Below are 56431 nucleotides of genomic sequence, written 5' to 3' on the forward strand. Positions count from 1 at the left end.
TATTGGATCACCGGGTGGCAGCTGATCGCCATTTTCGGCCATATCCAGAAACTGATGTTCGTGGAGATATTGGCGCGGCCTTATTCGCTGCTGTCGATGTATATATCCTATCCGATCCTGTTGCTGATCATCTACGCATCGGGATCGTCGGGTCGGCGAGAGGAAATTGCGGCTTAGCGGTGGCTCCCAGGGGTGTTGTCACAATGCAGCAATTCTCGAACCAGGAAATTGCCGACCTGAAATCACGGGTCGATCAGATCCACGATCTGTTGGCAAGCCGCCGCGACGAAGCGCCAGCGGCGTTGCGCCATTCCGCGATGGAAACGCGGAGTGAAACGGCGGCCGACGCCGCACTGCTCGATCAGCTGGCATACAGCATCGAGATCCGGCGTATTCGCCGCGTTCATTTCGGCGGTGCCGACATGTCGGGCCCGGCGTGGGACATGATGCTCGACCTGATGCTGGCGAGCGCCCACGGCCGCATGCTCAGCGCCAGCGACCTTGCCACGGGCGCGGGCGTTCCGCTGTCGTCGGGGCTGCGCATGATCGCGCTGCTCGAACACTGCGGGCTTGTCCATCGATCGATCGACGAGCGCGACCGCCGACGGACACTCGTCCGCCTGACCGATATCGGGACCGAGCGCATGGCGTCCTATTTCAAAAAGATCGGCTCGGCCCGGCAGGGCGGACAAACGCTGGCGGCTTAATCCCTCGGGCCGGACGCGGCGCATGGGGCCGCGCGCCGCGCCCGGTCATTTCCTATTCGGTGATCTCGCGCATCATGCGTTCGACCTTGATCATCGCCTCGCGCTTGATCTGGCAGATGCGCGCCGCGCTGACGTCGAGCGTCAGGCCGATTTCGTGGAGGTTGAGCTCTTCGAAAAAATAGAGCTGGAGCACCATCTGCTCGCGTTCGGACAGGCGGCCGACGCATTGGCGCAGCGCGCCCATCAGATCCTCCTGCTCGCAGCGCTCGTCGGCGCCCGCATCTTCGTCGGCGGCGAGGAAGGCCCCGATCTCGGTCAACTCGTCGAGCGAGGTCGAACGGCCGTGCGTCGCATTGCGTTCTAGCGCGAAATAATCCTCGGCCGCCATGTCGAGCGCGACCGCCATTTCGGCCGCGCTCGGCGCGCGCAGCAATTGCTGTTCGAGCGCGGCGCGCGTCGCCTGGAGCCGCTTGGCGGCGACCATCGCCGACCGGCCGACGTCGGCTTCGCGGCGGAGCTGGTCGATCATCGCGCCGCGAATGCGCGTCGAGGCATAGGTCGCAAAGGCGAAGCCGCGTTCCTCATAATGGCGGCTCGCCTCGATGAGTGCGATCAGCCCGGTCTGGATGAGGTCGTCGAGTTCGCTCGTCCGCGACACGCGCGAGAACACCTGCCACGCGATCTTCCGGACGAGCGGGGCATATTCCTCGACCAGCGCGTCGACGCTTTCGCCATAGCCCTGCGGGCGCAGCGCGCGTCCGGTCGCGCCGCCAAATTGCTCGGCGGACTCAATTCTCATGTATCTGATCCTCCATATGGGCATCGGGCCCGGGCGCGAGGCGCGGCACGTCGGCGCCGATCGTCGCGACGATTTCGGTCTGCTTGGTCGCCGGAATCTCGAGGTAGGAGATGACGGCAACGTCGGGGAAGGTGGCGCGCACGAGGCGCGAGAGCGCCGAGCGGCAGATCGGCGAGGCGACGAGCGCAAAGCTGCGCGTCGAGAGCAGCAGCGGTTCGACCGCCTGTCCGACCTGTTCGATGATCTTCATCGCCATGCCATGCTCGAACGGCCATTCGGCGGCGGGATTGGCGCGCACAGCCTGGTTGAGCAGCACTTCGACCTCGGGGCTGAAGGTCACGACCGGCAGTGGCATCCGGCTCGGCACGATCGTCTGGACGATCAGCGCGCCGATACGCTGGCGCACCGCTTCGACGAGGTCGCTTTCACCGAGCTGCTGCGCCGACAAGGCAACCATCGCTTCGGCAATCTTGCGGAAATCGCGCAGCGGCACGCGCTCGACGAGCAGCGATTTGCAAAGGCTGGCGACGCGCGGCAGTGCATAGCCCTGCGGCGACAGATTCTGCGCGAGCTGCGGGTAATGCGTCTTCAGATTGTCGATCAGTGCCTGCGCATCGTCGATGCCGAACAGTTCGGCGGCGGCGCCGACGATGCTGTTGTTGAGGTGGGTGGCGACCACGGTCGCCGGATCGACGACGGTATAGCCTGCGGCGATCGCGTCATTCTGTGCCGTCTTTGGAATCCAGAGCGCGTCGAGGCCGAAAGTCGGATCCTTGCACGGGCGTCCGGTCACCTGGCGCACAAGATCGCCCGAATCGAGCGCGAGCATTTCGTTGGGGAAAACCTCGTCCTCGCCGACGATCACCCCTGCGACCGAGATGCGATAGACATTGCCGGGCAGCGACAGGTCATCGGTGACCTTCACCGGCGGGATGACGAACCCCAGCTCTTTCGACAATTGACGGCGGATGCCGGTAATCCGCGTCATCAGCGGCGCGCCCTTGCGGTCGTCGACGAGGGCGACGAGCGCGTAGCCGATTTCGAGCTGGCACGCGCTCGCGTCGCTGACGTCGGCCCATTCGATGCGCGACGGGTCGGGCGCGGGCGCCACCGGTTCGGGTGCGGCAGCGACCGCCGCTTCGGCGCGGCGCAGCTGCCAGCCGATGGCGAAGGCCAGCGCCGCTGCGGGCAGGATCAGCATCTGCGGCATCGCGGGGACGAGGCCGAGAATGAAAAGAATGCCGCCAACCGCGGTCCAGATGAGCGGCGAAGAGAATTGGCTGCCGATCTGGCCGCTGAGGTCGAAGGGCGACGCGACGCGGGTGACGATCGCCGCGGCGGCGATCGACAGCAGGAGCGCGGGGATCTGCGCGACGAGCGCGTCGCCGATCGCCAGCGTGATATAGGTCGCGCCCGCCTCGGACAGGCTGAGGCCGTGGCTGAACATGCCGAGGATCAGTCCGCCGACGATGTTGACGAACAGGATCAAAAGGCCCGCGACGGCGTCGCCCTTCACAAATTTCGACGCACCATCCATCGAGCCGTAGAAATCGGCCTCGGTGCCAACCTCGATGCGGCGCGCCTTGGCCTCTTCGGGGGTGAGCAGCCCGGCGTTCAGGTCGGCGTCGATCGCCATCTGCTTGCCGGGCAGCGCGTCGAGCGTGAAGCGCGCCGATACTTCGGATACGCGGCCTGCGCCCTTGGTGATGACGATCAGGTTGATGATCATCAGCACGACGAAAACGAACAGGCCGACAACATAATCGCCGCCGATCAGCACCTGGCCGAACGCTTCGATCACATGCCCCGCCGCCGCTGTGCCCTCGTGACCGCTGACGAGCACGACGCGCGTCGACGCGACGTTGAGCGCCAGGCGGAACAGGGTTGCGAGCAGCAGCACCGTCGGAAAGGCCGAAAAATCGAGCGGCTTCGATGCCTGCAACGCGACCATCAGGATCAGCAAGCTGATCATGATGTTCGCGACGAAGCTGATATCGAGGATGAGCGGCGAGACGGGGATCACCATCAGCGCGACGAGGATCAGCATCCCCGCCGGCAGCGCCGAGGCGCCGGCGATACGGCCGATATTGCGAAGGTCGAAGCCGACGGTCATGCCGCGCCTCCGCCGAGCGAGGCAAGCCGGCGATAGGCGTCGGCGGCAAAGCCCATCGAGAGCTTTTTGGGCATAGGCTGGATATCCATCATCTGGAGCGGCGGGCGCCCGCCGCCCTTCGCCATGCCGCTCGAGCTGCTTGCCTGTGCAAGCCAGCCCTGCGGGGCATAGGGTTTCATATTTTCCGTCTTGCCGCCGTCCTCGAGCTTTGCGCGAAACCGGTCGCGGATCTCGGCAAGGCTGCGCATACTGCCGTCGCCGGCATAAAAGACCGAACGGTTCGCGGCCGCCGCCTCGGGCATCATCGGCGCGCCGGGCTGGTCGGGATCGGCGGCGAGCGCGGTGAGGAACTTGGCGGCACCGCCCGATCCCAGGAAATGCGCGAGATACAGGTCGACGGGTTCGGCGCTGCGGCCGATCCGGCTTTCCAGATAGGTGCGATTGTCGCCGGTCAGCGCCGCGGCCATCGTCGATGCGGCGACGGGATCGTCGCGCAGCGCGAAAATCTGATCGCGCAGCACCGGGTCGGCGACCGACAGGCGGCCCGACGCATCGCGACCGATCGCGTCGGCGGCCCAGGCAAGGCCGTGGTTCGCGCCATGCCGCTCGAGCGTCGCGAGCCACGTCTGCTTGGTGAACTGATATAGGCCGCGCGCCGACGAGGTCGACGCCTTCGCGTTCGGATTATAACCGCTTTCCACCCGCGCGACGTCGAACAGATAGTCGAAATCGATCCCGGTGCGCGCCGAGGCGCGCTGTACCGCGTCGAGCACCGGAGCGGCGATGCGGGCGGAGCCCTGGGGGGTGTTGATGGCGTTCATTGTCATGGTTCCGCTGGTTCAGCAGACCCAAAGCAATCATCATGCCATTTCGTAAAAAGTGCCTTTTGCTATATCTATATCAATAGCTTAAGGCCAATCCACCAGGCCGGGTGCCACGGATTTCGTGGCTTCTGTCAATCCGCTGACGCGTCCAGTCCTTCAGGATATTGACGCGCGTCGCGGCGGCTTCGAGCTGGCCGAGCGTCTGCCCGATCAGCGTCCGCGCGCGATGCTCGCTCCCGGGCGGGATCGGAGTTCCGCGAAACAGAATCACCGCGGTCGCAAGCGCTTCGGTTGCGGCAATGATCGCGCCTGCGTCATGTCCGTCGAGCGCGCCGATCAACGCATCGAGCCGCGCCTGCACCTCATCCATCGCTGCCAGCATCATTCGCCACCGCGGCCATGGAAGTCGAGCATCGCGCTGGCGATGATCGCAGGGTGGACGCTATAATTGCCGCTCGCGATCGCCGTCCGGAGGGCGGCGACGCGCGCGATGTCGACCGGAGGCGGCTGATCGGCGAGACTGTTCGACAGACGCGTCAGCCGCGCAGCGGGCATATTGTCCGCCGCCGCGCGTACCTCGGCGGGTGCGTGCGCCGATGCGATCGCCTCGCTGGCGACCCGGCGCAGCGGTCCGGTGCGGGCGATGCCGCTGGCGGGTCCGATCTTGCTGTCACCCGACATAAATGCCTCCATCGGGCGCCGTCAGAAAAGTGACGACGCGCTTCACGAAGGCTTTAACGGTGCATTACCAGGAGGATTAAGGGCGCCACCTGCAAAAAAGACAAAAGAAAGGCCCGGGCGCGTCGGAAAGCCGACGGCGACCAGGCCGTTCGCGCGAGAGCGCCTCTTGTCAGTTGTCGATGCGCGCGGCGCCCGGGCCGGTAACGGTGGCACTCAACGTCGATTTGCGGTCGCTGCCGTGCAGCGCAATCGTTTCGCCGATCCGGCCGTCCTCGACCGCGATTGCGGCATAGCCGATCGAATAGCTTGGCGTGTCGATTGTCACGCGGACGTTGTCGCCGCGGCGGATCACCGGCGCGCTCGGCGCCGGGCGCGCGAAGGATGCGGCAGTCGGTGACCCCGCCCCGGCAGACCCCGTCATCGCGACGCGCAGGCGCCAGCCGAGCGGAGCGCAGCGCACCGCGAGCGTATTGGCATCGATGGCGCTGACCGTGGCCGGTTCGGGGCAACGGGCAAGCTTGATGCGGCGATCGACGGGAGTCGCGGTGCGGCCGAGCGCGTTGGCAACGGTGGCGGTCAGCGCGTCGATTGCCTGCCAGTCCTCACTCGCCCCCTGGCCTTGCGCGGCGACCGGGGCGGCGATGGTGCTTGCGACAAGCGCCGCGAAAATTCTGCGGGACAAGGTTCGTCTCCTTCGATCCGGATTGCTGGCCCAGTGAAATGCACGAAGCGTGCCAGCCGCCGCTGCTGGCCGTGTTTGCCGTGGCGCTGCGCTGCCGCGTCGGTTTTTTGACGACGCCGCAGATCCGCCGTCTCTCTGTTAAATTAAAATATTGAAAAATATGACAAAAACGCTTTTGGCACAACCATTGCATTTTGGCTTGGGTGTTTTTCCGCGCGTCGGTGCCCGATGGCCCGGTCCCGGCAAGGGCCCGTCGCCGGATGGCGGCAAGCAAAGGAATGTGATGATGGCATCCGAGAAACTCTTTGGCCTGCATGCGACGGCGCTCCAGCTGCGCAGCCAGCGCATGATGATGCTCGCGTCGAACATCGCGAACGCCGCGACGCCGAATTACAAGGCGCGCGACCTCGACTTTGCGAAGGCGCTCGATCTTGCGCAGCAGGGCAGCTCGACCGAAAGCGCGGTCGCGTACCGCGTCCCCGTGCAGGCGTCGCTCGACGGCAACACCGTCGAGATGGCGACCGAACAGACAGCCTATGCCGAAAACGCGCTCGCTTATCGGTCGAGCCTCGCATTCCTCAGCGGCCGCATCAACACGCTGTCGCGCGCGCTGAAGGGCGAATGACGATGAACGGCAGCTTTTCCGTATTCGACATCAGCGGCCGCGCCATGTCGGCGCAGCTCGTGCGGCTCAACACCACCGCGTCGAACCTCGCCAACGCGGGGACGGTCGCGGGCAGCGAGGCGGGTGCCTTCCGCTCGCTCAAGCCCGTTTTTCGCACCGTGATGGACGATCAAGGCCGCGCGACGGTGCAGATCGATCAGGTCACGACCTCGAAAATGGCGCCGTCGAAGCGTCACGATCCGTCGAACCCGCTCGCCGACGCCGACGGCAATGTCTGGGAGGCCGCGGTCGATAGCGCCGCCGAACTGGTCGAGATGGTCGAAACCGCGCGCCAGTATCAAAACAACGTCCAGGTCCTGGAAACCGCCAAGGGCCTGATCAACGAAACCCTCAGGATGGGACAGTAAGATGAGCGTCAACAGTATCAACAACCCGAATCCCATATTCTATCCGCCGGGCACCAGCCAGCAGATGGACCAGAGCGATTTCCTGCGCCTGATGACGGCGCAGCTGTCGCAGCAGGATCCGTTCAACCCGGTCGACAATACCGAGATGGTTGCGCAGATGGCGCAATTTTCCAGCCTGGCCGGCGTCACCGAAACGAACGCGGTGCTCGCCCAGATTTCGGAGCAGCTCGCCGCGCAGACGCAGCTGCTGGAGGACATCAAGTCCGCCACCCCTACACCCACCCCCGTGCAGTAAGGATTAAGAGCATGTCATTTTATACGTCGCTTTCGGGCCTCAAGGCATCGCAGACCGACATGTCGGTCATCTCGAACAATATCGCCAACGCCGCTGCGGTAGGCTTTAAGCGCAGCAAGGCGCAGTTCGGCGACATTTTCGCTTCGTCGCCGACGCAGTCGACCAAGATGATCGCGGGCCAGGGCACGCGCCTTAACGGCATCACCCAGCAGTTTACGCAGGGCACCTATGAATCGAGCGAAAAGACGCTCGACCTTGCGATCGTCGGCGAGGGCATGTTCATCGTCAAGGGCGAGCCGCCGCGCGAGCAGGTCACCTATACGCGCAACGGCTCGTTCGAGCCGACGCCCGATGGCTATGTCATCGATTCGACGGGTCAGAAACTCCAGCTCCTGCCGATCGATGCCGATGGCAATGTCACCGACAACACGCTTGCTGGCGCCTTCGATTTCCAGCTGCCCACCGGCGCGCCGTCGGACCCGACCTCGGCGCTGGTGAACGTCACGATCGGCCTCGACGGCCTCGTCACCGCGACCTTTGCCAATGGCGAGGATCAGAAGCTCGGCAAGGTAGCGATGGCGACCTTCCCGACGATGTCGGGTTTGCGTCCGATCGGCGATGCGCATTGGCAGTCGACGGGCGAAAGCGGCCCGCCGACGATCGACGCCGCGACCAACGGGCCGATGGGCGGGATCCGTTCGGGTGCACTCGAACGATCGAACGTCGACATCACCGAAGAGCTGGTGATGCTGATGGCGGCGCAGCGCAACTTTCAGGCGAATGCCAAGGCGATCGAGGGCGCGTCGCAGCTGACCCAGACGATCATCGGCATGCGCTGACGCACGGCTGATCGCCGCCCGCCGGGAGCAAACAGATGGACCGCCTTATCTATACCAGCCTCTCCGCGATGCGGGGCAGCATGTCGCGGCAGACGGCGATCGCCAACAATCTGGCGAATGCGCAAACGCCGGGCTTCCGTGCCGACATGGCGAATGCGCAGTCGCTGTGGCTCGATGGCAACGGGCTCGACGCGCGTGCCATGGCGTCCGAAGAGGTGCTCGGCGCCGACATGCGGGCGGGCGCCGTCACCTCCACCGGTCGCGACCTCGACATCGCGATGCAGGGCGACGCGCTGCTCGTCGTCCAGGCGAAGGATGGCGAGGAGGCCTATACGCGGCGCGGCGACCTGCAGGTTTCGCCGAGCGGGCTCCTGACCACCGGCGACGGCAACCCCGTCCAGGGCGGCCAGGGGCCGGTGACGATCCCCCCCGCCGACGCGATCACGATCGACCAGCAGGGCCGCGTGTGGATCGTGCCGCAGGGCGGCGATCCCGAAAATCCGCAGGAGGTCGACCGGCTGCGGCTGGCGACCCCCGCGGGGTCGGAGATCGCCAAAGGGCTCGACGGCCTGTTCCGCGTCAAGGGCGGCGGCATATTGCCCGACGATCCCGAAGCGCGGCTGCTCACCCGTTCGATCGAAGGGTCGAACGTCACCGCCACCAGCGCGCTCGTCGAGATGATCGAGGCGAGCCGCAGCTGGGACACCCAATTGAAGATGATCGGCGACGTGCGCGACATGGACAGCGCGACCGCCAATCTGATGCAGCTTCCCCGTTAAGGAGAAAATAGATGAGCCTCGGCGCCTTGCACGTCGCACGTACCGGTCTGGATGCCCAAAGCTTCCGGATGCAGGTGATCGCGAACAACCTTGCCAACGTCAACACAACGGGCTTCAAGCGCGACCGCGCGAGCTTCGAGACGCTGAGCTATCAATTGATGACGCAGGCGGGCGCGCCGTCGACCGCGGAAAACCGCTATGCGACGGGGCTCAACCTCGGCACCGGCGTCGCCTTGAACGGCACCGCGCGCATCGACACGCAGGGGACGTTCCAGACGACGGGCAACGGGCTCGACGTCGCGATCGACGGCGCCGGATACTTCCAGGTCGAACTGCCCGACGGGCGCATCGGCTATACCCGCGCGGGCAATTTCGGCCGCGCGCCCGACGGCACGATCGTGACCTCCGACGGCAAACCGCTGAGCCCCGCGATCCAGGTGCCCGAAGACGCCAGCGGCGTGTCGATCGGGCTCGACGGCACCGTCTCGGCGACCGGCGCCGATGGCACCGCGCTCGAACTCGGCCGCATCGAAATCGCACGCTTTTCGAACCCCGCGGGGCTCCAGGCGATCGGTGGCAACATGCTCGTCGAAACGCAGGCCTCGGGCGCGCCGCTCGTCGGCGGCGCGGGCGAGGAAGGGCGCGGCACGCTGCGCGGCGGGATGCTCGAAGGATCGAATGTCAATGTTGTCGAGGAACTCGTCGACATGATCGAGACGCAGCGCGCCTATGAGGTCAATTCGAAGATGATCTCGGCCACCGACGAAATGATGAAAAATGCGTCGCAGACTCTCTAAGCTGGCGATGCTGGCCTTCGCGCTCGCGCCCGCTACGGCGCTCGCGAAGGACACGCTGCCGCCTGACGCCTTTTCGGCGACGATGCCGCTGCCGCCGGCGCCGCCAACGGCCAACGGCTCGATCTTTCAGGGCGCCTATGTGCCGCTGACGTCGGGCGGCCGTGCCGGGCAGGTCGGTGACATCATCACCATCCAGCTCGTCGAGCGCACCGCCGCGACCAAAAGCAACGCCGCAGGCACGCAGCGCGACGGCAATATCGGGCTGACGCCGCCGAGCACCGGCCCGCTGTCGCTGTTCAACCCCAGCGACATCGCAATGGGGGGCGGCCAGCAGTTCAAGGGCAAGGGCGATGCCTCGCAATCGAACGCGCTGTCGGGCGAGGTCAGCGTGACCGTCGCCGCCGTCTATCCCAATGGCACGATGCTGGTGAAGGGCGAGAAATTCCTGACGCTTAACCGCGGCGACGAGCGCGTCCAGATTTCGGGCATTGTCCGCGCGATCGACATCAGCCCCGACAACCGCGTGCTGTCGACGCGCGTCGCCGATGCGACGATCCGTTACGTCGGCAAGGGCGAGATCGCCCGCGCCAGCCGCCAGGGCTGGCTGCAGCGCTTCTTCTCGATGATCAGCCCCTTCTGAAGAGGAATATAAAGTGACCCAGCGTCCGTCCCTGTTCACCTTGTTCGCGCTCCTGCTCGCGGGGCTCGTCTTCGCCGCCCCCGCGCAGGCCCAGCGCATCAAGGATATGGGCCAGTTCCAGGGCCTGCGCGCCAACCAGCTCACCGGCTACGGAATCGTCGTCGGGCTTGCCGGGACGGGCGACGACAGCCTCGACTATTCGACGCTCGGCATGAAGGGCGCGGTGTCGCGTTTCGGCCTGACCTTGCCGCCGGGGGTGAACCCGGCGCTGAAAAATGCCGCGGCGGTAATGATCACCGCCGAACTGCCGCCCTTTGCCAAGCCGGGCCAGCGGCTCGACGTCACCGTGTCGGCGATCGGCAAGGCGAAATCCCTTCGCGGCGGCACGCTCGTGCTCGCGCCGCTCTATGGCGCCGACGGACAGATTTACGCAATGGTGCAGGGCAATCTCGTGATCGGCGGGCTCGGCGTCGACGCCGCCGACGGGTCAAAGCTGACGGTCAATGTGCCGTCGAGCGGCCGGATCGCGGGCGGCGCGACGGTCGAGCGCGCGGTCGACACCGGCTTTGCGACGAGCGACTGGCTGACCTTCAACCTTCACCAGTTTGACGCGACCAATGCCAAGCGCGTCACCGACGCGATCAACGCCGCCATTCCCGGCAGCGCATCGATGATCGACGGCGCCAGTATCGCGATCCGCACCGCCGGCAACGGCGATGATCGAATGCGGCTGATGTCGCAGATCGAAAATCTGGGCGTCCAACGCGCCGAACCGCCCGCAAAGGTGATCGTCAATGCGCGCACCGGCACGGTCGTCATCAATGGCGCGGTCCGCGTCGGCACCGCGGCGGTCAGCCATGGCAAGCTTACCGTGTCGGTCAAGGAATCGCCGATGGTGGTGCAGCCGGCGCCGTTCAGCCGCGGCGAGACCGCGATCGAACCGTCGAGCGAAATCGAAGTGGCGGAGGATTATCGCCCCGCCTTCCTGATGCAACCCAATGCCTCGCTCTCCCAATTGGTCGATTCGATCAATCGGCTGGGCGTTCCCCCCGGCGACCTCGTCGCCATCCTCGAGGCGCTGAGCCAGGCCGGCGCGCTCACTGCGGAACTGGTGATCATATGACGAACTCCATTTCTTCGATTTCGGCGACGCCGACCCCCGCGGCTGCGGGGGGCGGTGACGGCGGGCTGCGCAAGGCGGCCGAGGCTTTCGAGGCGGTGATCCTGCGCCAGCTGATGGCGTCGATGCGGCAGGCAAAGCTCGGCGACGATATTTTCGGGTCGAGCGCGACCGACAATTTCCGCGAAATGGCCGACGCGCGCACCGCCGACAGCCTCGCCGCCATGCGCCAGTTCGGCATCGCCGACATGGTCGAGCGGCAGTTTCGCGGCCAGACCGGCGGCCTCGCGGCCCGCTTTGGCGGAGGCGTGCAATGAGCGATCTTCTCGGCATCGGCTACAGCGGGCTCAAGGCCTATTCGCGCGCGCTCGCGACGATCGGCGACAATATCGCCAACGCGCAGACGCCCGGATATGCGCGGCGCCGGCTGGAGATGATGGAAGCCGTCGGTGGCGGCAATTCGATTTTCTATCGCGGCAACACCAACCCCGGCGGCGTCGATATTCGCGGGCTGGACCGGTCGGTCGATCAATGGCTGATCGCGGATTCGCGCATCACGTCGGGCGATGCCGAACGCGCGGCGGCGTATCTCGACTGGCTCGGCAAGGTCGAAGGCGCGCTCAGCGACGAAACCAACGGGATCAAGACCGGGCTTACCGAGCTGTTCACCACTGCAGACCAGCTCACCGCCGATCCGTCGAACGCCACGCTCCGCGCGCAGTTCCTGCAATCGGTCGACGATATTGCCTCGGGCTTTCGCACTGCGGCCGACCAGCTGGCGGGCATGAGCGACGGGATTTCGGGCGCGGCGACGAGCGCGGTCAGCGACTTCAACGCCAACCTTGACGCGCTCGAACAGATCAACATCGGGCTGCGCAAGGCGCGGCCGGGATCGACCAACGAAGCGAGCCTGCTCGACGAGCGCGACCGGTTGCTCGACCAATTGTCGTCGCAGGCGGGGGTCAGCGCGACCTTCGACAATAATGGCGCGGTGACGCTGCGCGCTGCCGGATCGGGCGACCTGCTCGTCGGCGGCGGGGTCGTGAATCCGATCGCCGTCACGACCGCGCCCGATGGCCGTCTGTCGTACAGCATCGGCGGGGCGCCGCTCGCGATCTCGACCGGGTCGCTGGCGGGATTGGCCGAGGGCGCGAACCATGTCGCCGATCAGCGCGCCGCGCTCGATACGATGGCCACCGATTTCGCGGCACAACTCAATGCCGCGCATCAGGCGGGCACCGATGCCAACGGCAATCCCGGCCAGCCGCTGTTCACCGGAACGAGCGCGGCGACACTGACCGCGGCGCCGCTGACGCCCGATCAGGTGGCGGCGGCCGATGCGTCGGGCAGCAACGGCAATATGCTGGCGTTCGGTACGATGCGCGGCGCCGCCGATCCCGAGGCGCGCTGGTCCGGGCATATGGCGACGCAGGCCCAGACGGTCGCTGCGGCGCGGGCGCAGGAAGCGGCGGCGATGACGCGCGCCGATGCGGCGGCCGCGGCGCGCGACAGCGTCAGCCAGGTCGACCTCGATACCGAAGCTGCCGAACTGCTGCGCTATCAGCAGGCCTATTCGGCGGCCGCGCGCACGATCCAGGTCGCGCGCGAAACGATGCAAACGCTCTTGAGCTCGCTCTAGGAAAGGCTTGGCACGATGATTAACGCCGTCGGCAATCGCATGACCCGCGAAATCGCCCGCCAGCAAAGCCTGGCCGAACAGCTCGAACGGACGCAGATTCAAATTTCGAGCGGCAAGAAATTGCTGCGCATGTCCGACGATCCGGTCGCTGCGCGGCGGATCGCGACGATCGGTACGACGCAGGCGAGCATGACCGCCTGGGCGGCGAACGTCAATTCGGCCTCGGCGCTCCAGTCGCAGGCCGATGGCGTCATGGAATCGGTCAGCAGTCTGATGACGCGCGCGCGCGAGCTGACGCTCGCCGCGGTCAGCGACACCGCAAGCCCTGCCGACCGCGCGACGATTGCCGCCGAACTCGGCACGATTGCCGACGAGCTCGATGCGCTCGCCGCGACGCGCGATTCAAATGGCGAGCCGCTTTTCGCCGCGGGGCCGGCGCGCGTCATGCGCTTCGATGCCAATCTCAGCTTCGCGCCGGTGCCGTCGGCCGCCGACGTGTTCGTGATCGGCGGCAACAGCCTGTCGACCGGCATCCGCGATGCCGCGGCCGCGGTTTCGGCGAACGACAAGGCGGCGATGAACGCATCGCTCGACACGCTGGCGACCTCGATCAGCCATGTCGCCGACGAACATGCCAAGATCGGCCTGGCCGGCGGACGGCTCGACCGTATTGGGGACGGACTTGCCGCGCGCGGGATCACATTGGCGGACGAACGCTCGGTGGTCGAGGATACCGACCTTACGGTCGCGATCGCGCAGCTCAATGCTCAGGAATTGACGCTGAATGCCGCCCAGGCGGCCTTCGCCAAGATCAACCGGCAGACCCTGTTCGATCTTTTACGCTGACGGCGCTCAATATTGGGGCCGCGCTGCCGTTAATTATCAAGACGTCCTTTGGATTTGCGGGCGACCGGCCCTGACCGGCGCCCGATTGGAGTGGCTCGCGAATGTTTCCCGTTGTCGGCATCGTCGTTCTGATCCTGCTGGTGTTCGGGGGCTTTGCGCTGACCGGCGGCAACCTCGGCCCCGTCATGCACGCGCTGCCGCACGAAATGCTCATCATCGGCGGCGCCGCGCTCGGCTCGCTTATCATCGGCAATTCGGGCGCCGACCTGAAAGCGCTCGCGGGCGGGCTCGGCAAGGTGTTCAAGGGTCCGCAGTATAAAAAACAGGATTATCTCGACTGCATCCTGCTCGTCTCGTCGCTGATGAAGATGATGCGCACCGAAGGGCCGGTCGCGGTTGAACCGCATATCGAAGATCCGAAGAATTCGACGATCTTTCAACAATATCCCAAGCTGTTGAAGGACGATACGCTCGTTCACCTGATCTGCGACACGCTGCGCCTCGTCGTCGTCTCGTCGGGCACGCTCGACCCCCACGCCGTCGAGGAGGTCATGGACAACGCCCTCAAAAGCCACCACCACCACAGCATGAAACCCGCCGAGGGCCTGCAAAGCCTGGCCGATGCGCTCCCCGCGCTCGGCATCGTCGCCGCGGTGCTCGGCGTCGTCAAAACGATGGGCTCGATCGACAAGCCGCCGGCGATTCTGGGCGGAATGATCGGCTCGGCGCTTGTCGGCACCTTCCTCGGCGTGCTGCTCGCTTATGGTCTCGTCGGACCCTTTGCGACGCGGGCCAAGACGGTGGTCGAAAGCGACAACGCTATCTATCATACCGTCAAACAGCTCATCATCGCTTCGCTCCACGGCCACCCCCAGCCGCTGGTGATCGAGGCCGCGCGTTCGGGCGTCGATCACCATAACCAGCCGAGCTTCGCCGAAGTATTCGATGGAATGCGAGGCCGCTGATGGCTGCGCGTCCCAATACGCCGGTACGCCCGATCATCGTCAAAAAGGTGATCGAGGCCGGGCACGGCGGCCATCATGGCGGTGCGTGGAAAGTCGCCTATGCCGATTTCGTCACCGCGATGATGGCCTTCTTCCTGCTTATGTGGCTGCTCGGCGCGACGAACGAAAAGCAGCGCAAGGCGCTCGCGGACTATTTCGCACCCACGATCGTCCAGACGAAAACCGAGTCCGCCGGATCGACCGGCCTGTTCGGAGGTGACTCGCTGGTTTCGGTCGATAAATATCCGCACGGCGCGGCGCAGACGGGAACGCGCTCGATGACCATTCCGCGCGATGCGGTGGGCGGCCCGCGCGAGGCATCAGGGCGCGAGCGCGAGGCCGAATCGAAGAGGTTCAATCTGCTCGCCCAGTCGATGAAGGACCGCATCCAGAGCAAGGGCGACCTCAAACGGCTCGCGCGCAACCTGCGCTTTACCGAGACGATGGAGGGCCTGCGCATCGACATCGTCGACGACGCCGACTTCTCGATGTTCGTGATCGGCACGAGCCAGCTGACCCCCGCCGGCGCCAAATTGTTTGCCGAAGTCGCAGTGCCGATCGCCGAGGCACCCAATCAGCTGATGATCCGTGGGCATACCGACGCTGCGCCCTGGTCGGCGAAGGCGGGGACGAACAATTGGCGCCTGTCGGTCGATCGCGCCGAGGTCACGCGCCACTATCTCGAGTTCCGCGGCATCGCCACCGATCGCTTCGCGCGAATCGAGGGCGTCGCCGATCGCGAGCCCTATGTCCCGGCGGACCGATTCGATCCGCGCAACCGTCGCATCTCGATCACGCTCGGCTGGCGGTCGGGAAATTAGAGCCAATTTGGCAGTATATCGAAAGCGATTAACGCAAAAACGCCACAGACGCTTTCATTGTGGCAATAACGACGTATTTTGAATGAGTTAACCGTGCATCGATAAGCTTTTGTTTACCATTTTAATCAATTTCTGAATCTATCGAAGGGGCGCCGAGCGGGCGGCGCGATGGAGACCAGAATGTCTGTGGGGCACAATAATCAAGCAACGCTTGAGGCGTTGATTATCGGCAGCAGCCCGGCCGCGTGCCGGCTGCGCGAAATGATCCGCCGCGTGGCGCGATCAAATGCTTCGGTCATGCTCTGCGGACCGTCAGGGTCGGGCAAGGAACTTGTCGCCCGGGCGATTCATGACGAGGGTGCCCGGGCGGGCAAGGCCTTTTCGGCGATCAATTGCGGCGCGATTCCGGGCGAACTTATCGAATCCGAATTGTTCGGGCATGAAAAGGGCAGCTTTACCGGCGCCCATGCCCGCCGCGTCGGCCATTTCGAGGCAAGCGAGGGCGGCACAATCTTCCTCGACGAAATCGGCGACATGCGTTTCGACATGCAGGTCAAGCTGCTCCGCGTTCTCGAAGACCGGACGATCGTCCGAGTTGGCAGCAGCGACGTGAAGGCCGTCGACGTTCGCGTCATTTCGGCCACCCATCAAGATCTCGGGGCCGCGATCGCCGAAGGCAAGTTCCGCGAAGACCTGTTCTTCCGGCTCGGCGTGGTTGTGCTCCAGGTCCCCAGTCTGGCGAGGCGCACCGAGGATATTCCCGCACTTATTCGCCATTTTCAGCGCAAGATGCCCGCCGACGCCAAATGCCGTTTCGATGCCGACGCGATGGCGGCCCTCATGCAGCACGAATGGCCCGGCAATGTTCGCGAACTGAGGAACTTCGTCGAACGCGCCAGCGTTCTGCACGGCGGCGAGACGCTTGATGCGTATGACGTCGCGATGCTCCTGAATCCGATCGCAGCGCATGCACCGCGGCCGGCTGCCCCTGACAGCGCCGCCGAACGGGCCGACGCGGACGATCAACCCGTCATGGCCTTCGCCGCTCCGGCCGCACCGGTCGCCAAGACGCCGGCACCGGGCCGCCCGATCGACCTGAAGCGCGAGATCGAGACGATCGAACTCGAACAAATCCATGTCGCGCTCGACCTGGCCGACGGCATCATTTCGGAGGCAGCGCGTCTGCTGACGCTGAAGCGCACCACCTTGATCGAAAAGATGCGCAAATATGGCGTCCACCAGCAGGCGGCCTGACCGCCGATTCGGCACGCGTTTCGGCATCCGCTGAAAAAAGGGAGCTATGGTCCGCGCCTTCGCATGAAGGGCGGGCCGTTTACCCTCGCCTTATTGAGCTGGCAGCGTCAGCGAATCTGCCGCCATGCGGCGCTGATCGTCTTGATGCCCTCGAGCAGTTCGGCGAGCCCCTCGGCGCTGTTGGCCGCAACCGCATCGTCGAGCTTGCGGCGCATACTGCGATAAACGCGCGACAGCGCCGTTGCAACGTCGCCGCCCTTGTCGCGGTCGAGATTGACGTCGAGTCCGATCAGAATCGCGCGCGCACGGTGCGCGGGTTCGGTTGCGGATATCCGCTGACCCTGCCGCACCATGGCTTCGAGAACACCGACCGCGGTTTCGAGCTCGTCATAGAGCATCGTCACCAGCTCGACGGGGTCGGCGGCGGCGGCGCGGCTTTCATTTTGCAGGCGGCGATAGAGTCCGGTCGCCCGGACGGTCGATGCAGTGGCGGTCACGGCGGCGGTCCTTGAAGTCTAAACTTAATCGTTACCCTGGTTGCTCCAGAGCTTGATCTGTTGTTCGAGATAGGATTGCGTCGCCTTGAACGCCGCGAGCTTGGCCTCGAGCGCACCATATTGTTTCTCAAGGCGTTTCCGGTAGGCATCCTCGCGTTCCTCGACCTTGGCGAGCTGGTCGGCGAGATCCTCCTGCTTCGCTTCGAGCGAGCGGGACACGCGATCGATCGCGCCGTTGGAGCCGACGGCCTTGTCGCGGATCGCGTCGAGTGCGGCGGCGATGCCGGGATCGGACGTCTCATTATGCGTTGCGTCGCGGCGCGGGTTGAACAAGGCCTCGACGGCGCCGGCGTCGTTCTCCAGCGCCTTGTCGAGCTTGGCATTATCGACCGCCAGCAGACCCTCTTTGGTGACCGAGATGCCGATGTCGGACAGCTGGTTGATGCTGCCGTGGCTGGAAATCACCTGATGGATCAGCCCGCCGAGCTCGCGTTCGAGCGCGCGCAGCGAGGTCGTCGCGCCCGGCAGCTTGGAGGCCGCGGTCAGGCTGGCCTTGAGCTGGTTATACACCGCGACAAAGTCGCCGACGGTCTGTTTGATCATTTCAAGCGGGCGGCTCGCGCCGATATCGACGGGCTGGCCGGGCGCTGCCTTTTTCAAAGTCAGCGACATGCCGGGCACAACATCGTCGATGATGTTTGTCGCCCGGCTGAACGCGACTCCGTCGATCGTGAATTCGGCGTCTGCGGCGCTTTGGCCGAGCGTCATTCCCGCGGCATCGGTCGCAAAGGCGGCAAGCCCCGGTTCGGCGCCCGCGTCGGCGGTGAGGGTGAAGGCGTTCGCTTCGCCCGTCGGGCCCTTCAGAATCAGCCGGTGGCCGCCCTCGTCGGCGATGATCGACGCGGTCACGCCGGCGCCGCTGGCGTTGATCGCATTGGCGAGGCCGTCGAGACTATTGTTGGTCGCGTCGATGGTGATCGTCTTCGCGACGCCGCCCACGGTCAGCGTCATCGTGCCCGTGCCAATGGCGGCGGCACGATTGGCAACGACCGCCGAATAATTGGTCTGCGCGCGCGCGAGCTGGTTGACGATAACGGTCGCGGCAAAGCTGTCGGCCGACAAGCCTGCGCGGCTCGTCGCTCCGAGCACGCTGTCGTCGGACACTGTCGGCGTACTGCGCAGCGTGCCGTCGGCGATCATCTGGCTCAGCGAATCGGCAAAGCCGTCAAGATCCGAGCGCGCCTGCGCCACGGCGCTGATCCGCGTCTGGTTTGCCTGCGTCAATTCGGTCAGGCGCGCGACCTTCGGTTCGCGCGATGCTTTTGCCAGGTCATCGACGAGCTTTGGAATGTCGATACCGGACCCGAAACCCAGGCTGTTGGCAATTGAACTGACCATGGCAAATATCCTTCGCACTCCTTAACGGCGGCGCGTCGGGGATCTTAAGCCTGACGGCGGCCTTCCGGATCGAAACGATGCGAAGGCGGTATGTCGACGACCGGCGGCGCGATGCCGTCGGCGATCGCCCGCTCGAGCTGGAAGACGAAGGCGAGCACGGTTGCCACCGCGACGAACAATTCTTCGGGGATTGTGCGGCCGGCACGCGCTGTAAAATATATGGCGCGGGTGAGCTGCGGATATTCGAGGATCGGCACTTCTGCCGTTCGCGCCAGCTCGCGGATCGACAAGGCAACGTCGCCGCGCCCGCGCGCGACGACCACCGGCGCGGCGTCGGTGCCAAGACGATAACGCAGCGCGACCGAAAAATGCGTCGGATTGGTAAGGACGACGGTCGCCTCCGACACCGCCTTGCGCGCCGATCCGCTCAAGATCTCGTGTGCGCGTTGACGCTGCGCCTGCTTGAGTTCGGGGGCGCCGTCGGACTGGCGCATTTCCTCCTTCACCTCCTGCTTGCTCATCATCAGCCTTTTGTTGCGCTGGAACCATTGCACCGGCACGTCGATGAGCGCGATGATGACAAGCCCGCCGGCGAGCGCGAGCATTGCATGGCCGATCGCCTTGCCCGCCAGACCGATCGCAGCGATCAGGTCGGCGCCGGCCATCGACATGATCGCGGGCAGGCTGCGCGCGACGAGCCAGTAGCCGATGCCGCCGAGCAGGATCACTTTCGCCAGCGCCTTGCCCAGCTCGGTCGCGCCCTGCATCCCGAACATGCGCTTGAGCCCGGTCATCGGGTTGATGCGGTTGCCCTTGAAGTGCAGCGCCTTGCCGCGCCAGCCCATCGAGCCCAGCATCGCGGGGCCTGCGACCGCCGCGCCGATCGCCAGGGCGAAAAGGCTCGCAAGCGGCAGCAGGATTTCGGCGCCATTGCGCATCAGCGCCTCGCCCGGTGCGAAATCGGTCACGTCGGCGGCCGTCAGCGTGAGCCCGCGGCGCACCAGATCGCCCGCCGACTGTACGAACCAGCCGCCCGCGGCGACGATCCATCCCGCGGCGGCAAGCATCATCAGCGCGGTCGCGAGCTCGCGCGACATCAGCACATCGCCCTCGCGCATCGAATCGGCGCGCTTCTTTGCCGTCGGCTGTTCGGTTTTCTGATCCTTGTCGGGACCTTCCGCCATCGCTCAGACGCCTGCGACCATGCGCGCGGCGTCGAGCGCATCGGAGAGGATGCGCGCGATAGCCTCGGCCATCGCCGGCGTCGCGACGCCCAGCAGCACGATCCCCGCGAGCAGCGTCGCCGGGATACCGACCGCGAACAGGTTGAGCGCGGGCGCCGAGCGGCCGATGACGCCCATGATGATCTGGACAAGGATCAGGACGAAGCCGACGGGCATCGCGATCGTCAGCGCGGCGGCGAACATCAAGCTGCCGAAGCCGATCACGCCGCCGAGCGCATCCCACGACGGAAAGGCATTGCCCGGCGGCAGCGCTGTGTAGCTGCCGACAATGATATCGATGAGCAGCAGGTGGCCGTCGGCGGCCAGGAAGAGCGCGGTCGCAAGCATCGCGAGGAACTGGCCGATCGCCGAACTCGATGCGCCGCTCAGCGGATCGACCATCGATGCGAAGCCAAGGCCCATCGCATTGCTGATCACTTCGCCTGCGAGCAGCGCGGCGGCCAGCCCCATCTGGAGCACGAAGCCGATTGCGAGGCCGATCACGACCTCGCCGATGATGAAAAAGAAACCCGGTACCGACACAATGCCTTCGGTGGGTAAAACCATGCCCGACGCCGCAACCGCGGGTACGCCGACCGCGAGCGCGATGACGAGACGCAGCTGCACCGGCACATTCGCCGCGCCGAACACGGGTGCCGCGATAAAGGCTGCGCCGGGACGGATCATCCCCAGCATCCACAGCTGGAGCATCGCCTCGACATTGGGGATGTCGGCGGGGTTCACGGCCGATTTAGCGCACCAGCGCCGGGATCTGCGCGAACAGGTCGCGCGTGAAATCGGTGAGCAGCACGAGGATGCTGCCGCCGAAGATCGCGAGGCAGATCGCCGCGACGATGAGCTTGGGGACAAAGGTCAGCGTCTGTTCGTTGATCGACGTCGCCGCCTGCACCATGCCGAGCAGCACCCCGATGATGAGCACCGGCAGCAGCAAGGGCGCCGAGGCGAGCGCGAGAATCCACAGCGATTGCTGCGCCACCCCGATGAAATAGTCGGCCTCCATACCGCTACCCCACGAAAGAGGAGGCGAGCGAGCCCATCGTCAGCGCCCAGCCATCGACGAGGACGAAGAGCAGTAGCTTGAAGGGCATCGAGATGATCGTCGGCGACAGCATCATCATGCCGAGCGACATCAGCGCCGACGCGACGATCAGGTCGATGACGAGGAAGGGGAGGAAGATAAGAAAACCGATCTGGAAAGCGGTCTTTAGTTCGCTGGTGACAAAGGCGGGGAGCAGGATCGAGAAAGGAACGTCCTTGGGGCTCGCATAAGCTGGCGCCTTGGCGATCTTGGCGAACATCATCAGATCGGTCTTGCGCGTCTGTTTCATCATGAAGCCGTGCAGCGCATCGCCCGAACGCGATACCGCCTCGCCGATGCCGATCTGTTCCTGGCCATAGGGTTCGATCGCGACGCGGTTCACCTCGCTGATGACGGGCTGCATCACGAAGAGCGAGAGAAAGAGGCTGAGACCCACAAGCACCTGATTGGGCGGTGTCTGCTGGAGCCCGAGCGCATGGCGCAGGATCGACAGCACGATGATGATCCGCGTGAAGCTGGTCATCATCAGGAGCAGCGACGGCAGCACCGTCAGCAGGCTCATCAGGACAAGGATCTGGAGCGACAGGCTCAGGGGGCGGCCATCGCCGCCGATTTCGTTCACGGCGCGGCTGAGGCCATCGGCAGCCTGCGCGAAGGCGGGGGGCGCGGCGACGAGCAGCGCGAGGCCGCCCGCAACTGCGGCACCACGCACCCAACGCGCGCGGAAAATATGCCGTTCGCCCTGAGCTTGTCGAAGGGCCGCTTTTTCTTTCAACGTCGCAGAGAAGAGCGGTGCTTCGACAAGCTCAGCACAAACGGATTTTGGGTATGGCGCCAAATTGATGCGCGTCGCCTCAATCGACATGAAAATCCCCCTGCGCGTCGTCGGCGATCCGCGTGATGCCGTTCCGCGAAACGGCGACGAGGATGCGCTGCCCGGCGAACTCGACGACCGCGAGCTTCGATCCCGGACCGAGCGGCAGCACGTCGACCATCTCGACCGCGCGCGGCTTCGCATTGCCGCCAACGAGCGGCACGCCCATCTGGACGCGCTTCCACAGCCACAAGCTGCCCCATGCCATGCCGCCGACGATCGGCAGCAGGATGAGGAGGCGGAGGATATATTCGAGCATCAGGCCCTCCGGTCGAGGCCTTCGAGGCCGCGCGCCGGCGCGACGACCTCGGCGACCTGGATGCCGTAACGGCCATCGACGCTGACGATCTCGCCCTTGGCGATCAGCGTGCCGTTGGCATAGATGTCGAGCAGGTCGGTCGCCGCGCGATCGAGCTCGATCACGCTGCCTTCATCGAGAGTGAGCAGTTCGGCGAGCGTCATTGAGGTCGATCCGACCTCGACCGACACGCGCAGCGAGACGCCCGCGAGCAGGTCGAAATTGGGCGCGGCGGCGATGCTTTTGTCGCGCCGGTCGGCGCGCGCTGCCTTGGGCGCGTCGGCTACGTCAGTCATGGTCGGGTCCTTTTTCGATATGGTCAATCAGGATGGCGGCGTTGCCATTGGCTTCGCCGATGCTGCCGAAGGCGAAGCTGCGTCCGGCGACGGTCACCGGCACGTGGCGCGGCATCGACAGCGGAATGATGTCGCCAACCTCGAGCGCGAGCAGCTTCACGAGGCTGATTTCGGGCCGCGCCAGCACCGAGCGGACGGGCAGGCGGACGCCGCGCAGCGCCTTGTCGAGCGCGCCGGTCCATGCCGGATCGCCGCCGCCGGCGCCTTGCATGTCGGGCAGCAGTTCGTCGCCGGCAATGCCGCGCAGCGCCGCGACCGGATAGGCGCAGACGATAGTCCGTCCCTCCAGCGGCGCGCCGCGCAGCGTGAAGCGCTGAACGAACAATTCGTCTTCGGCGCGGACTGCGGAAAGTTTGGCTGGATCGGCGGTGACGCAGTCGAGTTCGGGCTCGATCGCTGCCTTGTCGCGCCATGCGGCGGCAATCTGCATTCCGATGTCGCGGCCAAGGCGCGCGGCAAACCGGTCTTCGGCATCGGTCAGCTCCTCGCGTTCGGCAGCAAGCTGGCCGCGTCCGCCATAGAAGATGTCGACGAGCTGGAGGATCAGCGGCCGCGCGGCGGCGATCAGCAACGGTCCCTTGAGCGGCGGCGCGTGATAACGCCAGAAGATTGCGGGCGCGCTGGCTGCAGTCCATTCGGCGAAGCTCAGCTGTTCGGCGCCCGACCGTTCGACCTGGATCGACGGCGCGCCGAGCGCGCGGACCAAATCGCGCAAGCTGCGCGCAAATTGGTTTGCGACGCTTTCAAGCGCGGGAAAGGCATAGCTCGCGGCCGCGCGGCGCAGCAGCAGCGACTCCGCACCGTCCGCAGGAACAGGCGCGGCCGCGGGCGCGGCCGGCGCCTTTACGGCCCTTACGCTTTTGGGACTGGCGGTCACTGGATCACCAGGCTCGTGAAATATACATTGTCGACGCCCCCAAACCCTTCCTTCTCGCGCAGCACATCGTTGATCGCGGTCGTCAGCTGACGCTGAAGCCGCTGTTTCCCCTGCGATGTGGAGAGCATGGCCGGATCCTGTTCGGCGAGCACCATAAGCACGACCGAGCGGATGGGCACCGCCTGCCGTTTGATATTATTGATAACCTTGCCGTCATAGAAGGTCGAAAGGCTGATACCCACCTGGAGGAAGCCCGATCCGTCGGCGAGGTTCGTCGTGAAGCTGTCGGCGATCGGGTAATAGGTGATTTCATATTTGCGCGGATCGACCTTGAACCGGTCGTTGGGCACCGACACGGTCCCGACCTTCAGCGGCGCTTCCTTGTCGTCGCCCTCGGCGGCGGGCTCGGCCTCTTCGGTGCTGCGCACGACGAGCTTCGGGTAATGATCTTCGGGCTTGGCGGCTTCGGCCGACAATGCACCGAAATAGATACCCGCGCCGGCCCCCGCGCCGATCAGCGCAATCGCCGCGACGCCGACCAGCAGCAATTTCTTGGCCTTGCCCTTCTTCTTGGGCGTGCCTTCCAGATTATCCTTGGCCATGATGAACCCTTTCTGATCAGGCGAAGCGGCCGCGGCGGTCTGCGGCGCGGTCTTCGTCGCGCGCCTCGGCGCGATCGGTGGCGGTTTCGATGAGGTGGGCAGTGTCGGGCGTTGCGGCGCGGCCTTGGCTATGGCCCTGCGACTGGCGCCCGGTCTCGCCCGGCGTGTGCGTCACCTCAGCGCCCGCGACGCGCACGCCCTGCTGGCGGAGCTCGTCGACGAGGCGGGCCTGCGCGGCGGTGACGATCGTCGCGGTCGCTTCGTGCTGGGTGTCCATCTTCAGCGACACGCCTTCGTCGCCCTGTCGCATCGCGACGTCGAGACGGCCGAGGTGGCGCGGCATCAGGCGAAAGCTGATGTCGCCCCCGTCCGATTTGGTCGCCGCGATGTCGCGCGCAAGCTGGTCGATCCACGCGCCGTCGCTGTCCATGTCGAGTACGCGCTCGGCTACCGTCGCGGGCGCGGCGGCGTCGAGCGGCGCGGCGGCAGCAAGAGGGGCGGCCTGAGTGAACAGCACCGTCATCGCGGGCGCGGCGTCGGCAGCGCGTGCAATAGGCGCGTCGGCGGCAAGCGGAAGGGCGGGCATCACGGCATCGCGGGTGGATGGCGATGCGGCAGCGGGGGTGGCCGGCAACGGCGCGCGCATATCGGTAGTGGCCTTGTCCGAAGCGGCGCCCGGCGTTTTGATAGCGGGTTCGGGCTTCGCGGCCTTGGGTTCGTCGATGCGCGCGGCGTCGGGAAGGACCGTTGCCACGATCGTCGTCCAATTTTCGACAGCGGGCGCTGCGGGCGCCTCACCGGGGTGTTCGATATCGGTTGCGGTGTCGGTTTCGGTGGATTTATTTGCGCCCTGCGTTCGACCGGGACGCGCGCCGCCGACGGCGACGAGCAAGGTCGCGGCGAGCGCCGCAGCATCGCCTGCGCCGGGTGCGGACTTGGCAGGCGATGTTTCGACCGCAACGATGGCGATGTCCGGCGCCGGTGCGACAGGCGGCTCGGCGGCATCGGGTGAAGGTTCGGCGGCCCGCGCTGCATCGGTCCTGATCGTCGTTGCCGGCGGAACAACTGCTGGGGCGGGCGAGCCCATTGCTGCGGCGGGCGAATCCGTCGCTACGGCAAGCAGCGGAAGCGGAACGGGCACAGCCGCAAGCAACTGGTCGAAACCCACGGCCTCGCCATTCGGCGCAGCCTGAACGATATTGGCGAGGAAGGCGGCAAAGCCCGTGGGCATCGCGCCGGACGCGGCGGGAAGGGCGGGGGCGTTCATCATGATGCGCCGCCTTCGATCAGGCGCAGCCGCATACCGACGCGCGGGCGGTGCGGGCGGTTGGCGTCGCTGCGGCGTTCCTGCTCCGCCGCGGCCGACTTTCGGCTCTTTTCGTACAGGCGGACGGCCGATTCTTCCTTTGCCATTGCGCGCTGCGCGAGCGCCCCCATCTGGTCGCGGCGCGCGCTCGCATTGCAGAGCGGCGCGGTCAGGCTTTCCTGGGCGATGTCGAGCCGCATGGCGAGCTCGCCGACGGTGTTGAGCGCGCGGCCCGCGACCGCGCCCTTCGCCATCGCGAGGTCGCTGCGCAGCGTTTCGAGCCGCCGCGCGAGTTCCACGAGGTTCGCAAGTTCGCCATTGGCGCGCGCCAGATTGGCCTCGGCCAGCTGATGTTCGACGGAACGCACGCGGATGATACGTTTGCGGCGTGCGGTAGGGGCGGTCATGCAGAATATCCTTCGATCAGGGTTTGGCGGGAAATGTCGAAATCGACCTGCGCCTTGGCAGGCTGCGAAACAAAGGCGAGCTGGTCGGCATGGCGCGCGATCGCGTCGTCGAGCACCGGGTCGGCACCGGCGACGTAAGCCCCCATCAGCATCAGGTCGCGATTTTCCTCATACAGCGACCAGAGCTGGCGAAAGCGCGCAGCGGCAGCGGCATGGTCGGGATCGACCGAATCGGCCATCGTGCGCGACAGCGATCGTGCGACGTCGATCGCGGGATAGACGCCCTGTTCGGCGAGCTGGCGCGACAGGATGATGTGGCCGTCGACGATGGCGCGCGCGCTGTCGACGACCGGGTCGTCGATGTCGCCGCCATCGGCCAGCACGGTGTAGAGCGCGGTGATCGACCCACCGGTCGCCTTGTCGATACCGGCGCGTTCGCAGAGCGACGGGATGAGCGCGAAGACCGACGGCGGATACCCCTTCATCGTCGGCGGCTCACCCAGTGTCAGCCCGATCTCGCGCTGCGCATGGGCGACGCGCGTCAGGCTGTCGATCAGCAGCAGCACTTTCTTGCCCTCGGCGCGGAAGGCTTCGGCGATCGCGGTCGCGCGCATCGCGGCACGCAGGCGAAGGAGGGGCGGGTGGTCGGCGGGAACCGCGACGACGACCGATTTCTTGCGCACCTCGGGCGGCAGCTTGGTTTCGACGAAGTCGCTGACTTCGCGGCTGCGCTCGCCGATCAGCCCGACGACGATGACGTCGCATTCGGTGCCCGCGATCATCTGGCCCATCAGCACCGACTTGCCGACGCCCGACCCCGCGATGATCGCGACGCGCTGGCCTTCGCCGACGGTGAGCAGGCCGTTGATCGCGCGCACGCCCATGTTGAGCGCGCGGGTGACGCGGCCGCGGCGCAGCGGATTGACCTTGCGCCCGGCGAGCGGCCACTGGAACTGCGACTTGATCGCCGGGCGGCCGTCGAGCGGATTGCCCTGCGCGTCCATGATGCGGCCGAGCAGCGCCTTGCCCACGGGGACCATCGAGCTTGCGCCATGCGGTTCGACGGGCGCGCCGGTGACGAGCGGCTTGTTGGTGTCGAAGGGGAGGACGAGGCTGCGATGCCCGCGAAAGCCGACGACCTCGCCATAGACATAATCATTGTCGGCTGACCGGATGCGGACATTGCTGCCGAGCGGCTGCGGAAAGCCCGACACTTCGAGCATGATCCCTTCGTGCGCGACGAGCGTGCCGATGCGGCGCGGGCTGGCCTGCGCCAGATCGACGCCGCCCAGAAGCTGCTGCGCGGACAGGGCTAGGCGGCGCGTCACGCGGCCGCCCCTTCGCCGAGCGCGGCGCGCAGTTCGTCGAGGTAGACGGCACGGCCATGCTCGATCCAGCCGGTCGAGGTTTCGAGGCGAACGGTGCCGCGCACCATCGCGGCATCGCTCTCGACGGCCAGCATCAGCGGACAGTCGGCGAGCAGCGCGGCATCGTCGGGATGCACCCACAAGGTGCGCGCCTTGTCGGCATCGGCGACCAATGCGGCGGCGGTCTCGGCCTGTTCGCGGAGCCATTCGGCGTCGATCGGCGCGGTGGCGACGATCTGGCGCACCAGCCGTTCGACCGTTTCGGCGATCAGCTGCGCCAGCTCCTCGCTCGGCTCGTCCTGCAACGCCTCAGCGTTCGCGAGCAGCGCGAGCAGTTGGTGCCGCTCGGCGGTGTAGGCGGCTTCGGCAATACGCTGGCCTTCGGCGAGGCCGCGGGCGAAGGGATCGTCCGCATCCTGTTCGGTCGCGGGCGAAGGCGCGGGCGCCGCCGGTTCAGCGGCGGCCGCGAAGGACAGCGGGCGAAAGCCGCGCTGCTGCGCCATCGCATCGGTCAGGCGAACAGGGACAAAGCCCGTTTCGGCGGCGAGGTCAGACATAATCGTCGCCTCCGCCCGCGATCATGATTTCGCCGTTCGCTGCCATCTGGCGCACGATCTGCATCACATTTTTCTGCGCGTCGTCGACATCGACGCGTTTGACCATCGTCATCTCCGCCATTTCGTCGCGGATCGTTTCGGCCGCGCGCTGCGACATGGTGGCGAGGCACATATCGACCATATCCTCGTCGGCGCCCTTGAGCGCGATCGCAAGCTGCGCCGCATCGACCGAACGCAGAACCGAGCTGAGGCTCTTTTTGTCGAGATCGCGCAAATTTTCGAAGATGAACATTTCTTCCTCGATCGTCTGCGCGAGGATGCGGTCGTGCTTCTTGAGCGACCGGAGCGTGCGTTCGGACAGCTGCTTGGGCATCTTCTTCATGATCTTGGCAACGTCGCTGGGACCGCCGATCGCCTGCTTGGCGACGCGCTGGCCATCGACATTGGCGCTGGCGAGCACCGCTTCCAGATCCTCGATCGCGGCGGCGGGGACCGAGGTCAGCATCGCGGCGCGGAGCACCAGGTCGGCCTGCAAAACTTCGTCGAGCGTTTCGATTGCGCGCGCCGCGACGTCGGGGACGAGCACCGAGAGGATCAGTGCGCCGACCTGCGGATGCTCGCTCGCGAGCAGTGCGCTGATCGCATCGACGTCCATCCAGCGCAGCAATTCGAGCGACGCGGCGCTGCGCTGCGGCGCGACGGCGGCAAGGATATTGTCGGCGCGGACGTTGCCCACCGCCTGCGTCATCACGGTGCGGATGCGCGTGTCGGCGCCGATCGCCAGCGCGCTGACATCGCGGCTGCGCGTCACGAAGCGGTCGAGCGCCTGTCCGATTTCCTGCTCATTGGCATTGGCGGTGTCGAACATCGCCTTGGCGAGCAGGCGCACTTCCTCAGGGCCCAGATGCTTCAGGATCGTTGCGGCTTCGCTTTCGTCGAGCAGCATCAGCAGGATCGCGGCGGCGGCCGACCCGTCGATCGCGGGCTTGTCGGGCATTGCGTCGATTTCGGCGGCGTCAGGCACGGGCGCCCTCCTGCATCAGGTGACGCACGACCAGCGCGGCGCGCGCCGAATCCTGGCGGACGAAGGCGCGGACAAGGTTGGCGCGCGCCTCGTAGCTCGGCGCCGCTTCGATCATTTCGAGCGTGATTTCGCGGTTATTCGCGCCGCTGGCGAGCGCGGGGCGATCGGTCGCGGCGAGCAGCGACTGTTCGATTGCCTCATTCTGTTCGGCGCGACGCGCGGCGCGCTGTTTCGCGGCACGCATCATCGGGCGGCCGATGAACAGGAAGGCGAGCAGCGCGGCAAGGATCGCGCCGACCTGCTGAACGAGCGGCATAAACCAGCCCTGATCATAGAAAGCGGGCGCCGTATCCTCGACCGCCGCGAATGGCCGCTGGTTGATCGCGACCAGGTCACCGCGCGCGGCATCATAACCGACCGCGCCTTTGACCAGCGCGTCGATCTTGGTGAGGTCGGCCTGCGTCAGCGCCTTCTTGCCCTGATTGAGTGCGACGGCAACCGAAACGCGGCGCAGTTTGCCCTGCGGCGAATGCGTGACCGAAATCTCGCGCCCGACTTCAAAGGCCCGCGCGGCATTTTCGTTGCTTTCGGTGCCGGGCGCCGGCGTGTTGCCGGGCGAGGGCTGCGGTCCGTTTGCAGTGATTGTCGTCGCCTGCGGCGGCTGGTTCGCGAGCGCGCCGGGGATGCCCACCGCTGCGGCGCTGGTTCCGCTGACCGACCGGGTGATCTGTTCGCTGGTCATCGCACGGTCGTTTTCGGGGAAGCTTTCGCGCGTCGCCTGGCTTTCGGACATATCGACGTCGGCGTGGACCTCGACCGTATAATTGCCCGCGCCGAGCATCGGGCCGAGCAAAGTGTCGAGCGCGCGGCGAAAGCGATCCTCAACCTGCAATTGCAGCTGGAATGCTTTCATGTCGCTGCCGCTCGCGGTGTCGGAAAGCAGCGCGCCGCGCTGATCGATCACCGACACCTGATCGGCATTCATGCCCGGCACCGATGAAGCGACGAGGAAACGGATTGCCTGCACCTGGCCGTCGGACAGCGAGCGGCCGTTTTGCAGCGTCAGCATCACCGATGCCGTCGCGGGCTTGTCGTCGCGGACGAACAGGCTTGGTTCGGCTGCGGCGACGTGGACGCGCGCGCTCTTGACCGCATCAATCGTTTCAATGGTGCGCGACAGGTCGGCCTCGCGCGCCGAACGCAGCGCTTCGCCCTCGATCGCGCGGCTCGACCCCATGGGGAGCGACGCGATCAGGCTGTCGCCGCTCGGCGCTGCCTTTGGGAGGCCCTGTCCGGCGAGCGCGATACGCGCCTGATGGAGCTTGTCGGCATCGACCGTGAGCGCGCCGGTCGAGCTGTCGATGCTGTGGCCGATACCCTGCGCCTGCAGCGCTTCGGCCACCGCTGCCTTGTCGGCGTCTTCAAGCCCCGCGAAAAGCTGCGCCTGCGGCGCCGCCTGCATCGTGAAATAGGCGAGCGCGGCGATACCGATCGCCGAGGTCATGGCGATTGCGGGGAGCGCGCGCTGCACCGCGGGCTGGCGGACGAAGTGGGTGAGCGGCGCGAGACGGCCGCCAAGAATGGGAGCGGGCAGGCGGTTCGCGCCGCTGGGATCGATAGGGGTCAGGGTCTGGGCTTCGGTCATGGATTACACCGGCATGTTCATGATGTCACGATAGGCGGACAGCAGCTTGTTGCGGACTTGCAGCGTGGTTTCGAAGCCGAGCGAGGCTTTCTGCCGTTCGATCATCACGCTGACGATGTCGTGCGTGTCGCCGCGTTCATAGGCTTCGCTGAGCTCGCTCGCCTTCGCCTGCTGGTTGTTGACCTGTTGCAGCGCATTGTTGATCGCGGCGCCGAAATCGGGGCTGCCCTCGATGCCGCCTTCGCCCGCGCCGATGCCGCCGCGGCCGGCGGCGCGTTGCAGCGCCTGATTCTGATTGAGGATCGAACTGCGCATTTGCAGCAGCCGGCTCGGGTCAATCGTGCTCATTGCTTCTTCATCCGTCCTGATGCGCGGCGATGCGCCGCACGCACAAAGAAGAATGCAAAGCCCGTGCCAGAAATAAAAAATATTGCTTTTCAGATATTTGATTATCGGCGTGACCGGTTGTCTGCCGCCTCCGGCGTTTTTTTGACATGGCAGGCTTAAGCCGCGCGGCCATCCGCCGTTACTGCTTTCCGTGACCGCTCCTCGAGCCCTCACATCACGGGAATGGCCATCGGGGCCGGAAAGGAACTAAGATGACTGTCATCAACACCAATGTGAGCGCCCTGCGCGCCCAGAACAACTCGCGTGTCGCGAACCAAATGCAGTCGCAGGCGATGGAACGCCTGTCGAGCGGCAAGCGCATCAACGCCGCGAAGGACGACGCCGCCGGCCTCGCCATCGCGACCCGCATGGAAGCCGCCGGCCGCGGCCTCACCCAGGCGATCCGCAATGCCAATGACGGCATTTCGCTGGCGCAGACCGCCGACAGCGCCGCCGGCAGCATTTCGGACATCCTCATCCGTATGCGCGACCTGGCGATGCAGGCTTCGACCGGCACGCTGAGCGACGACGACCGCGCCTTGGTGCAGGAAGAAGTCACCGCGCTGATTTCGCAGATCGGCGACGTCGCGACCCGCACCACCTTCAACGACAATGTGCTGCTCAACGGCAGCGTTGCCGCGGGCTTCGACATCCAGACGGGTCTGGATACCGGCCAGGTCGTGAATATCACGATTGCCGATCTTCAGGCTGCTGCTCTCGGTGTCGACGCGCTCGACTTCTCGACCGCGGCGGGTGCCCAGGGCGCGCTTGCGACGCTCGACACGGCGATCGACACGGTTGCTACCGAACGCGCCAACCTCGGTGCGCAGCAGAATCGCCTGACCTCGGCTGTCGACAATTTGACGTCGAGCGTCACGAATCTGGCGGAATCGAAGTCGCGTATCGAAGATGCCGATTTCTCGGTCGAATCGACGAACCTCGCCGCCGCCGGCATTCTGGCCCAGGCGTCGACCGCGATGCTCGCCCAGGCGAACCAGAGCTCGCAGGGCGTGATGAACCTGCTCCGCTAAGTCGGACGACGAAATTCAGGCTATATTTGGTTGGTCCCTTAAATAGCCTGATCGGATGCCCCGGCCCCCACAGCCGGGGCATCTTTTTATGTGCAAGTGGTAGGTGCCGGCTTCCGTTGCGACCGAAACTAGCCGTTGCCGCCTCCCCCAGTCCGTTCGCATCGAGCGAAGTCGAGATGCCCATCGGCCTAGGCGTAGCGTCGATGGGTGTCTCGACTTCGCTCGACACAAACGGAAAGAGGGGCGGCCCGCTCCCCATCCCAAAACCGTCGCCCCCGCAACCTCCAACACCTGCGCCGACCTTCTCCCGCCTCAATGAAAATCCCGCGATCGGGGCAGGATACGAACATCGCGCGGGTGGCCGTGGCGCTGTGCATGTCCGCGCGGATATTGCGGATACTTCACTTCATCGCCGCGCGCGAGATCGGGATCGAACCGCCGCTCCGTCCCCAGCGCATCGAGCATCGCCGTGCGGTCGGCGACGCGCGTCGCCATCAGGTGGATGACGCCTTCCTTACTTCGCTGCACCTCGCCCTCGGCGAGCATCAGCCGTGACGCCATGACGGCGCGGCGATAGCGTTCGAAATGGCGCGCCCACAGCAGGACATTGACGATCCCGCTCTCATCCTCGAGTGTGATGAAGATCGCATTGCCCTTGCCGGGGCGCTGGCGGATTAGCACGACGCCCGCGGTGCGGACGATCGCGCCATTCTTTGCCGCTGCCACTTCGGCCGCGCTCAGCACGCCTTCGCGTTCGAGATCGCGGCGCAGGAACGCCATCGGATGGCCTTTCAGCGAGAGGCGCGTCGTCTGATAATCGGTCAGCACATGCTCGACCATCGGCATCGGCGGCAGCGCGGCATCCTCCTCATGCCCCAGCTCGTTCGCCCCGGCCGCGCCGAACAGCGGCAGCACCCCCTGCCGCACGCAGCGCGCGTCCCACAGTGCCGGGCGACGACCCAGCCCCATCGTCCCGCATGCATCGGCATCGGCAAGCAGGCGCAGCGCCCGCGACGGCAGGTTCGCGCGGCGCGCGAGTTCCTCGATCGAGGCGAAGGGCATGGTGCGCGCGGCGACGATCTGATCGGCCCATGCTTCGCGAAAGCCATCGACCTGCCGGAAACCCAGCCGCAGCGCGAGGCTGCCGTCCACGCGCCGTTCCAGGCCGCTGTCCCAATGGCTCGCGTTCACATCGACCGCGCGCACCTCGACCCCATGCTCCTGCGCATCGCGGACGAGCTGCGCCGGGGCATAAAAGCCCATCGGCTGCGAATTGAGCAGGCCACAGGTAAAGACCGCGGGATGGTAATGCTTGATCCATGAGGAGACGTAGACGAGCCGCGCAAAGGATTGCGCATGGCTTTCGGGAAAGCCGTAACTGCCGAAACCCTCGATCTGCTTGAAGCAGCGTTCGGCGAAATCCTGCTTATATCCGCGCGCGACCATGCCGCCGACCATCTTCTCGCGGAAATTGTCGATCGTGCCGACGTTACGAAAGGTCGCCATGGCACGTCGCAGGCCATTGGCTTCCTCGGGAGTGAAGCCGGCAGCGGTAATCGCCAAGTTCATCGCCTGCTCCTGAAAGAGTGGGACGCCAAAGGTATGGCCCAGAACTTCGCGGAGCTCGTTCGGATCATGGGGTGGCGCGGGCGAAGGATATTCGACCGACTCTTCCTCGTTTCGTCGCCGCAGATAGGGGTGCACCATGTCGCCCTCAATCGGGCCGGGCCGGACGATCGCAACCTGAACGACCAGGTCATAGAGCTTTCGGGGACGCAGGCGCGGCAGCATGTTGATCTGCGCGCGGCTTTCAACCTGAAAGACGCCGATGCTGTCGCCCCTGCAAAGCATGTCGTAAACCGCCGGATCTTTGGAATCGATGTCGAGTTCCAGCGTGTGATCGCCCAGTCCATGTTCGCGCATCAGGTCGTAGCATTTGCGAATGCAGGTCAGCATTCCGAGCGCGAGCACATCGACCTTCATCAGCCCGAGCGCGTCGATGTCGTCCTTGTCCCATTCGATGAAGGTGCGGTCCTCCATCGCGGCATTGTGGATCGGGACCAGCTCGTCGAGCCGCCCCTGCGTCAGGACAAAGCCGCCAACATGCTGCGACAAATGCCGCGGGGCCTTCAATAATTCCCCGACGAAGCGATGCAGTCGTTCGATCTCGCCATTCTGCGGGTTGAGCCCTGCCTCGATCAGGCGTTCGACCGGAACCTCGTCGCCCCAGCTTCCCCAGCTTGTGTCGGCGAGCCGCGCGGTGACATCCTCGCTGAAACCGAGCGCCTTGCCGACCTCGCGGATGGTGCTGCGCGGGCGGTAGTGGATGACTGTTGCGGCGATCGCGGCCCGGTCGCGGCTGTAGCGGTCATAGATATATTGAATGACCTCCTCGCGCCGTTCATGTTCGAAATCGACGTCGATGTCGGGCGGCTCGTCGCGCTCGGCCGAGACAAAGCGCGAGAAGAGCAGCTTATGCTCATCCGGATCGACCGAGGTGACGCCCAGCAAAAAACAGACGATCGAATTGGCGGCCGAACCGCGCCCCTGACACAGGATCGGCGGTTTCTGCGCGCGCGCAAAGCGGACGAGATCGTAAACGGTCAGGAAATAATAGACATAGTTCCGTCGCCGGATCAGCCGGAGCTCGTTGCCGATCATCTTGCGGATTTTTGGTTTCAACGGAACGCCATAGCGTTTCTCCGCCGCACGCTTCACCAGATGGTGCAGATAGTTGAAGGGCTTCCACCCCGGCGGCACGGGTTCGTGTGGATATTCGTAACGCAGATCGTCGAGCCTGAACCCGATGCGGGCGAGCAGGCTGGCGCTGGCGGCAACCGCTTTCGGATGGTGTATGAAAAGTCGGTGCATTTCGGCCGGCGCCTTCAGATGGCGCTCGGCATTGGCGCGCAGCAACTTGCCTGCTTTCTGCACCGTCGTTCCTTCGCGAACACAGGTGATGATGTCATGCAGCGGGCGCCGTGCGGCGGTCGCATAGAGCGCGTCGCTGGTTGCAAGCAATGGCACGCCGGTCGCCGTCGACAGGCGCTGGAGCCGGGCCAGTCGCCGCGCGTCGGCGCCCGCGCGCGGCATATTTGCCGCCAGCCACACCGATTTGGGCCGCGCGGCCCTGAGCGTGCGAAGCAGCGTCGCGTCGCCCCCCATCGCGATCAGCAATAGATCGTCGCAATGCGCGAGCAGGTCGCCCAGATCGAGGATGCAGTCGCCCTTCGTTGCCCGCAGATTGCCGACCGAGAGCAGGCGGGTGAGCCGTCCCCAGCCATGGCGGCTGACCGGATAAGCGACGATGTCGGGCGTGCCGTCGGCAAAGACGAGCCTTGCGCCGACGACCAGCCGGAAGCCCGCCACCATCGCGGGATTTTGGACCTGTTGCTCTTTCAGGAAGGCCCATGCCCGCACCACCCCCGCGACGCTGTTGCGGTCGGCGATGCCGATGCCCGCCATGCCAAGATTGATCGCCTCCGCGACCATCTCAGCGGGGTGCGAGGCGCCGCGCAGGAAGCTGTAGTTGGTCGCGGCGACCAGTTCGGCAAAACCCGTTTCGGGGCCGGTTGCGGGCGTATCGCTCATGCGAACACCCCGTGGATATACCAGCGCGGATCGGGCTTTTCGTCGTAAAGCCCGTGGCGGAACAGCCAGAACCGGCGACCCTGCACATCCTCGACGCGGTAATAATCGCGCGTCAGCCCGCCATTATCGCGGCGGCGCCACCATTCGGCGGCGATGCGTTCGGGGCCTTCGTAGCGGCGCACAGCGTGAAAGACGCGGCGCCAGCGGAAACGCTGCGGCGGGCCGTCGGGCACTTCGGCGATCACCTCGATCGGCTGCGGCGGGTCGAACAGGTGAAAGGGGCGCGTCGGCGGTTCGCCGGGTTCGGGGGCCTGCCATGGCAGCGGTGTGGGCGCATCGATCGCGGGCAGTTCGAACTGCGCCTGTTCGGGGATATGCGTGTCGGCGGGACGGAATTTCCGGACCCGCCCACGCCCCAGCCGCGTCGCCAGCCGGTCGGCGAGTTCGTCGATCGCCGCGTCCTTGACCGCACCCCCTTCGAGCTTGAGCTGGCTCGCGCCGAGCGCTTCGAGCCGCGGTACGGCGAGGCGGATCATGTCGAAACCGAAACCGGGGTCGAGCGGATCGGCCAGACTGTCCATCCGCTCGGCGAACAGGCGCGTGACCAGCCCGGTGTCGCGCGTCGGATGGCCGGTTTCGATCGCAATGCTGCGCGCAAGGCCGTCGCTGCGAAAAAAGGTCGCGCGGAAATGGCGCCCGCCCTCGCCGCGCTCGGCTAGCGTTTCGATCGCTTCGCCGACCAGTTCGGTCAGGATTTTGACGGCGTGCGCAGTGCTGCCCAGCGGCTCGGCAAAGCGGCGTTCGGCGGTGACCGGCGGCGGGCGGGTGCGCGGGTCGAGCGGGCTCGGCGCGTCGCCCACTATTCGGCGCAGCGCCATCGCGGCGTCAGTGCCAAACCGCGCGGCAAGGTTCGCCATCGGGCGGCTTGCCAGGTCGCCGATCGTCTTGAGGCCCGAGCGCACGAGCGCGGTTGTTGCCTCGGCATCGAGTTCGAGCGCGGCGACGGGCAGGCGGCGGATCGCGCTGACTTCGTCGGGGGCAGGGCGCGCCTGATAGCGCGCGAGCGCCCGCGCGGCGTCGGCGGTCGGACCAAGCGCGGGACGGAGCGTCATGCCAAGGCGCGCGAAGCGGTTTTCGACATCGGCGACCAGTCCGGCCTCGCCGCCGAAAAGATGCTCAGCGCCCGCGATGTCAAGGATCAGACCGTCGGGCGCGTCGATTGCGACGAGCGGGGTATAGCGTGCGCATCCCTGCGCTAACCGGTCGAGCCAGTCCTGATCGGCCGCCGGATCGTGCGGAATGACGACAAGATCAACTACCTGCGCGCGCGCATCAGCGAGCGGCATGGCGGGGCGCAGCCCGGCCGCGAGCGCGGCGGCATCGACGCTCGCAAGGCGCATTGCGCCGCGCTGCTTCGCGGCAAAGACCAGCGGCGCGTCAGGCGGCTTCGGTGCCGTGCGCAGCCAGCGTTCGGCGGGCAGGAAGGGAAAGAAGAGCGCCAGATAGCGCCGCGTCCCCGGCGCCTTGCCCAAAGCTTTGTTCGTCATGGTTCCAGTCCAGTCGCCAGCGCGCGCCCGCGGCGCCGCCGCGCCAGCGCAGCAGTTCAAGGTCGAAAGTGGGGGCGCCCGGCGCGTCCGCTTCCAGTGCCTGCGATGCGGCGGCGGCGACGCTCCAGCGCGTTTCGGCGACGCTCGGCGCGGGCGCGGCATTCAGGCGGAGCATCAGCAAGGTGGTGCCCGCATCGCGCGCGCCGAGCGCCAGGCGGCGCCCCGCGGTCAGATCGAGCAAGGGAAACTTGCCCCAGCTTTCGACGATCACCGCCGCCGATCCCGCGCAACGGACCGCGTCATTGGCGCAGGCGAGCAGCATTTTGGGGTCGGTCGCCTCGACCAGCAGCAGCCGGTCGGGGTCGCCGCCGAGTTCGGCGATGCCGGGGGCATAGATATGCCCCGCGCGTTTGCCCGAGTCGACGGTGCGCAGCCAGATCAGTGGTGTCTTGCCGGGGGTGCGGAGCGCGATCAGCGCGGCAAAGGCGGCGGCGCTGGTCGCGTCGAGCGCATCGGCAGCGAAAAATTCATGGGTGCGTCCGGCCGCGAGGCCGCCGCCGATCGCGGCGTCGAAGGACGCATGGCCGCTCGCCAGCCAGCCCGCGGCCGGGCGGCTTGCAACACCGCCATCGGCGGCAATCCGGGCAATGCGTTGGCGCAGCCCGGCGAGAGGGTGGGACGACTCGCGCATCATTTGTTCCTGATATGTTCTATTAGCGCGCGAGTGGGGTCGATTGTCAAGACGAGTCGGAAGATACCCTTTTTGTCATGCCGGACTCCCCTCGACAGGCTCGGCACCGGGGCATGATCGACGCTTATCGCGCTCGCATCGGCAGGCGTCATTGCGAGCGTAGCGAAGCAATCTCCAGCTTGCGCAGCACTCGACGATGACTGGAGATTGCTCCGTCGCTGCGCTCCTCGCAATGACGTTAGGGCGTTAGCGCCGTCGCCCCCGCGCTGCTGTCGCCGCCCAATGCGCCGAACAGCGCAATCCGGGTTTGCACGAGCAGCAGCTGCGTCACGATCTCGCTCCGCCGTGCGGCATAGAGGCTGCGCTGGGCATCGAGGCTGGCGAGGAAGCTGTCGATGCCGCCCCGATAGCGCGCTTCGGTGAGCGTCGCGGTGTCGGCGGCGGCTTCGCTGTTGGCCGCCGCGGCCCGCACCCTTTCGGCGATCGTGCCCTGCACCGCGAGCGCGTCGGCGGTTTCGCGAAAGGCGGTCTGGATCGCGCCTTCATAGGCGCCGAGCGCAGCGTCGCGTTGCGCTTCGCTGACCGCGACCCCGGCGCGGCGGCCGCCGGCGTCGAAAATCGTCGCACTGGCATCGCCCCCCGCCGACCAGCCGAACGATCCGCTGTCGAACAGGCCGGACAGCGCGTCGCTGGCAAAGCCGAGCAGCCCGGTAAGCGAGACCGACGGGAACAGCCGCGCGCGCGCGACGCCCATGTCGGCGTTGGCAGCGCGCAGGTCATATTCGGCCTCGATCACGTCGGGGCGGCGCAGCAATATGTCCGAGCTGACCCCGGCGGGCAGCGGCGCGATCGCGGGCGCAACCTCGGCGAGGCTCGCGGGGAGCAGCGCGGCATCGACGTCGCCGCCGACGAGCAGGCGGATGAGGTTTTCATCCTGCGCCAGCGCGGTCCGTTGCTGCGCGATCGCATCGTCGGCGGTCGCCAGAATCTGTTCGGCCTGCCGCAGGTCGGTGCGCGGCGCGACGCCGCCATCGAGGCGCGCCTGCGTCAACCGCACGCTGTCGCGCGCATTGGCGGCGGTGTCCTCGGCAATTTTCAACAGGTCGCGGTCGGCGCCATAGGCCGCCCAGGCATTCGCCAGCTCGGCGATCAGCGCGATCCGCACGGTGCGCGACGCCGCCTCGGTCGCCAGTGCGCGGTTGCGCTCGGCCTCGGTCGCATTGGCAAGGCGGCCGAAGAGGTCGAGTTCGAAGGCGGTGACGCCGCCGCGCAGCGAAAAATCGGCGGCGCCGCTGCTGCCATTGCTGTCCGAATAGCCGGCCCCCGCGTTGACGCCGATCTCGGGGAATTGCGCCGACCGCGTAACGCGCACCTGCGCGCGCGCTGCGGCGACATTGGCATAGGCGACGCGCAGGTCGCGGTTGCCGGCAAGCGCCTGGTCGATCAGCTTCTGGAGCCGCGGATCGGTAAAGACCTGCCGGTAGGAGAGGATCGGCAGTGCCGCCTCGCTTTGCAGCAGATAGGCGTCGCCGACCGGCCAGCTTTGCGGCACGGGCGGCGCGGGCATCACCGTCTTGGGCGCGAGCGAGCAAGCGCCGAGCAGCAGGGGGCCGCAGGCCAGCAGCGCGCGGAGGCGGATCATGCCGGCACCTCGGCAGCGCCGCCCTTGCCCTTGCCGAAGCGCGCCCGCAGCGCGGCGAGCCCGTCGCGCACCCCGCGGCGGACGAGGACGAAAAAGAGCGGGATGAAGAAGATGGCGAGGAAGGCGGCGGCAAGCATCCCGCCGATCACCGACGTACCGATGGCAACGCGACTGTTCGCGCCCGCGCCCGTCGCGATCGCCAGCGGCAGCACGCCGAAGATGAAGGCAAAGCTGGTCATCAGGATTGGGCGCAGGCGGATGCGCGCCGCCTCGATCGCTGCCTCGATCACGCGCTTGCCGCGCTTTTCGGCCTGTTCGCCAAATTCGATCATCAAAATCGCGTTTTTCGCCGCCAGCCCCATCGTCGTGAGCAACCCGATCTGGAGGTAGACGTCATTTTCCAGCCCGCGCAGGTTCACCGCAACGACAGCGCCGATCAGCCCCAGCGGGATGACGAGCAGCACGGCAAAGGGGATCGACCAGCTTTCGTAGAGCGCGGCAAGGCAGAGAAAGACGACGAGCAGCGACAGCGTATAGAGCAACGGCGCCTGCCCCGACGAAAGCCGCTCTTCATAGGAGGAGCCCGACCACGCGACGCTGGTTCCGGAAATCTCGCCCGCCATGCGCTCCATCTCGTCCATCGCTTCGCCTGAGCTGGTCCCCGCAGCGGGCTGGCCGGAAATTTCGAACGCGGGCACGCCCTGAAAGCGCGAGCTGCTGCTTGGCGTCGTCGACCAGCCGAGCGTTGCAAAGGCCGAAAAGGGCGACATTTCGCCGTCGGTCGAGCGGACATACCATTGGCCGAGATCGTCGGGACTCGCGCGATAGGGGGCGTCGCCCTGGACATAGACGCGCTTGACGCGGCCCTTGTCGATAAAATCATTGACGTAGCGGCCGCCCCACGCGGTCGCGAGCGTGTTGTTCACGTCGCCATTGTCGATGCCATAGGCGGTGAGGCGCTGCGTATCGACATCGATCTTGAGCGTTGCCACATCCGGCAGGTCGGACAAACGCACCGAAGTCAGCTTTGGGTTGGCATTCGCCATCGCGAGCAGCCTGTCGCGCGCGGCGACAAATTCGTCGCGGCTCATCCCGCTGCGGTTCTGGAACTGCATCGTGAAGCCCGACGAATCGCCGAGCCCGCGCACCGCGCCCGGAACGAGCGCAAATACCTGCGCGTCGCGGATGCCCGACAGCGCCGCACGGGCGCGCGCGGCGATCGCGTCGGCGCTGCGCTCCGCGCCGGGACGCTCGTCCCAGTGGACGAGGTTCACAAAACCCTGCCCGGTATTCTGCCCTACCGCGCCGCCGCCGCCGCCGCCGCCGGCGACGAGGAACAGCGCGCCGACATTGGCCTTTTCCTCGGTCAGCAGATAGTTTTCGATCGTGTCGCGAACCTCGAGAGTCCGCGCCTGCGTTGCGCCCGCGGGCAGGCGGAACTGGACCTGCACGCGGCCCTGGTCCTCGCCCGGCAGGAAGCCGCTCGGCAGGCGGAGGAACAGGAAGGCGAGCGCGACGAGCAGCACGGCATAGATGCCGAGGAACAGCCACTTGCGATCGACGACCGTAGTGACGCTGCCGACATAGCGATCGACCGCGCGGTCGAAGCGTGTGTTGAAGCCATGTTTCGCGCGTTCGAGCAGCGCGCGGGCGCGCGGAAAGCGTCCACCATTTATATCGGAGTGACCATTGCTCTTGGGCTTGAGCAATGTCGAGGTCAGCGCGGGACTCAGGATCAGCGCAACGAGCACCGACAGCGCCATTGCGGACACGATGGTGACCGAAAACTGGCGATAGATCACGCCCGTCGATCCGCCGAAAAAGGCCATCGGCAGAAACACCGCCGAAAGCACGAGGGCGATCGCGATCAGCGCGACCTGCAGCTCCTTCATCGACTGAATCGTTGCTTCGCGCGCTGTCATGCCGGGATTTTCTTCCATCAACCGCTCGACATTTTCGACGACGACGATCGCATCATCGACAAGCAGACCGATCGCGAGCGTCAGTCCGAACAGCGTCAGCGTGTTGATGCTGAACCCCAGCAGGTAAAAAATGCCGAAGGTGCCGAGCAGCACGACGGGTACTGCAATCGCTGGGATCAGTACCGCGCGCCAGCTTTGCAGGAAGACGAACATGACGAGGATGACGAGCAGTATTGCCTCGAACAGCGATTTCTGCACTTCGCTTACCGACAGCTTGATAAAGGCGGTCGCGTCATTGGCGTAGCTGTAGGTGAGCCCGTCAGGGAAATTGTCGGCAAGTTCCGCCATCCGCGCCTTCACCCGCTCGGCGGTTTCGAGTGCGTCGGCGCCCGGCGACAGCGAGATCGACATGCCCGATCCAGGGTGCCCGTTGATGCGCACGATCGTGCTGTAATTTTCCGCGCCGACCTCGACCCGCGCGATATCCTTGATCCGCACGGTCGCGCCGTCGGGCAACGCCTTGAGCACGATATTTTCGAACTCTTCGGGGGTCTGCATGCGCGACTGGGCGGTGACCGTCGCGTTGAGCATCTGGCGCTCGGGCGCGGGCAGGCCGCCGACCTCGCCCGCGGCGACTTCGCTGTTCTGCGCGGTGATTGCGGCGACGACATCGCTGGGCATCAGAGACGTCGCCGCAAGCCGCTGCGGATTCAGCCAGATTCGCATCGCGTGCGGCGAACCGAAGACATTGACGTCGCCGACGCCTTCGACGCGCGACAGCGGATCCTGGATGTTCGATGACAGATAGTCGGAGACGTCCTGGTTCGACCGCGTGTCGGTCGTGTCATAGACGCCGACGAGCAGCAGCGAGTCCGAATTGGACTTGGTAACGCGCACGCCCTGCGCCTGCACCTGTTGCGGCAGGCGCGAGACCGCCGACTGGATCTTGTTCTGGACCTGTACCTGCGCGATGTCCGGGTCGGTGCCTTTTTCAAAGATCGCGGTGATGCTTGCCTGTCCGCGCGAGCTCGACTGCGAGCTGAAATAAAGAAGACCGTCGATGCCCGTCAGCTGCTGTTCGAGCACCTGGGTAACGCTGTTTTCGATCGTTTCGGCCGACGCACCGGGATAGGAAGCGCGGATATTGACCTGCGTCGGCGCGATGTCGGGATATTGTTCAATGGGCAGCGAAAAAAGCGCGCCGACCCCGCCGAGCATGACGATGATCGCCAGCACCCAGGCGAAGATTGGCCGCTCGATAAAAAGACGCGACATGCCGCGCTACCTGGCCGCCGGGGCGTCGGCGCCCTTGGGCACTCCGATACGCTGCGCACTGCTTGCGGGCACCGGGCGGATCGCGGCGCCTTGCCGGACATTGCCCAGTCCCTGCGTGATCACACGTTCGCCGGGTTTCAGTCCGTCGGTGACGACCCAGTTCGCGCCGATCGTGCGGTCGGCGACGATTCGGCGCCGCATGGCCTTATTGTCCTTGCCAACGAGATAGACGAACGCCGACCCGTCAAAATCGCGCTGCACCGCAGCCTGCGGCAGCAGGATCGCCGACGGATTGACCGCTTGGTCGAACAGCGCGGTCACGAACATGCCGGGCAATAGCACGCCGCCCGGATTGGGAAAACGTGCGCGCAGCGTCACCGTGCCCGTCGCCTCGTTCACCGTCACTTCTGAAAACTGGACGATGCCGGTGGGACCATAGCTGCTGCCATCCTCGAGCCTTAGCCGCACTGCGGTGTTCCCCGGCGCCACTCCGCCGCTTTGCAGCGCCTGCCGCAGCGTTGTCAGCTCGGCGCTCGACTGCTGCATATCGACATAGATGGGATCGATACGCTGAATCGTTGCGAGTGGTTCGGCCTGGCTGGCGCTGACAAGCGCGCCGGGCGTCGCGAGGCTGCGCCCGATCCGCCCGCTGATCGGCGCGGTGATCGTCGCATAGCGCAGGTTGATCCGCGCCGTTTCCAGCGCGGCGCGATTTTGCGCGACCGCAGCGCGTGCCATGCGCGCGGCCGCGAGCGCGTCGGTATAATCCTGCTCGGCGACCGCCTGCATCTTGGCGAGCGGTTGGAGGCGTCGCGCACGCTCCTCGGCAGCCTCGGCGCTGGCGCGTGCGCTCGCCAGATTGGCTTCGGCCTGCTGGGCGGCCGCGCGATAGAGGCTGGCGTCGATCTCGTACAGCGGCTGGCCCGCGCGGACGAAGCCGCCTTCGGTGAACAGCCGCCGCCGAATCAGGCCGTTCACCTGCGGCCGTACTTCGCTCGTTTCAAAGGCGACAGTGCGTCCGCCGAGCGACGTCGTCACCGGGACGGCCTGGACCGCGACGCTGACATAGCCGACCTCGGGCGCGCCGCGGCCGCCATTCTCCTCCTCAGCCGCACAGGCGCCCATCGACAGGGCGATGGCGCACAGAAGCCCGAGGCGGAGCACCGGCCGGTCGTTCAACATAGGATTTTCTCGTTACTGGTCGCCGCGAGCGGGAAGGATTTGGCTCCTATTCAACCCATTGTGCTACGCGTGGCAAGCCCCGCAGCCGTTTTGCGACAAGTTGCGACAATTTTCCCGCGCGTTCGACGGTGCTAGCGACCGGGCGGCGCTGCGACCGATTGGCGCTCGACCAATGTCGAGGGCAGGACATTGTCCTCGTCGCCCGCCTTGGCGCCGGGACCCAGAAAATCGGGAACCAGCGTCTGTGCGGCGCGGACGCCCATTTCGCGGATCGGCCAGCGCACCGTGCTGAGCGCGGGCCAGATATGCGTTGCCGTGGGGCTGTCGTCGAATCCGATGATCGACAGCTCGGCGGGCACTTTGATGCCCTTGCTATGCGCGACGCTCATCACCCCCGCCGCCATCTCGTCGTTCGAGCAGAAGATCGCCGTCGGCGGATCGGTGCGCGCGAGCAGCGCTTCGCCCGCCTCGATCCCCGCCGTATAACGGTAGTTGCCGGGCGCATTGAGCTCGGCGGGCAGGACCAGTCCCGCCTCGCCGAGCGCTTCGAGAAAGCCTTTTTCGCGTTCGGCGGCCGAACGGAAACCCACCGGGCCGCGCACGAAACCGATGCGGCGATGTCCCAGCGCGATCAGCCCGCGCACCGCTTCCGCCACCACTTCGCGATCGTTCGACGAGATGCAATGCCTGGCATCGTCGAGCGGCGCCGAACCGATGCGGACATAGCGCACGCCCAGATCCTCGCAGAGCGCCGCCAGATCGTCATTCTCCGAAATCGGCGGCAACAACATCGCGCCGATCGGCCGTTGTTTTTCGAGAAAGGTGCGGACATCGTCGAGCAATTTGTCCGATCCACGGTCGACCGGGCGCACAAGCAGCGCAAGGTCGCTGTCCTTGATCGCGTCGAGGACGCCGCGCTGGAAATTGAGCACCGTCTGCGCGTTGGGGTTGTCGTGGAGCAGCGCAATCAGGAAATTGCGGCGAAAGGCAAGCGCGCGCGCCTGCGGATTGGGGACGAATCCCAGCTGCTCGATCGCTTTTTCGACCGCGGTCCGCGTCTTTTCGGTCAGGAATTCGGACCGGTTGATGACCCGGCTCACCGTTTTTTTCGATACGCCCGCCAGCGCCGCGACGTCGTTGATGGTCGGCTGCTTGCCCCCCGGCCCCTTGGTTTGTGCCGCCATAAGCGCTTGTCCTCCGCGGGATTTGGTTTCTATCCCGCCTTTCCCGCGTCGTGATGGGCGCCCGGCGCGTCAAAATCAACCATCGCAACGGGCATCGCGCGATTATTGATACCGGTGTCCAGTGCGCGGTTCAGGTGTCCGGGGGGCGTTGATATTGACACCGGTTACCAAAATGATTAGCTTGTGACAAATCGAACAAAGGAACACATCATGAAGATCGCGCTGATCACCGAGAACAGCCAGGCTGCCAAAAACGGCATCATCCATGAAGCGCTGACCACTGTCGCCGAGCCGCTGGGTCATCAGGTTTTCAACTATGGCATGTACTCGGCGGACGATAAGGCGTCGCTGACCTATGTCATGAACGGACTGCTCGCTGGCATCCTTCTCAATTCGAAGGCCGCCGATTTCGTTGTGACGGGCTGCGGCACGGGCATGGGTTCGATGCTCGCCTGCAACGCGATGCCGGGCGTATTCTGCGGGCTGGTGATCGATCCGACCGATGCGTTCCTCTTTGGCCAGATCAACGACGGCAACGCGATTTCGATGCCCTATGCCAAGGGTTTCGGGTGGGCGGCCGAACTCAACCTGCAGGATGTTTATCGCAAGCTGTTCGACGGCGAGCGCGGGCTGGGCTATCCCAAGGAGCGCGCCGAAATCATGCGGACGAACCGCGGCATATTGAAGGATCTGAAAGCTGCGTCGTGCCACGACATGCTGACGGTGCTCAAGACTGTCGATCAGGATCTGCTCCGCGCGGCGATCGCTGGCGAGAAATTCGCCGACTATTTCTACGCCAATTCGCAGGATGAGGCGATCAGCGCCTATCTGAAGAGCCTGTCGGCGGAGCCGGCGCTCGCCTGACATGACGCAATTATTTGATCTTTCGGGCAAGGTCGCGCTCGTCACCGGTGCCAACACGGGTATCGGGCAGGGGATCGCGCTCGCGCTCGCCGGTGCGGGCGCCGACATCGCCGCCGCCGGCCGCTCGCCCGCCGACGAAACCGTCGGCAAGGTCCGCGCGCTCGGTCGCCGCGGCGAAAATTTCGCCGCCGACCTGTCGAGCGTCGCGGCGGTGCAGCCGCTGGTCGACGCCGTGCTCGCCGCGTTCGGACGCGTCGACATCCTCGTCAACAATGCCGGGATCATCCGCCGGGCCGACGCGGTCGATTTTACCGAGGACGACTGGGATGCGGTGATGGACACCAATCTCAAGACGCTCTTCTTCCTTTGCCAGAGCGTTGGGCGGCACATGATCGCGCGCGGCAGCGGCAAGATCATCAACATCGCCTCGATGCTGACCTTTCAGGGCGGCATTCGCGTGCCGAGCTACACCGCGTCGAAATCGGGCGTCGGCGGGCTAACCAAGCTGCTCGCGAACGAATGGGCGGCAAAGGGGATCAACGTCAACGCGATCGCGCCGGGCTACATCGCGACGAACAACACCGCCGCGCTGCAAGCCGACGAGACGCGCAACCGGCAGATCATGGAGCGCATCCCCGCGGGCCGCTGGGGCGATGCCGCCGACATCGGCGGTGCCGCGGTGTTCCTGGCGTCGAGCGCATCGGACTATGTGCAGGGCCATATCCTTGCCGTCGACGGCGGCTGGCTGGCGCGGTAAATATATTTTTAAAGGACATTCGTGCTGAGTTTGTCGCAGCACCGTTGCTCCTTTGGCGCTAAAAAAAAAGAACAGTCCTTCGACAGGCTCGGGGCGAACGGAGTAGGGATGGCGCAAGGCAAGCTGGTCTTTTTCGGCGAACTGCTGATCCGGCTCAACGCGCCGGGCAACGAGCTGCTGATGCAATCGCCCGCGCTCGCGCTCCACGTCGGCGGGGCCGAAGCGAATGTCGCGATCGGCCTCGCGCATCTCGGCCGTGATTGCGCGATGGTATCGCGCGTTCCGAACAATGCGCTGGGTCGCGGCGCAGTGGCGGCGGTGCGCGGCGCAGGCGTCGATTGCACCGCCGTCACGACCGCGCCGGGGCGCATGGGGCTTTATTTCCTCAGCGTCGGGGCGGGGCTGCGCTCGTCGGAGATCGTCTATGACCGCGCGGGATCGAGTTTCGTAGCGAGCAGTGCGGACGGTTATGACTGGGACACGCTCCTGAATGGTGCGGCGCTCCTGCATCTGTCGGGCATCACGCCGGCCTTGGGGGCGCGCTCGGCCGAGACGGCGCTCGCGGCGGCGCGCGCGGCGAAGCGGCTGGGCGTGCCGGTCAGCTTCGACGGCAATTACCGCGCGATGCTGTGGGAAGCATGGGACAGCGACCCACGCGCGGTTCTGTCCGAACTGATCGGCAGCGCCGACATCTTGTTCGGCAACCACCGCGACCTGTCGCTGGTGCTGGGACAGGACTTCAGCGGCGAGGGCGAGGACCGGCGGCGCGAGGCGGCCGAAGCGGGCTTTGCCGCCTTCCCCGGCCTCAGCCTGATCGCTTCGACCGCGCGCCATACGGTAACCGCCGATCATCACCGCATCGCGGCGCGCGTCGATCTTCGCGGCAGTTGCCACCAGACCGACGAGATCGACGTCACCGGCATCGTCGACCGCATCGGCGCGGGCGATGCCTTTGCCGCGGGGGTGCTCCACGCGCATCTGAACGGGGGCACCGCCGAAGCGATGGCGCTAAGCGGCCTCGCGCTCACCTGTCTCAAACATTCGCTCCCCGGCGATGCAAGCCGCTTCGGCCAGGCGGACATCGACGCCTTCCACGGCGGTGGGCTCGATGTCCGGCGCTGACATCACCCGCCGCGCGCTCCTCGCGGCAGGCACCGCCGCCGTGCTGGCGCCGCCGCTTTTTGCGCGAACGGGGGGAGGCGTCCGGACCTTCAAAGGCATTCGCTACGCGACAGCCAAACGCTTCGAGGCACCGGCGCCATCGCCCGATAATCGCACCGCGCTGGGTGACTTCGGTCCCGCCTGCCCGCAGCGCGGCGATCGCTATACGCCGCAGTCCGAAGACTGTCTGTTCCTCAACGTCTGGACGCCCGCGACGGCAAGCGATGCCAAGCGGCCCGTGATGGTCTATTTCCACGGCGGCGCCTATTCGACCGGCAGCGTCACCGACCCGATCAACGATGGCGCGGCGCTTGCGGCGCGTGGTGATGTGGTCGTTGTGACGGTCAACCATCGCCTCAACGCGCTCGGTTATCTGTATCTCGCGCGGCTCGACCCGCGCTTTCCCGACAGCGGCAATGCGGGGCAGCTCGACCTGATCGTCGCGCTTGAGTGGGTGCAGCTCAATGTCGCGGCGTTCGGTGGCGATCCCGGCAATGTCACCATCTTCGGCCAGTCGGGCGGCGGCGCGAAGATCGCGACCTTGATGGCGATGCCCGCCGCGAAGGGCCTGTTCCACAAAGCGATCACGATGAGCGGGCAGCAGGTCACCGCCTCGGGCCCACTCAACGCCACGAAGCGCGCCGAGGCTTTCCTGGGCGCGCTCGGCAAGGGCGTCGATCCCGCGACCGCACCCGTCGGGCAATTGATCGCTGCTCTGGAGGCGACCGATCCGATTCTGGGCGGCGGCGTTTACATGGGACCGGTGCTCGACATGATGCATCTGCCGCGCCACCCCTTCTGGCCCGACGCCGCGCCGCAATCGCTCGATATTCCGATGATGCTCGGCAATACAGTGATGGAAACGCGCGCGTTCTACGCGCCCGATGGCAAGCAGCTTGCGGGGCTGAGCTTCGACAATCTGGCCGAGCGCATCGCGCCCGAAATCAAGGTCGATGCGCATCCCGAATGGGTGGTGGCACAGTTTCGCGCGCGCTATCCCAAGGCTGCGCCGCTCGAGCTGTTCCACCGCATCGTTACCGCGGGTCGTAGCTGGCGTGGGCAGGTCGAGGAGGCCGAAGCGCGAGCGCGCGCCGGGGCGCCAGCCTTTGTCTACCAACTGGACTTCGAGGATGCGAAGCACGCCGACGACATCGGGTTCGCGTTCGGCACCACGCCTGATGCAAGTCCCGCGCAGCGGGCGATGAGCGACCGGATGATGGATGCCTTCGTCCGCTTCGCGCGCACGGGCGATCCGGGTTGGCCCGCCTATGATCTGGGCACGCGGCAGACGATGATCTTCGACAGCGACAGCCGTGTCGAAAGCGATCCGCGCGGGTGGGAGCGCGAGCTGTTCGCGCGCGTGCCCTATGTCCAGCCGGGGACATAGGAATCCGTCATTGCGAGCGGAGCGAAGCAATCTCCAGCTAGCAGCAATCGATGATGATGGCAGGAGATTGCTTCGTCGCTACGCTCCTCGCAATGACGAATGTTTATACGATCCCGTGCGACCCGAGCCAGTTCCACAGCAATTCGGGCCAGATCGCGACGGGCAGCCCCGCGGTTTTCATCAGCCCAAAACCATGGCCCCCGCGCTCGAAGAAATGCGCTTCGCACGGCGCATTGATGGCGCGCGCCGTGTCGCGCAGGCGGACGCTGTTGTCGACCTTGACGACATCATCATCCTCGGCGTGGAGCAGCCACAGCGGCGGCTGGTCGGCGCGGACATTGCCTTCGGGTGAGTAGAGCGCCTCGCGCGCCGCATCGGGGTTCGCGCCGATCAGCTTCTCGCGGCTCACCGCATGGGCGATCGCAGGGTCCATCGACACGACCGGATAGATGGCGGCGAGCGCATCGGGCCGCGCGGGCAGCGCGTCGGCGGCATCGACGGGCGCGTAGACCTTCGCGTCGAAGCGCGTGAGCAGGCTCGTCGCCACCTGTCCGCCCGCCGAAAAGCCGCCGAAAGCAACGCGCCCCGGATCGATGCCGTCGGCCGCCACGCGGCTCCGCACCAGCCGCACCGCGCGCTGCGCATCGGCGAGCGGGACGTCGGACCCGTTCGTCCAGCCGTCGCCGGGCAGGCGATAGAAAAGGACGTAAACGGTGACGCCGCGTTCCTTCAGCCAGCGCGCCAGCTCATAACCTTCCTTGTCGATCACGACATAGCGATAGCCTCCGCCGGGGGCGAGGATGACCGCGGCGCCATTGGGCCGCGCGGGGCGGAAGATGTCGAGCCGCGGGCGCGTGATGCCTTCTAGCATCCGGTCGCTGGCGTGCGGGTCGTCGCTGCGCTGGACCACCCGTTCGGCGAGGCCGCGCGGCGGTGTGACATGGCCTTCGGGCCACAGCGGCACGCTTGCGTCGGGGGCCACGTCCGCGGGACGCGTCCATGCCGCGCGCGCGGCGGCGCTCGCGAAGGGCATCGCAAGGCCGGCGCTCAGCAGCGCGCGGCGGCTGAGTGCCATCACTCTGCCGCCTTGTTGGGATAAGCGATGATCAGCACCAGCGGCTCGGTGCCCGTCTGACGAATGCCGACCCTGGCGCCCTTGTAGAGCCACGCCGCCATGCCGGTGCCGAGTTCCCGCTCGGTGCCGTCCGAATGGACGACGCCAGTCCCCGACACGACATAGTAGATTTCGTCATGGTCGATCGGGTGGATGCCGATCGCGGCGCCGACGTGCAGCGCGCGCTTGCGAAATTCGAAGCTGCGCGGTGCGGGCACGGCGTCGCTGATCCGCCATGCGGTCGACAGGCCGATTGCGCCATGCGGCGGCGCTTCCTCACGCACCGTCGCGGCTTCGTCGATCACGACCATCGCGGGGGCGGCGCCCGCGCCCGCGAGCAATATCGCGAGCAGCGCGCTCATTGCGCTTCTCCGCGCGAGGCGCGGTCGCGCGCCGACAGATGTTCCTGCGGCATCGGCGCGGTTTGCCCCGGATAGCGGCCCGATTTTGGCTCCATCGTCGCCAGATCCCAGTCGGCCTCGACAAAGGGTGCGCTCACCGGCGGCTTGACCGCGGGATAGGCGCTCACTTCCTTTTCGTCGTCAATGATCTCGCCGCGCCCCTCGGCCACGAAGAAGAGCACGCGAATCTCCTCGGCATCGCGTGCCCACGGCCGCGCACCCGCGCTCGCAAGCACCGACGTTTCGACATCGCGCACCGGCAGGATGCGGTAGCCATCGACCGGCGCGAGCGGCGCCCTGGCGCGGATCAGCACGGCGCGCGTTTCGCCATAGCGGCCGAATTCGGGCAGCGCCTTGCCGTGACGATCGACCGCCAGATTGTCCTTGCCATAATATTCGAGGTCGCCGTCGCCGCCGAGCATCAGGAAGGGCAGGCCGTCGTCGGTGTCGTTGCCGCCGCGCATCACATTGCCGATCGCGCTGATCTGGCCCGTCACATAGTCATGTCCGGTCCATTCGAGATTCATCAGGTTGTAATGCACCGCGCGGTGCTTGGGGTTATAGATCAGGTTGTTGATCATCAGCACCTGCGCTCCGCCCTTCACCAGCGGGGCGCGCTCGACATTATGCGCCCAAATGTTGCGGTAAAAAACGATGCCGGTGGCGTTGTCGTGGATCAGCGATCCCTTACTGTGTTCACCCTTGGGGTGGCTCGCATCGGCAAGCCCCTCGGCCGCCAGATTGTTCGAGAAGGTGATGTTGCGGCTCGTGCCCTGACGCCATTCCTCGACGCTCTTGCCGGTAAAGCGGGGCCCCGACGCCGACATATTTTCGTCGATCGCCCACAGGAAGGTGCAATGATCGACGATGACATTATGCGCGGCGACGGTCGAAAAGGCGTCGGCTTCCCACCCACTGCGCTTCGGCTGGCCATCGCCGCCGGTATAGACGCGCAGGTGGCGCAGGATGACGTCGTGCGTCTTGACGTCGATGCCCGTGCGGATCAGCGTGATGCCGGGCCCGGGCGCGGTTTGCCCGGCGATGGTCAGATAGGGGTGTTTGATCTCAATGGGCTGCCGCCCCATGTCGATCACGCCGCCAACCTCGAACACGATGATGCGCGGCCCCGGCGTGTCGATCGCCGCCTTGAGCGACCCCGGCCCGTCGGCTGCCAAGGTCGTCACCCGCAGGATTTTGCCGCCGCGCCCGCCGGGGGTTTCGGCCGCTGGGCCGACCGCGCCGGGGAAGGCGCGCGGCGCCGCTTCGGCCGCAGCAAGCGGCGCGGAGGGCAGCGCAAAGGCCAGCAAAAGCGCGGCGATCCACGGAGTCCGGCGCATAATTCTCTCCCTTGTTCTTTGGCTCTTGACAGGGCGTCACCTATCCTCCAATCTTTCTGACACCGGTTACCCCAATCGGTCAACGAGAAAATATGTCCAAGGGAGAGGGTCTGATCGGAGCCGCCGCAACGACGGGCGGACCATCCTTACTCTCCGACAATCGAAGCACAGGATGGCGCGCCGCGTCATTTTGTCGAATAAAGTAACCGGTGTCATTCATTGCGAGAGCGAGGATGCGGGGCGATTAAGGGAGGATGAAAATGTCGATTCAAGCAATGCGGAGTGTTCGCACTTTGACCCGGCTGGCGTGCGGAGCCTCGCTTGCCGTGCTCGCGGCGTCGCCGGCCTGGGCGCAGGATGTCGCTGATGAAGCGGTCGCGAGCGAAGACGAGATTGTCGTCACCGGCTTTCGCGCCTCGCTAGACAAGGCACTCGACGTGAAGCGCGATTCGATTGCGGCGGTCGATGCGATCGTTGCCGAGGACATCGCCAAATTTCCTGACCAAAACCTCGCCGAATCGTTGCAGCGCATTCCCGGTATCACGATCCAGCGCGACGGCGGCGAAGGCCGCGCGATCACCGTGCGTGGTCTGGGTTCGCAATTTACGCGCGTTCGCGTCAACGGGCTTGAAACGGTCGCGACCTCGACCGATGGCGCCGCGGCGAACCGCGACCGCGCCTTCGACTTCAACGTCTTTGCGTCGGAGCTGTTCACCTCGATCGTCGTCCACAAGACTGCCTCGGCCGAACTTGACGAAGGCTCGCTGGGAGCTGTCGTCGATCTCAACACCGGCAATCCCCTCGGCGGCAAAAGCGGTTTCACCGCCGTTCTGTCGGCCCAGGGGAGCTATAATGATCTTTCGGAAAAAGTCGGCCCGCGCATCGCCGGGCTGGTCAGCTGGGTCAATGACGCCGGCACTTTCGGCGCGTCGGTTTCCGCCGCCTATTCCGACCAGAAGACGCTCGAGCTTGGCAACAACACGGTTCGCTGGGCGCAGGCGCGTTTCGACTCGGTCGATGGCGCGCCCTGCTTCACGACCGCCAATTCGGGTGGAACCTATATTCCGAGCGCAGCCTGCGACGAGGTTGCGCTGGCGTTCCATCCCCGCATTCCGCGCTATGGCGAAATCGCGCATGACAGGAAGCGTCTTGGCCTGACGGGATCGATCCAGTTCGCGCCGACCGATGCGACCAAGATTTCGCTCGACGCGCTCTATTCGAAGTTCAAGCACGAGCGCCGCGAACAATGGGGCGAAGTGCTGCTGCGCAGCAACGAGCGGTCGATCAACGTCAGCGACTATGAGATCGACGAAAACAACAATCTCGTGTCGGCGACGCTCGACGATGCGTGGGTGCGTACGGAACATTATCTCCGCAAGGCCGAAACCGAATTCTACCAGATCGGCGGCAGCTGGGATCAGGACGTCAGCGACACATTCCGGTTCACGCTGCTCGGCGGCCTGTCGAAATCGACTGCGTCGATTCCGCTCGAAACGACGATTGTCTTCGACGATCGCGACGCGCAGGATTATCGCTACGACTATAGCGACATGGGCAACCCGCTGCTTAGTTTCGGGACCAGCGTCACCGACCCGGCGAATTTCCAGCTCGCCGAAATCCGCGACCGCCCATCGGAGGTCGAGAACAAGTTCCGCACGGTTCAGCTGCGCACCGAATGGGACATCAGCGACGATTTTACCGTCAAGGCCGGGGGCGTCTATCGCCGTTTCGACTTTGCCAGCATCGCTTTCACCCGCGATACGGTCGTATGCGGGAATGGCGGTGTCGATCGCGTGCTCGGCACGATAACCTGTTCGCCGTCGAGTGCATTTGGTCCGTCGGCTGTCTATGGATTTGCGGTCACGCCCGCGCTGTCGCAGCTTTTCAAGCTGGGGAATGCTGGACAGCCGTCGGGCACGACGACCGAATGGCTTGTCCCCAACCTTGATGCAGCGACCGAATTCACTGGCCTGTATGACCGCACCCCGGCCCTCGATGCCGGTAACAACCGCTCGGTGCGCGAAGAGGTGAAAGGCGCCTATCTGCAATTCGATACCAAGGGCGAAGTTGGCGGATTGCGCTACGCGCTCAATGCAGGCGTGCGCTATGTCCACACCGATCAGACATCGAGCGGTCTTTCCAGCGGCACGGCAGTGACCGTCGAGCGCAGCTACGAAGACTGGCTGCCGTCAGTGAACCTTGCGCTGTTCCCGCACGAAGACATCGTCATCCGTGCGGCGGTCGCCGATGTTATGACGCGCCCGACACTTGGCAATCTGACGCCGGGCGGCACGGTCGACGGGTTCAACTATCGCATCAATTACGGCAACCCGTTCCTCGATCCGTTCCGCGCAACCGCCTACGACCTTGCGTTCGAATGGTATTTCGCGCCGCAGTCGATCTTCTCGGTCGCACTGTTCAAAAAGGACGTCGCGAGCTTCCCGGTTGCGACGACGACCAGCGGCACCTTTGCGTCAACCGGCCTGCCGACATCGATCATCCCGCCCGGCAGCCCAGCCGCAGTCGATCCCGAACGTCAGTCGTGGACGATCAATTCAATCGGCAACGGTGAAGGCGCAAGCCTGAAGGGCATCGAAATCGCGTTGCAGGCGCCGTTCACTTTCCTGCCGGGTTTCCTGTCGAATTTCGGTGGCCTTGTTAACGCGACCTTTGTCGATTCCGACGCCGACTATTCGGTTGCAGGGCCGACGATCAATCCGTGCGTTCCACCTAATTGCACTTTCGGACCCAATATCCCGGCGGTCCGTAACGGCACGCTCTTCAACCTGTCGAAGCGCGCCTACAACGGCACGCTTTATTATGACGACGGCAAATTCAGCGCGCGGGCCTCGATCAGCTATCGCAGCCGCTATGCCGACGCCAACAGCGGCACCGGCAATGTGTTCGAAGGCTATGGTTCGTCGATCAACGTCGATGCATCGATGCGTTACGCAATCACCGAAAATATCGAAATCTCGGTCGAGGGCATCAACCTGACCGACGAGTATCGCTATCGTTTCACCGACATCGACGCCGACCGCAATTACGAGAACAATCATTTCGGTCGCACCTTCCTCTTCGGTGCGCGCGTCAAGATCTGACGCGTCAAGGTTCATCCCGGAAAGGGCCCGGCCTGCGTTCGCAAGGGCGGGCCTTTTTCTTTGGAAGGAGAGACGGGTGACCGATCGCCGCGAGTTGCTGAAACTGGCCGGGACGGGCCTTGTCGCCACGGGGCTTTCGGGTTTCGCGGCGCCGGTCGCCTTCGGGCGGATGGCTCCGGCGCCGGCGTGGGCCCGGGGCTTCGACGGCCAGCGTGTCGCCGACCTTGGTGACGGGCGCTTCCTCAATCCGATCATGGCGGGCGACCATCCCGATCCTTCGATCCTGAAGGACGGCGCCGATTATTACATGACCTTTTCAACTTTCGACTCCTATCCGGGACTGGTCATCTGGCATTCGCGCGATTTGGTGAACTGGCGGCCGGTTGGGCCCGCGCTGCACAAGAATATCGGCTCGGTCTGGGCACCCGAACTGGTGAAGCATGAGGGGCGTTACTTCCTCTACATTCCCACGAAAGGCCCGAACACGAGCTGGGTGATCTGGGCCGACCGGATCGAGGGGCCGTGGAGCGATCCGGTCGATCTGCACCTGCCCAGTCATATCGACCCCGGCCATGCCGTCGGCGAGGACGGGTCGCGCTGGCTGTTCCTGTCGGGCGGCGACCGGGTGCGGCTGTCGGACGATGGCCTGAACCGCATCGGCGAACCCGAACATGTCTATGATCCGTGGCGCTACCCCACCGACTGGGCGGTGGAGGGGTTCGCGCCCGAGGGACCAAAGATCACGCGGCGCGGCGATTATTATTACATGATCACCGCGGTCGGCGGCACTGCGGGCCCGCCGACGGGGCATATGGTGATCGCCGCGCGCTCGAAATCGATCCATGGGCCGTGGGAAAATTGCCCCGCGAACCCGCTTGTCCGCACCGTGTCGGCGGCCGAAAAATGGTGGTCGCGCGGTCATGCGACGCTGGTCGAGGGGCCGGCGGGCGACTGGTGGGCGGTCTATCACGGCTATGAAAATGGTTATTGGACCCTCGGGCGACAGGCATTGCTCGACCCAGTCGAATGGACCGATGACGGCTGGCTGCGTATGACCGGTGGCGATTTATCGCAGCCGATCGCCAAGCCAAAAGGCGGCAGTATAATGGGGCCGCACGGAATGGCGTTGTCCGACGATTTTTCATCGCTCGCGCTCGGCGCCAAGTGGAATTTCTTCAAACCCGCGCCCGATGAAAGCCGCCGCGCGCGCGTCGAGGACGGGGCGCTGATGCTGGCGGCGCGCGGCAAGGCGCCGGTCGATTCATCGCCGCTGCTGCTGATTGCTGGCGATCAGGCATATCGCTTCGAATGCGATATCGAGATTGCGCCCGGCGGCACCGCCGGGCTGATCCTTTTCTATGACGAGAAACTCTATTGCGGGCTCGGCTTCGACGGCGACCGCTTCGTCACGCACCAATATGGCATCGAGCGCGCGCGGCCGGTCAACCCGCATGGGACACGGATGCGGATGCGCGTCACCAACGACCGGCATAT

56 protein-coding genes (2 of these 56 only partly in view) are annotated in these 56431 nt (G+C 65.6%); 23 read left to right on the top strand and 33 right to left on the bottom strand.

Annotation, left to right across the window (positions count from 1 at the left end; genetic code table 11):
* Nucleotides 1-177 carry the final stretch of a hypothetical protein gene (locus VSX77_RS07905; RefSeq protein ID WP_338427094.1) on the top strand. It extends 237 nt beyond the left edge of the window, so the window shows 177 of its 414 coding nt (coding positions 238-414); its start codon lies off the left edge, out of view; its stop codon occupies nucleotides 175-177.
* A 26-nt stretch (nucleotides 178-203) separates the two neighbouring features.
* On the top strand, nucleotides 204-707 hold the full coding sequence (locus VSX77_RS07910) for a MarR family transcriptional regulator (protein ID WP_338427095.1): 504 nt from the start codon (nucleotides 204-206) through the stop codon (nucleotides 705-707).
* Between the two features lie 52 nt (nucleotides 708-759).
* On the opposite strand, the gene VSX77_RS07915 is transcribed toward VSX77_RS07910, so the two are convergent.
* The 6 genes from VSX77_RS07915 to VSX77_RS07940 all read right to left on the bottom strand — a co-directional run bounded on the left by VSX77_RS07915 (nucleotide 760) and on the right by VSX77_RS07940 (nucleotide 5806).
* Nucleotides 760-1506, bottom strand: a complete 747-nt coding sequence (locus tag VSX77_RS07915) for a sigma-70 family RNA polymerase sigma factor (RefSeq protein ID WP_338427096.1) — start codon at nucleotides 1504-1506, stop codon at nucleotides 760-762.
* Nucleotides 1496-3619, bottom strand: a complete 2124-nt coding sequence (flhA, locus tag VSX77_RS07920; RefSeq protein WP_338427097.1) for a flagellar biosynthesis protein FlhA — start codon at nucleotides 3617-3619, stop codon at nucleotides 1496-1498. Before flhA ends, VSX77_RS07915 begins: the two co-directional genes overlap by 11 nt.
* Nucleotides 3616-4446, bottom strand: coding sequence for a transglycosylase SLT domain-containing protein (locus VSX77_RS07925; protein WP_338427098.1), 831 nt, complete (start codon nucleotides 4444-4446; stop codon nucleotides 3616-3618). Before VSX77_RS07925 ends, flhA begins: the two co-directional genes overlap by 4 nt.
* A gap of 73 nt (nucleotides 4447-4519) precedes the next feature.
* Nucleotides 4520-4828, bottom strand: coding sequence for a hypothetical protein (locus VSX77_RS07930; RefSeq protein ID WP_338427099.1), 309 nt, complete (start codon nucleotides 4826-4828; stop codon nucleotides 4520-4522).
* Nucleotides 4825-5124: a flagellar biosynthesis anti-sigma factor FlgM gene (gene flgM / locus VSX77_RS07935; protein WP_338427100.1), complete on the bottom strand. Its 300-nt coding sequence runs from the start codon at nucleotides 5122-5124 to the stop codon at nucleotides 4825-4827. The genes VSX77_RS07930 and flgM overlap by 4 nt, the downstream gene beginning before the upstream one ends.
* Nucleotides 5125-5293: 169 nt before the next feature.
* A complete protein-coding gene (locus VSX77_RS07940; protein WP_338427101.1) occupies nucleotides 5294-5806 on the bottom strand; it encodes a flagella basal body P-ring formation protein FlgA in 513 nt (170 codons plus the stop codon).
* A gap of 283 nt (nucleotides 5807-6089) precedes the next feature.
* On the opposite strand from VSX77_RS07940, the gene VSX77_RS07945 reads away from it, so the two are divergent.
* From VSX77_RS07945 to VSX77_RS08010, 14 genes are all read left to right on the top strand, one after another.
* A complete protein-coding gene (locus VSX77_RS07945; RefSeq protein WP_338427237.1) occupies nucleotides 6090-6431 on the top strand; it encodes a flagellar basal body rod protein FlgB in 342 nt (113 codons plus the stop codon).
* Complete coding sequence (gene flgC, locus VSX77_RS07950) at nucleotides 6428-6838, top strand: flagellar basal body rod protein FlgC (protein WP_338427102.1); 411 nt, start codon at nucleotides 6428-6430, stop codon at nucleotides 6836-6838. Before VSX77_RS07945 ends, flgC begins: the two co-directional genes overlap by 4 nt.
* A 1-nt stretch (nucleotide 6839) precedes the next feature.
* A complete protein-coding gene (locus tag VSX77_RS07955; protein ID WP_338427103.1) occupies nucleotides 6840-7133 on the top strand; it encodes a flagellar hook assembly protein FlgD in 294 nt (97 codons plus the stop codon).
* 11 nt (nucleotides 7134-7144) lie between these two features.
* Nucleotides 7145-7972: a flagellar hook basal-body protein gene (locus tag VSX77_RS07960; protein WP_338427104.1), complete on the top strand. Its 828-nt coding sequence runs from the start codon at nucleotides 7145-7147 to the stop codon at nucleotides 7970-7972.
* 35 nt (nucleotides 7973-8007) lie between these two features.
* Nucleotides 8008-8751, top strand: coding sequence for a flagellar basal-body rod protein FlgF (gene flgF / locus VSX77_RS07965; protein ID WP_338427105.1), 744 nt, complete (start codon nucleotides 8008-8010; stop codon nucleotides 8749-8751).
* A gap of 11 nt (nucleotides 8752-8762) precedes the next feature.
* A complete protein-coding gene (gene flgG, locus VSX77_RS07970; protein WP_338427106.1) occupies nucleotides 8763-9548 on the top strand; it encodes a flagellar basal-body rod protein FlgG in 786 nt (261 codons plus the stop codon).
* On the top strand, nucleotides 9529-10188 hold the full coding sequence (locus VSX77_RS07975) for a flagellar basal body L-ring protein FlgH (protein WP_338427107.1): 660 nt from the start codon (nucleotides 9529-9531) through the stop codon (nucleotides 10186-10188). The genes flgG and VSX77_RS07975 overlap by 20 nt, the downstream gene beginning before the upstream one ends.
* A 13-nt stretch (nucleotides 10189-10201) precedes the next feature.
* Nucleotides 10202-11311, top strand: coding sequence for a flagellar basal body P-ring protein FlgI (locus tag VSX77_RS07980; RefSeq protein ID WP_422397297.1), 1110 nt, complete (start codon nucleotides 10202-10204; stop codon nucleotides 11309-11311).
* Nucleotides 11308-11625: a rod-binding protein gene (locus tag VSX77_RS07985; RefSeq protein ID WP_338427108.1), complete on the top strand. Its 318-nt coding sequence runs from the start codon at nucleotides 11308-11310 to the stop codon at nucleotides 11623-11625. The genes VSX77_RS07980 and VSX77_RS07985 overlap by 4 nt, the downstream gene beginning before the upstream one ends.
* The gene (gene flgK / locus VSX77_RS07990) at nucleotides 11622-12947 is read left to right on the top strand and encodes a flagellar hook-associated protein FlgK (RefSeq protein WP_338427109.1); all 1326 of its coding nucleotides are present in this window, start codon (nucleotides 11622-11624) and stop codon (nucleotides 12945-12947) included. Before VSX77_RS07985 ends, flgK begins: the two co-directional genes overlap by 4 nt.
* 15 nt (nucleotides 12948-12962) lie before the next feature.
* Nucleotides 12963-13793 (top strand): flagellin, encoded by an 831-nt coding sequence (locus VSX77_RS07995; protein ID WP_338427110.1) that lies wholly within the window; start codon nucleotides 12963-12965, stop codon nucleotides 13791-13793.
* 101 nt (nucleotides 13794-13894) lie between these two features.
* Nucleotides 13895-14758: a flagellar motor stator protein MotA gene (gene motA / locus VSX77_RS08000; protein WP_338427111.1), complete on the top strand. Its 864-nt coding sequence runs from the start codon at nucleotides 13895-13897 to the stop codon at nucleotides 14756-14758.
* Nucleotides 14758-15618 (top strand): flagellar motor protein MotB, encoded by an 861-nt coding sequence (locus tag VSX77_RS08005; RefSeq protein WP_338427112.1) that lies wholly within the window; start codon nucleotides 14758-14760, stop codon nucleotides 15616-15618. Before motA ends, VSX77_RS08005 begins: the two co-directional genes overlap by 1 nt.
* A gap of 180 nt (nucleotides 15619-15798) precedes the next feature.
* Complete coding sequence (locus tag VSX77_RS08010; RefSeq protein WP_338427113.1) at nucleotides 15799-16872, top strand: sigma-54 interaction domain-containing protein; 1074 nt, start codon at nucleotides 15799-15801, stop codon at nucleotides 16870-16872.
* Between the two features lie 107 nt (nucleotides 16873-16979).
* Here the strand turns inward: VSX77_RS08010 and fliS are convergent, their stop codons facing one another.
* The 17 genes from fliS to fliE form a co-directional block, all read right to left on the bottom strand.
* The gene (gene fliS / locus VSX77_RS08015; protein ID WP_338427114.1) at nucleotides 16980-17369 is read right to left on the bottom strand and encodes a flagellar export chaperone FliS; all 390 of its coding nucleotides are present in this window, start codon (nucleotides 17367-17369) and stop codon (nucleotides 16980-16982) included.
* Between the two features lie 24 nt (nucleotides 17370-17393).
* Complete coding sequence (gene fliD / locus VSX77_RS08020; RefSeq protein WP_338427115.1) at nucleotides 17394-18767, bottom strand: flagellar filament capping protein FliD; 1374 nt, start codon at nucleotides 18765-18767, stop codon at nucleotides 17394-17396.
* A gap of 44 nt (nucleotides 18768-18811) precedes the next feature.
* Nucleotides 18812-19951 (bottom strand): flagellar type III secretion system protein FlhB, encoded by a 1140-nt coding sequence (flhB, locus tag VSX77_RS08025; RefSeq protein WP_338427116.1) that lies wholly within the window; start codon nucleotides 19949-19951, stop codon nucleotides 18812-18814.
* 3 nt (nucleotides 19952-19954) lie between these two features.
* Nucleotides 19955-20734 carry a flagellar biosynthetic protein FliR gene (fliR, locus tag VSX77_RS08030; protein WP_338427117.1) on the bottom strand — a complete coding sequence of 260 codons (780 nt, stop codon included), beginning with the start codon at nucleotides 20732-20734 and terminating at the stop codon, nucleotides 19955-19957.
* Between the two features lie 7 nt (nucleotides 20735-20741).
* A complete protein-coding gene (locus tag VSX77_RS08035) occupies nucleotides 20742-21011 on the bottom strand; it encodes a flagellar biosynthetic protein FliQ (protein ID WP_120221615.1) in 270 nt (89 codons plus the stop codon).
* A gap of 4 nt (nucleotides 21012-21015) precedes the next feature.
* Nucleotides 21016-21762, bottom strand: coding sequence for a flagellar type III secretion system pore protein FliP (gene fliP / locus VSX77_RS08040; RefSeq protein ID WP_338427118.1), 747 nt, complete (start codon nucleotides 21760-21762; stop codon nucleotides 21016-21018).
* A 142-nt stretch (nucleotides 21763-21904) separates the two neighbouring features.
* Nucleotides 21905-22183: a flagellar biosynthetic protein FliO gene (locus tag VSX77_RS08045; protein WP_338427119.1), complete on the bottom strand. Its 279-nt coding sequence runs from the start codon at nucleotides 22181-22183 to the stop codon at nucleotides 21905-21907.
* Nucleotides 22183-22518, bottom strand: coding sequence for a flagellar motor switch protein FliN (fliN, locus tag VSX77_RS08050; RefSeq protein WP_338427120.1), 336 nt, complete (start codon nucleotides 22516-22518; stop codon nucleotides 22183-22185). Before fliN ends, VSX77_RS08045 begins: the two co-directional genes overlap by 1 nt.
* A complete protein-coding gene (locus tag VSX77_RS08055; RefSeq protein WP_338427121.1) occupies nucleotides 22511-23455 on the bottom strand; it encodes a flagellar motor switch protein FliM in 945 nt (314 codons plus the stop codon). Before VSX77_RS08055 ends, fliN begins: the two co-directional genes overlap by 8 nt.
* Nucleotides 23452-24057, bottom strand: coding sequence for a flagellar basal body-associated FliL family protein (locus tag VSX77_RS08060; protein ID WP_338427122.1), 606 nt, complete (start codon nucleotides 24055-24057; stop codon nucleotides 23452-23454). Before VSX77_RS08060 ends, VSX77_RS08055 begins: the two co-directional genes overlap by 4 nt.
* 16 nt (nucleotides 24058-24073) lie before the next feature.
* Nucleotides 24074-25327, bottom strand: coding sequence for a flagellar hook-length control protein FliK (locus VSX77_RS08065; RefSeq protein ID WP_338427123.1), 1254 nt, complete (start codon nucleotides 25325-25327; stop codon nucleotides 24074-24076).
* The gene (locus VSX77_RS08070) at nucleotides 25324-25770 is read right to left on the bottom strand and encodes a hypothetical protein (RefSeq protein WP_338427124.1); all 447 of its coding nucleotides are present in this window, start codon (nucleotides 25768-25770) and stop codon (nucleotides 25324-25326) included. The genes VSX77_RS08065 and VSX77_RS08070 overlap by 4 nt, the downstream gene beginning before the upstream one ends.
* A complete protein-coding gene (locus VSX77_RS08075; protein WP_338427125.1) occupies nucleotides 25767-27098 on the bottom strand; it encodes a FliI/YscN family ATPase in 1332 nt (443 codons plus the stop codon). Before VSX77_RS08075 ends, VSX77_RS08070 begins: the two co-directional genes overlap by 4 nt.
* Nucleotides 27095-27694: a FliH/SctL family protein gene (locus VSX77_RS08080; protein WP_338427126.1), complete on the bottom strand. Its 600-nt coding sequence runs from the start codon at nucleotides 27692-27694 to the stop codon at nucleotides 27095-27097. Before VSX77_RS08080 ends, VSX77_RS08075 begins: the two co-directional genes overlap by 4 nt.
* Nucleotides 27687-28718: a flagellar motor switch protein FliG gene (fliG, locus tag VSX77_RS08085; protein ID WP_338427127.1), complete on the bottom strand. Its 1032-nt coding sequence runs from the start codon at nucleotides 28716-28718 to the stop codon at nucleotides 27687-27689. Before fliG ends, VSX77_RS08080 begins: the two co-directional genes overlap by 8 nt.
* Nucleotides 28711-30363 carry a flagellar basal-body MS-ring/collar protein FliF gene (fliF, locus tag VSX77_RS08090; RefSeq protein WP_338427128.1) on the bottom strand — a complete coding sequence of 551 codons (1653 nt, stop codon included), beginning with the start codon at nucleotides 30361-30363 and terminating at the stop codon, nucleotides 28711-28713. Before fliF ends, fliG begins: the two co-directional genes overlap by 8 nt.
* Nucleotides 30364-30366: 3 nt before the next feature.
* A complete protein-coding gene (gene fliE, locus VSX77_RS08095; RefSeq protein ID WP_338427129.1) occupies nucleotides 30367-30711 on the bottom strand; it encodes a flagellar hook-basal body complex protein FliE in 345 nt (114 codons plus the stop codon).
* Between the two features lie 251 nt (nucleotides 30712-30962).
* Between fliE and VSX77_RS08100 the strand changes: the two genes are divergently transcribed.
* A complete protein-coding gene (locus VSX77_RS08100; RefSeq protein ID WP_338427130.1) occupies nucleotides 30963-31781 on the top strand; it encodes a flagellin in 819 nt (272 codons plus the stop codon).
* A gap of 312 nt (nucleotides 31782-32093) precedes the next feature.
* On the opposite strand, the gene VSX77_RS08105 is transcribed toward VSX77_RS08100, so the two are convergent.
* From VSX77_RS08105 to VSX77_RS08135, 7 genes are all read right to left on the bottom strand, one after another.
* Nucleotides 32094-35372, bottom strand: coding sequence for an error-prone DNA polymerase (locus VSX77_RS08105; protein ID WP_338427131.1), 3279 nt, complete (start codon nucleotides 35370-35372; stop codon nucleotides 32094-32096).
* Entirely contained in the window at nucleotides 35369-36919 is a 1551-nt protein-coding gene (locus VSX77_RS08110; protein ID WP_338427132.1) for a Y-family DNA polymerase, read from the bottom strand. The genes VSX77_RS08105 and VSX77_RS08110 overlap by 4 nt, the downstream gene beginning before the upstream one ends.
* On the bottom strand, nucleotides 36810-37610 hold the full coding sequence (locus tag VSX77_RS08115) for an ImuA family protein (RefSeq protein ID WP_338427133.1): 801 nt from the start codon (nucleotides 37608-37610) through the stop codon (nucleotides 36810-36812). Before VSX77_RS08115 ends, VSX77_RS08110 begins: the two co-directional genes overlap by 110 nt.
* Before the next feature lie 238 nt (nucleotides 37611-37848).
* Nucleotides 37849-39252 (bottom strand): efflux transporter outer membrane subunit, encoded by a 1404-nt coding sequence (locus tag VSX77_RS08120; RefSeq protein ID WP_338427134.1) that lies wholly within the window; start codon nucleotides 39250-39252, stop codon nucleotides 37849-37851.
* On the bottom strand, nucleotides 39249-42449 hold the full coding sequence (locus VSX77_RS08125) for an efflux RND transporter permease subunit (protein WP_338427135.1): 3201 nt from the start codon (nucleotides 42447-42449) through the stop codon (nucleotides 39249-39251). Before VSX77_RS08125 ends, VSX77_RS08120 begins: the two co-directional genes overlap by 4 nt.
* 6 nt (nucleotides 42450-42455) lie before the next feature.
* Entirely contained in the window at nucleotides 42456-43631 is a 1176-nt protein-coding gene (locus tag VSX77_RS08130) for an efflux RND transporter periplasmic adaptor subunit (RefSeq protein WP_338427136.1), read from the bottom strand.
* A 131-nt stretch (nucleotides 43632-43762) separates the two neighbouring features.
* Entirely contained in the window at nucleotides 43763-44815 is a 1053-nt protein-coding gene (locus VSX77_RS08135) for a LacI family DNA-binding transcriptional regulator (protein ID WP_338427137.1), read from the bottom strand.
* Nucleotides 44816-45025: 210 nt separating this feature from the next.
* Here VSX77_RS08135 and VSX77_RS08140 point away from each other — a divergent pair, with 210 nt between their 5' ends.
* From VSX77_RS08140 to VSX77_RS08155, 4 genes are all read left to right on the top strand, one after another.
* Nucleotides 45026-45679, top strand: a complete 654-nt coding sequence (locus tag VSX77_RS08140; protein ID WP_338427138.1) for an RpiB/LacA/LacB family sugar-phosphate isomerase — start codon at nucleotides 45026-45028, stop codon at nucleotides 45677-45679.
* A 1-nt stretch (nucleotide 45680) separates the two neighbouring features.
* Nucleotides 45681-46436, top strand: coding sequence for a 2-dehydro-3-deoxy-D-gluconate 5-dehydrogenase KduD (gene kduD, locus VSX77_RS08145; RefSeq protein WP_338427139.1), 756 nt, complete (start codon nucleotides 45681-45683; stop codon nucleotides 46434-46436).
* Nucleotides 46437-46544: 108 nt separating this feature from the next.
* Nucleotides 46545-47558, top strand: a complete 1014-nt coding sequence (locus tag VSX77_RS08150) for a sugar kinase (protein ID WP_338427140.1) — start codon at nucleotides 46545-46547, stop codon at nucleotides 47556-47558.
* Complete coding sequence (locus VSX77_RS08155) at nucleotides 47545-48984, top strand: carboxylesterase/lipase family protein (protein WP_338427141.1); 1440 nt, start codon at nucleotides 47545-47547, stop codon at nucleotides 48982-48984. Before VSX77_RS08150 ends, VSX77_RS08155 begins: the two co-directional genes overlap by 14 nt.
* Before the next feature lie 103 nt (nucleotides 48985-49087).
* Here VSX77_RS08155 and VSX77_RS08160 read toward each other — a convergent pair whose 3' ends face one another.
* Genes VSX77_RS08160 through VSX77_RS08170 form a run of 3 tightly spaced genes read right to left on the bottom strand, consistent with a single transcriptional unit; the run spans nucleotide 49088 to nucleotide 51836 of the window.
* Complete coding sequence (locus VSX77_RS08160; RefSeq protein WP_338427142.1) at nucleotides 49088-50059, bottom strand: alpha/beta hydrolase; 972 nt, start codon at nucleotides 50057-50059, stop codon at nucleotides 49088-49090.
* Nucleotides 50059-50460, bottom strand: a complete 402-nt coding sequence (locus tag VSX77_RS08165) for a cupin domain-containing protein (RefSeq protein ID WP_338427143.1) — start codon at nucleotides 50458-50460, stop codon at nucleotides 50059-50061. The genes VSX77_RS08160 and VSX77_RS08165 overlap by 1 nt, the downstream gene beginning before the upstream one ends.
* Entirely contained in the window at nucleotides 50457-51836 is a 1380-nt protein-coding gene (locus tag VSX77_RS08170; protein WP_338427144.1) for a pectate lyase family protein, read from the bottom strand. The genes VSX77_RS08165 and VSX77_RS08170 overlap by 4 nt, the downstream gene beginning before the upstream one ends.
* A gap of 260 nt (nucleotides 51837-52096) precedes the next feature.
* On the opposite strand from VSX77_RS08170, the gene VSX77_RS08175 reads away from it, so the two are divergent.
* Entirely contained in the window at nucleotides 52097-54937 is a 2841-nt protein-coding gene (locus VSX77_RS08175; RefSeq protein ID WP_338427145.1) for a TonB-dependent receptor, read from the top strand.
* Between the two features lie 169 nt (nucleotides 54938-55106).
* Nucleotides 55107-56431, top strand: the 5' portion of a protein-coding gene (locus tag VSX77_RS08180) for a family 43 glycosylhydrolase (RefSeq protein WP_338427239.1). The gene runs 181 nt beyond the window's last position; the window shows 1325 of its 1506 coding nt (coding positions 1-1325); it begins with the start codon at nucleotides 55107-55109; the stop codon falls past the right edge of the window.

It is taken from the genome of Sphingopyxis sp. TUF1, from assembly GCF_036687315.1.
In the GTDB taxonomy this organism is placed as follows: Bacteria; Pseudomonadota; Alphaproteobacteria; order Sphingomonadales; family Sphingomonadaceae; genus Sphingopyxis; species Sphingopyxis kveilinensis.

Bases quoted from the DNA above. Each gene is read 5' to 3' on its own strand.
- VSX77_RS07910 (WP_338427095.1), top strand. From the start codon at position 204: ATGCAGCAATTCTCGAACCAGGAAATTGCCGACCTGAAATCACGGGTC.
- VSX77_RS07915 (WP_338427096.1), bottom strand. From the start codon at position 1,506: ATGAGAATTGAGTCCGCCGAGCAATTTGGCGGCGCGACCGGACGCGCG.
- flhA (WP_338427097.1), bottom strand. From the start codon at position 3,619: ATGACCGTCGGCTTCGACCTTCGCAATATCGGCCGTATCGCCGGCGCC.
- VSX77_RS07925 (WP_338427098.1), bottom strand. From the start codon at position 4,446: ATGACAATGAACGCCATCAACACCCCCCAGGGCTCCGCCCGCATCGCC.
- VSX77_RS07930 (WP_338427099.1), bottom strand. From the start codon at position 4,828: ATGATGCTGGCAGCGATGGATGAGGTGCAGGCGCGGCTCGATGCGTTG.
- flgM (WP_338427100.1), bottom strand. From the start codon at position 5,124: ATGTCGGGTGACAGCAAGATCGGACCCGCCAGCGGCATCGCCCGCACC.
- VSX77_RS07945 (WP_338427237.1), top strand. From the start codon at position 6,090: ATGATGGCATCCGAGAAACTCTTTGGCCTGCATGCGACGGCGCTCCAG.
- flgC (WP_338427102.1), top strand. From the start codon at position 6,428: ATGACGATGAACGGCAGCTTTTCCGTATTCGACATCAGCGGCCGCGCC.
- VSX77_RS07955 (WP_338427103.1), top strand. From the start codon at position 6,840: ATGAGCGTCAACAGTATCAACAACCCGAATCCCATATTCTATCCGCCG.
- VSX77_RS07960 (WP_338427104.1), top strand. From the start codon at position 7,145: ATGTCATTTTATACGTCGCTTTCGGGCCTCAAGGCATCGCAGACCGAC.
- flgF (WP_338427105.1), top strand. From the start codon at position 8,008: ATGGACCGCCTTATCTATACCAGCCTCTCCGCGATGCGGGGCAGCATG.
- flgG (WP_338427106.1), top strand. From the start codon at position 8,763: ATGAGCCTCGGCGCCTTGCACGTCGCACGTACCGGTCTGGATGCCCAA.
- VSX77_RS07975 (WP_338427107.1), top strand. From the start codon at position 9,529: ATGCGTCGCAGACTCTCTAAGCTGGCGATGCTGGCCTTCGCGCTCGCG.
- VSX77_RS07985 (WP_338427108.1), top strand. From the start codon at position 11,308: ATGACGAACTCCATTTCTTCGATTTCGGCGACGCCGACCCCCGCGGCT.
- flgK (WP_338427109.1), top strand. From the start codon at position 11,622: ATGAGCGATCTTCTCGGCATCGGCTACAGCGGGCTCAAGGCCTATTCG.
- VSX77_RS07995 (WP_338427110.1), top strand. From the start codon at position 12,963: ATGATTAACGCCGTCGGCAATCGCATGACCCGCGAAATCGCCCGCCAG.
- motA (WP_338427111.1), top strand. From the start codon at position 13,895: ATGTTTCCCGTTGTCGGCATCGTCGTTCTGATCCTGCTGGTGTTCGGG.
- VSX77_RS08005 (WP_338427112.1), top strand. From the start codon at position 14,758: ATGGCTGCGCGTCCCAATACGCCGGTACGCCCGATCATCGTCAAAAAG.
- VSX77_RS08010 (WP_338427113.1), top strand. From the start codon at position 15,799: ATGTCTGTGGGGCACAATAATCAAGCAACGCTTGAGGCGTTGATTATC.
- fliD (WP_338427115.1), bottom strand. From the start codon at position 18,767: ATGGTCAGTTCAATTGCCAACAGCCTGGGTTTCGGGTCCGGTATCGAC.
- flhB (WP_338427116.1), bottom strand. From the start codon at position 19,951: ATGGCGGAAGGTCCCGACAAGGATCAGAAAACCGAACAGCCGACGGCA.
- VSX77_RS08035 (WP_120221615.1), bottom strand. From the start codon at position 21,011: ATGGAGGCCGACTATTTCATCGGGGTGGCGCAGCAATCGCTGTGGATT.
- VSX77_RS08045 (WP_338427119.1), bottom strand. From the start codon at position 22,183: ATGCTCGAATATATCCTCCGCCTCCTCATCCTGCTGCCGATCGTCGGC.
- fliN (WP_338427120.1), bottom strand. From the start codon at position 22,518: ATGACTGACGTAGCCGACGCGCCCAAGGCAGCGCGCGCCGACCGGCGC.
- VSX77_RS08060 (WP_338427122.1), bottom strand. From the start codon at position 24,057: ATGGCCAAGGATAATCTGGAAGGCACGCCCAAGAAGAAGGGCAAGGCC.
- VSX77_RS08065 (WP_338427123.1), bottom strand. From the start codon at position 25,327: ATGATGAACGCCCCCGCCCTTCCCGCCGCGTCCGGCGCGATGCCCACG.
- VSX77_RS08070 (WP_338427124.1), bottom strand. From the start codon at position 25,770: ATGACCGCCCCTACCGCACGCCGCAAACGTATCATCCGCGTGCGTTCC.
- VSX77_RS08080 (WP_338427126.1), bottom strand. From the start codon at position 27,694: ATGTCTGACCTCGCCGCCGAAACGGGCTTTGTCCCTGTTCGCCTGACC.
- fliF (WP_338427128.1), bottom strand. From the start codon at position 30,363: ATGACCGAAGCCCAGACCCTGACCCCTATCGATCCCAGCGGCGCGAAC.
- fliE (WP_338427129.1), bottom strand. From the start codon at position 30,711: ATGAGCACGATTGACCCGAGCCGGCTGCTGCAAATGCGCAGTTCGATC.
- VSX77_RS08100 (WP_338427130.1), top strand. From the start codon at position 30,963: ATGACTGTCATCAACACCAATGTGAGCGCCCTGCGCGCCCAGAACAAC.
- VSX77_RS08105 (WP_338427131.1), bottom strand. From the start codon at position 35,372: ATGAGCGATACGCCCGCAACCGGCCCCGAAACGGGTTTTGCCGAACTG.
- VSX77_RS08110 (WP_338427132.1), bottom strand. From the start codon at position 36,919: ATGACGAACAAAGCTTTGGGCAAGGCGCCGGGGACGCGGCGCTATCTG.
- VSX77_RS08115 (WP_338427133.1), bottom strand. From the start codon at position 37,610: ATGCGCGAGTCGTCCCACCCTCTCGCCGGGCTGCGCCAACGCATTGCC.
- VSX77_RS08120 (WP_338427134.1), bottom strand. From the start codon at position 39,252: ATGATCCGCCTCCGCGCGCTGCTGGCCTGCGGCCCCCTGCTGCTCGGC.
- VSX77_RS08125 (WP_338427135.1), bottom strand. From the start codon at position 42,449: ATGTCGCGTCTTTTTATCGAGCGGCCAATCTTCGCCTGGGTGCTGGCG.
- VSX77_RS08130 (WP_338427136.1), bottom strand. From the start codon at position 43,631: ATGTTGAACGACCGGCCGGTGCTCCGCCTCGGGCTTCTGTGCGCCATC.
- VSX77_RS08135 (WP_338427137.1), bottom strand. From the start codon at position 44,815: ATGGCGGCACAAACCAAGGGGCCGGGGGGCAAGCAGCCGACCATCAAC.
- VSX77_RS08140 (WP_338427138.1), top strand. From the start codon at position 45,026: ATGAAGATCGCGCTGATCACCGAGAACAGCCAGGCTGCCAAAAACGGC.
- kduD (WP_338427139.1), top strand. From the start codon at position 45,681: ATGACGCAATTATTTGATCTTTCGGGCAAGGTCGCGCTCGTCACCGGT.
- VSX77_RS08150 (WP_338427140.1), top strand. From the start codon at position 46,545: ATGGCGCAAGGCAAGCTGGTCTTTTTCGGCGAACTGCTGATCCGGCTC.
- VSX77_RS08155 (WP_338427141.1), top strand. From the start codon at position 47,545: ATGTCCGGCGCTGACATCACCCGCCGCGCGCTCCTCGCGGCAGGCACC.
- VSX77_RS08160 (WP_338427142.1), bottom strand. From the start codon at position 50,059: ATGGCACTCAGCCGCCGCGCGCTGCTGAGCGCCGGCCTTGCGATGCCC.
- VSX77_RS08165 (WP_338427143.1), bottom strand. From the start codon at position 50,460: ATGAGCGCGCTGCTCGCGATATTGCTCGCGGGCGCGGGCGCCGCCCCC.
- VSX77_RS08170 (WP_338427144.1), bottom strand. From the start codon at position 51,836: ATGCGCCGGACTCCGTGGATCGCCGCGCTTTTGCTGGCCTTTGCGCTG.
- VSX77_RS08175 (WP_338427145.1), top strand. From the start codon at position 52,097: ATGTCGATTCAAGCAATGCGGAGTGTTCGCACTTTGACCCGGCTGGCG.